At 73.1% G+C, this 56,537-nt stretch carries 51 protein-coding genes and 1 pseudogene (1 of these 52 running past the window's edge); 24 read left to right on the top strand and 28 right to left on the bottom strand.

Translation table 11 applies throughout. The annotated features are described in order from the left end of the window. A protein-coding gene (locus tag ABD823_RS17620; RefSeq protein ID WP_344860854.1) for a VOC family protein crosses the window boundary here: on the bottom strand, positions 1–234 show its 5' portion. It extends 171 nt beyond the left edge of the window; the window shows 234 of its 405 coding nt (coding positions 1–234); the start codon lies at positions 232–234; the stop codon falls past the left edge of the window. 87 nt (positions 235–321) lie between these two features. Between ABD823_RS17620 and ABD823_RS17615 the strand changes: the two genes are divergently transcribed. The 3 genes from ABD823_RS17615 to ABD823_RS17605 all read left to right on the top strand — a co-directional run bounded on the left by ABD823_RS17615 (position 322) and on the right by ABD823_RS17605 (position 2,674). Further along, positions 322–1,296, top strand: a complete 975-nt coding sequence (locus tag ABD823_RS17615) for a helix-turn-helix transcriptional regulator (RefSeq protein ID WP_344860852.1) — start codon at positions 322–324, stop codon at positions 1,294–1,296. An 89-nt stretch (positions 1,297–1,385) separates the two neighbouring features. Next, positions 1,386–1,874, top strand: a complete 489-nt coding sequence (locus tag ABD823_RS17610; protein ID WP_344860851.1) for a cupin domain-containing protein — start codon at positions 1,386–1,388, stop codon at positions 1,872–1,874. A 173-nt stretch (positions 1,875–2,047) separates the two neighbouring features. Continuing rightward, positions 2,048–2,674 (top strand): DinB family protein, encoded by a 627-nt coding sequence (locus ABD823_RS17605; RefSeq protein ID WP_344860849.1) that lies wholly within the window; start codon positions 2,048–2,050, stop codon positions 2,672–2,674. A gap of 27 nt (positions 2,675–2,701) precedes the next feature. Here ABD823_RS17605 and ABD823_RS17600 read toward each other — a convergent pair whose 3' ends face one another. Genes ABD823_RS17600 through ABD823_RS17590 form a run of 3 tightly spaced genes read right to left on the bottom strand, consistent with a single transcriptional unit; the run spans position 2,702 to position 5,258 of the window. Then, positions 2,702–3,961, bottom strand: a complete 1,260-nt coding sequence (locus ABD823_RS17600; RefSeq protein ID WP_344860848.1) for a sensor histidine kinase — start codon at positions 3,959–3,961, stop codon at positions 2,702–2,704. Further along, positions 3,958–4,644, bottom strand: a complete 687-nt coding sequence (gene cseB, locus ABD823_RS17595; RefSeq protein WP_344860846.1) for a two-component system response regulator CseB — start codon at positions 4,642–4,644, stop codon at positions 3,958–3,960. Before cseB ends, ABD823_RS17600 begins: the two co-directional genes overlap by 4 nt. Positions 4,645–4,682: 38 nt before the next feature. Further along, positions 4,683–5,258 carry a hypothetical protein gene (locus ABD823_RS17590; RefSeq protein ID WP_344860845.1) on the bottom strand — a complete coding sequence of 192 codons (576 nt, stop codon included), beginning with the start codon at positions 5,256–5,258 and terminating at the stop codon, positions 4,683–4,685. Positions 5,259–5,616: 358 nt separating this feature from the next. Between ABD823_RS17590 and ABD823_RS17585 the strand changes: the two genes are divergently transcribed. The 4 genes from ABD823_RS17585 to ABD823_RS17570 all read left to right on the top strand — a co-directional run bounded on the left by ABD823_RS17585 (position 5,617) and on the right by ABD823_RS17570 (position 12,835). Beyond that, the gene (locus ABD823_RS17585; RefSeq protein WP_344860843.1) at positions 5,617–6,855 is read left to right on the top strand and encodes a DUF418 domain-containing protein; all 1,239 of its coding nucleotides are present in this window, start codon (positions 5,617–5,619) and stop codon (positions 6,853–6,855) included. 469 nt (positions 6,856–7,324) lie between these two features. Continuing rightward, positions 7,325–9,475: an RNA polymerase recycling motor ATPase HelR gene (helR, locus tag ABD823_RS17580; protein ID WP_344860842.1), complete on the top strand. Its 2,151-nt coding sequence runs from the start codon at positions 7,325–7,327 to the stop codon at positions 9,473–9,475. Positions 9,476–9,620: 145 nt separating this feature from the next. Then, a complete protein-coding gene (locus tag ABD823_RS17575; RefSeq protein WP_344860840.1) occupies positions 9,621–10,343 on the top strand; it encodes a TetR/AcrR family transcriptional regulator in 723 nt (240 codons plus the stop codon). Continuing rightward, entirely contained in the window at positions 10,340–12,835 is a 2,496-nt protein-coding gene (locus tag ABD823_RS17570) for a PEP/pyruvate-binding domain-containing protein (protein WP_344860838.1), read from the top strand. Before ABD823_RS17575 ends, ABD823_RS17570 begins: the two co-directional genes overlap by 4 nt. Before the next feature lie 87 nt (positions 12,836–12,922). Here the strand turns inward: ABD823_RS17570 and ABD823_RS17565 are convergent, their stop codons facing one another. Continuing rightward, positions 12,923–15,745 (bottom strand): response regulator, encoded by a 2,823-nt coding sequence (locus ABD823_RS17565; RefSeq protein ID WP_344860837.1) that lies wholly within the window; start codon positions 15,743–15,745, stop codon positions 12,923–12,925. 248 nt (positions 15,746–15,993) lie between these two features. Beyond that, the gene (locus tag ABD823_RS17560) at positions 15,994–16,410 is read right to left on the bottom strand and encodes a DUF6223 family protein (RefSeq protein ID WP_344860835.1); all 417 of its coding nucleotides are present in this window, start codon (positions 16,408–16,410) and stop codon (positions 15,994–15,996) included. 231 nt (positions 16,411–16,641) lie between these two features. Here ABD823_RS17560 and ABD823_RS17555 point away from each other — a divergent pair, with 231 nt between their 5' ends. From ABD823_RS17555 to ABD823_RS17540, 4 genes are all read left to right on the top strand, one after another. Next, a complete protein-coding gene (locus ABD823_RS17555; RefSeq protein WP_344860834.1) occupies positions 16,642–17,769 on the top strand; it encodes a sensor histidine kinase in 1,128 nt (375 codons plus the stop codon). After that, complete coding sequence (locus ABD823_RS17550) at positions 17,766–18,428, top strand: response regulator (protein WP_344860832.1); 663 nt, start codon at positions 17,766–17,768, stop codon at positions 18,426–18,428. The genes ABD823_RS17555 and ABD823_RS17550 overlap by 4 nt, the downstream gene beginning before the upstream one ends. A gap of 127 nt (positions 18,429–18,555) precedes the next feature. Then, on the top strand, positions 18,556–19,167 hold the full coding sequence (locus ABD823_RS17545) for a hypothetical protein (protein WP_344860830.1): 612 nt from the start codon (positions 18,556–18,558) through the stop codon (positions 19,165–19,167). Further along, positions 19,125–19,481: an alpha/beta hydrolase gene (locus tag ABD823_RS17540; RefSeq protein WP_344860928.1), complete on the top strand. Its 357-nt coding sequence runs from the start codon at positions 19,125–19,127 to the stop codon at positions 19,479–19,481. Before ABD823_RS17545 ends, ABD823_RS17540 begins: the two co-directional genes overlap by 43 nt. Before the next feature lie 65 nt (positions 19,482–19,546). Here the strand turns inward: ABD823_RS17540 and ABD823_RS17535 are convergent, their stop codons facing one another. The 3 genes from ABD823_RS17535 to ABD823_RS17525 form a co-directional block, all read right to left on the bottom strand. Beyond that, a complete protein-coding gene (locus tag ABD823_RS17535) occupies positions 19,547–20,272 on the bottom strand; it encodes a DUF4328 domain-containing protein (RefSeq protein ID WP_344860926.1) in 726 nt (241 codons plus the stop codon). Positions 20,273–20,516: 244 nt separating this feature from the next. Then, positions 20,517–21,746, bottom strand: coding sequence for an MFS transporter (locus tag ABD823_RS17530; protein ID WP_344860828.1), 1,230 nt, complete (start codon positions 21,744–21,746; stop codon positions 20,517–20,519). After that, positions 21,743–22,831, bottom strand: a complete 1,089-nt coding sequence (locus ABD823_RS17525; RefSeq protein WP_344860826.1) for an alkene reductase — start codon at positions 22,829–22,831, stop codon at positions 21,743–21,745. The genes ABD823_RS17530 and ABD823_RS17525 overlap by 4 nt, the downstream gene beginning before the upstream one ends. Positions 22,832–22,977: 146 nt before the next feature. Between ABD823_RS17525 and ABD823_RS17520 the strand changes: the two genes are divergently transcribed. Beyond that, a complete protein-coding gene (locus ABD823_RS17520; RefSeq protein ID WP_344860825.1) occupies positions 22,978–25,638 on the top strand; it encodes an ATP-binding protein in 2,661 nt (886 codons plus the stop codon). A 110-nt stretch (positions 25,639–25,748) separates the two neighbouring features. Beyond that, a complete protein-coding gene (locus ABD823_RS17515) occupies positions 25,749–25,919 on the top strand; it encodes a hypothetical protein (RefSeq protein WP_344860823.1) in 171 nt (56 codons plus the stop codon). Here the strand turns inward: ABD823_RS17515 and ABD823_RS17510 are convergent. After that, positions 25,877–26,806: a hypothetical protein gene (locus ABD823_RS17510; protein ID WP_344860822.1), complete on the bottom strand. Its 930-nt coding sequence runs from the start codon at positions 26,804–26,806 to the stop codon at positions 25,877–25,879. The genes ABD823_RS17515 and ABD823_RS17510 overlap by 43 nt on opposite strands. Before the next feature lie 751 nt (positions 26,807–27,557). Here ABD823_RS17510 and ABD823_RS17505 point away from each other — a divergent pair. The 3 genes from ABD823_RS17505 to ABD823_RS17495 all read left to right on the top strand — a co-directional run bounded on the left by ABD823_RS17505 (position 27,558) and on the right by ABD823_RS17495 (position 30,027). After that, entirely contained in the window at positions 27,558–28,205 is a 648-nt protein-coding gene (locus ABD823_RS17505) for a hypothetical protein (protein ID WP_344860820.1), read from the top strand. Between the two features lie 480 nt (positions 28,206–28,685). Then, complete coding sequence (locus ABD823_RS17500) at positions 28,686–29,255, top strand: tyrosine-type recombinase/integrase (RefSeq protein ID WP_344860818.1); 570 nt, start codon at positions 28,686–28,688, stop codon at positions 29,253–29,255. Between the two features lie 55 nt (positions 29,256–29,310). Continuing rightward, a complete protein-coding gene (locus ABD823_RS17495) occupies positions 29,311–30,027 on the top strand; it encodes an SDR family oxidoreductase (protein ID WP_344860816.1) in 717 nt (238 codons plus the stop codon). A gap of 153 nt (positions 30,028–30,180) precedes the next feature. Here ABD823_RS17495 and ABD823_RS17490 read toward each other — a convergent pair whose 3' ends face one another. Further along, positions 30,181–30,777, bottom strand: coding sequence for a helix-turn-helix domain-containing protein (locus tag ABD823_RS17490; RefSeq protein ID WP_425566621.1), 597 nt, complete (start codon positions 30,775–30,777; stop codon positions 30,181–30,183). Positions 30,778–30,876: 99 nt separating this feature from the next. Between ABD823_RS17490 and ABD823_RS17485 the strand changes: the two genes are divergently transcribed. Genes ABD823_RS17485 through ABD823_RS17475 form a run of 3 tightly spaced genes read left to right on the top strand, consistent with a single transcriptional unit; the run spans position 30,877 to position 33,101 of the window. After that, a complete protein-coding gene (locus tag ABD823_RS17485; protein ID WP_344860813.1) occupies positions 30,877–31,503 on the top strand; it encodes an SAM-dependent methyltransferase in 627 nt (208 codons plus the stop codon). A gap of 48 nt (positions 31,504–31,551) precedes the next feature. Beyond that, complete coding sequence (locus tag ABD823_RS17480) at positions 31,552–32,046, top strand: DinB family protein (RefSeq protein ID WP_344860811.1); 495 nt, start codon at positions 31,552–31,554, stop codon at positions 32,044–32,046. 29 nt (positions 32,047–32,075) lie between these two features. Beyond that, positions 32,076–33,101 carry an alpha/beta fold hydrolase gene (locus tag ABD823_RS17475; protein ID WP_344860810.1) on the top strand — a complete coding sequence of 342 codons (1,026 nt, stop codon included), beginning with the start codon at positions 32,076–32,078 and terminating at the stop codon, positions 33,099–33,101. A 449-nt stretch (positions 33,102–33,550) separates the two neighbouring features. Here ABD823_RS17475 and ABD823_RS17470 read toward each other — a convergent pair whose 3' ends face one another. From ABD823_RS17470 to ABD823_RS17455, 4 genes are all read right to left on the bottom strand, one after another. Continuing rightward, positions 33,551–33,727, bottom strand: a complete 177-nt coding sequence (locus ABD823_RS17470; protein WP_344860808.1) for a hypothetical protein — start codon at positions 33,725–33,727, stop codon at positions 33,551–33,553. 8 nt (positions 33,728–33,735) lie between these two features. Further along, positions 33,736–34,098, bottom strand: coding sequence for a hypothetical protein (locus tag ABD823_RS17465; protein ID WP_344860806.1), 363 nt, complete (start codon positions 34,096–34,098; stop codon positions 33,736–33,738). Positions 34,099–34,245: 147 nt separating this feature from the next. Then, positions 34,246–34,809, bottom strand: coding sequence for a recombinase family protein (locus tag ABD823_RS17460; RefSeq protein WP_344860804.1), 564 nt, complete (start codon positions 34,807–34,809; stop codon positions 34,246–34,248). Positions 34,810–35,010: 201 nt separating this feature from the next. After that, positions 35,011–36,156, bottom strand: a complete 1,146-nt coding sequence (locus ABD823_RS17455) for an FAD-dependent oxidoreductase (RefSeq protein WP_344860802.1) — start codon at positions 36,154–36,156, stop codon at positions 35,011–35,013. Between the two features lie 253 nt (positions 36,157–36,409). Here ABD823_RS17455 and ABD823_RS17450 point away from each other — a divergent pair, with 253 nt between their 5' ends. Continuing rightward, a complete protein-coding gene (locus ABD823_RS17450; RefSeq protein ID WP_344860801.1) occupies positions 36,410–36,994 on the top strand; it encodes a TetR/AcrR family transcriptional regulator in 585 nt (194 codons plus the stop codon). Positions 36,995–37,085: 91 nt separating this feature from the next. Here the strand turns inward: ABD823_RS17450 and ABD823_RS17445 are convergent, their stop codons facing one another. From ABD823_RS17445 to ABD823_RS17415, 7 genes are all read right to left on the bottom strand, one after another. Next, the gene (locus ABD823_RS17445; RefSeq protein WP_344860799.1) at positions 37,086–37,739 is read right to left on the bottom strand and encodes a Tn3 family transposase; all 654 of its coding nucleotides are present in this window, start codon (positions 37,737–37,739) and stop codon (positions 37,086–37,088) included. Between the two features lie 188 nt (positions 37,740–37,927). Next, positions 37,928–39,088, bottom strand: a complete 1,161-nt coding sequence (locus ABD823_RS17440) for a low temperature requirement protein A (protein ID WP_344860798.1) — start codon at positions 39,086–39,088, stop codon at positions 37,928–37,930. 22 nt (positions 39,089–39,110) lie between these two features. Next, complete coding sequence (locus tag ABD823_RS17435; RefSeq protein WP_344860796.1) at positions 39,111–39,872, bottom strand: group II truncated hemoglobin; 762 nt, start codon at positions 39,870–39,872, stop codon at positions 39,111–39,113. A 131-nt stretch (positions 39,873–40,003) separates the two neighbouring features. Further along, positions 40,004–40,297, bottom strand: coding sequence for a hypothetical protein (locus tag ABD823_RS17430; protein ID WP_344860794.1), 294 nt, complete (start codon positions 40,295–40,297; stop codon positions 40,004–40,006). Positions 40,298–40,842: 545 nt separating this feature from the next. Further along, on the bottom strand, positions 40,843–41,433 hold the full coding sequence (locus tag ABD823_RS17425) for a DinB family protein (protein WP_344860793.1): 591 nt from the start codon (positions 41,431–41,433) through the stop codon (positions 40,843–40,845). Positions 41,434–41,725: 292 nt separating this feature from the next. Further along, positions 41,726–43,207, bottom strand: a complete 1,482-nt coding sequence (locus ABD823_RS17420; RefSeq protein WP_344860791.1) for an MFS transporter — start codon at positions 43,205–43,207, stop codon at positions 41,726–41,728. Further along, complete coding sequence (locus ABD823_RS17415; RefSeq protein WP_344860788.1) at positions 43,204–43,755, bottom strand: TetR/AcrR family transcriptional regulator; 552 nt, start codon at positions 43,753–43,755, stop codon at positions 43,204–43,206. The genes ABD823_RS17420 and ABD823_RS17415 overlap by 4 nt, the downstream gene beginning before the upstream one ends. A 523-nt stretch (positions 43,756–44,278) precedes the next feature. On the opposite strand from ABD823_RS17415, the gene ABD823_RS17410 reads away from it, so the two are divergent. Further along, entirely contained in the window at positions 44,279–45,817 is a 1,539-nt protein-coding gene (locus ABD823_RS17410) for a methyl-accepting chemotaxis protein (RefSeq protein ID WP_344860786.1), read from the top strand. 554 nt (positions 45,818–46,371) lie between these two features. On the opposite strand, the gene ABD823_RS17405 is transcribed toward ABD823_RS17410, so the two are convergent. Beyond that, entirely contained in the window at positions 46,372–46,839 is a 468-nt protein-coding gene (locus ABD823_RS17405) for an RICIN domain-containing protein (RefSeq protein WP_344860785.1), read from the bottom strand. 359 nt (positions 46,840–47,198) lie between these two features. On the opposite strand from ABD823_RS17405, the gene ABD823_RS17400 reads away from it, so the two are divergent. From ABD823_RS17400 to ABD823_RS17390, 3 genes are all read left to right on the top strand, one after another. Continuing rightward, positions 47,199–47,402 carry a hypothetical protein gene (locus ABD823_RS17400; RefSeq protein ID WP_344860783.1) on the top strand — a complete coding sequence of 68 codons (204 nt, stop codon included), beginning with the start codon at positions 47,199–47,201 and terminating at the stop codon, positions 47,400–47,402. A gap of 429 nt (positions 47,403–47,831) precedes the next feature. Further along, on the top strand, positions 47,832–49,895 hold the full coding sequence (locus ABD823_RS17395; protein WP_344860781.1) for an ATP-binding protein: 2,064 nt from the start codon (positions 47,832–47,834) through the stop codon (positions 49,893–49,895). Between the two features lie 773 nt (positions 49,896–50,668). Further along, complete coding sequence (locus ABD823_RS17390; protein ID WP_344860779.1) at positions 50,669–53,689, top strand: sensor histidine kinase; 3,021 nt, start codon at positions 50,669–50,671, stop codon at positions 53,687–53,689. Between the two features lie 82 nt (positions 53,690–53,771). Here ABD823_RS17390 and ABD823_RS17385 read toward each other — a convergent pair whose 3' ends face one another. From ABD823_RS17385 to ABD823_RS17365, 5 genes and pseudogenes are all read right to left on the bottom strand, one after another. After that, entirely contained in the window at positions 53,772–54,338 is a 567-nt protein-coding gene (locus ABD823_RS17385) for a hypothetical protein (RefSeq protein WP_344860777.1), read from the bottom strand. Positions 54,339–54,584: 246 nt separating this feature from the next. Further along, entirely contained in the window at positions 54,585–54,941 is a 357-nt protein-coding gene (locus ABD823_RS17380) for a helix-turn-helix domain-containing protein (RefSeq protein ID WP_344860775.1), read from the bottom strand. A 130-nt stretch (positions 54,942–55,071) separates the two neighbouring features. Continuing rightward, positions 55,072–55,854: pseudogene (locus ABD823_RS17375) on the bottom strand (transposase family protein). Positions 55,855–55,909: 55 nt separating this feature from the next. After that, complete coding sequence (locus ABD823_RS17370; protein WP_344860773.1) at positions 55,910–56,284, bottom strand: hypothetical protein; 375 nt, start codon at positions 56,282–56,284, stop codon at positions 55,910–55,912. A 26-nt stretch (positions 56,285–56,310) separates the two neighbouring features. Continuing rightward, positions 56,311–56,537, bottom strand: a 227-nt coding sequence (locus ABD823_RS17365; protein ID WP_344860771.1) for a transposase, incomplete at its 5' end; no start/stop codon positions are given.

Here is a 56,537-nt window from a genome sequence, read left to right as displayed (position 1 = left end):
GTGCCAGTAGGCCACCGCGCCGCCGGCCGCCTCGGAGCGGGGGTGCGGCGCGAAGCGGCGGTCGACGATGCCGAGCTCGTGCAGGTAGTCGCCGACGCGGAACTCGACGTAGGCCGGCGGCCCGTCCACCGGGCGCGTGAAGTACGGCTCGACGCCCAGCACCTCGGCGTACCAGCGGGCGGCGGCGGTGACGTCGTCGGCGAAGAGACTGACGGTGGTGAGGCCTCGCAGCATGGGTGGTTCCCTTTCCGGTGGGTGACGTCTTCCATGCTCCGCTGCAAAGTGCTCATCTTCTGAGCACTTTGCTGGAGAATGCGGGCCATGCGCGCTGACCGTCTCGTGGCCGTCCTGCTGCTGATGCAGTCCCGCGGCCGGGTGACCGCGGCCGAGCTGGCCGCCGAGCTGGAGGTGTCCGTCGCCACCGCCCGCCGGGACCTGGAGGCGCTGTCGGCGGCGGGCGTCCCGGTGTATCCGCAGCCCGGGCGCGGCGGCGGCTGGTCCCTGGTCGGCGGTGCCCGGACCGACCTGTCCGGTCTGACGGCGGCCGAGGCGCAGGCCCTGTTCCTGCTCGTCGGCCCCGCCGCGGCCGTCTCCGCCGAGGCCGGGGCGGCGCTGCGCAAACTCGTGCGGGCGCTGCCCCGCACCTTCCGGGACGACGCCGAGGCCGCCGCCGCGGCCACGGTGGTCGACTCCGCGGGCTGGGGCGCGCGCGACCGCTTTCGGCCCGCGGCGGTCGACCTGCTGCAGAGTGCCGTGGTCGGCCGCCGCCGGGTCCGCCTCACCTACGCCGGGCGCGGCCGGCAGGCGGCGCGGCGGCTGGTCGACCCGTGGGGCCTGGTCGACAAGGACGGCGTCTGGTACCTGCTGGCCGGGACCGACCGGGGGAGGAGGACCTTCCGCGTCGACCGGATCACCGGGGCCGAGATGACGGATGAGCCCGCCGGGCGCCCCGACGGCTTCACCCTCGCCGCGGCCTGGCGGGAGGTCGTCGAGGAGATCGAGCGGTACCGCTCCCGCACCCGGGCGACCGTGCTCGTCGAGGAGCGGTTCGTGCCGGTCCTGCGCGACCAGTTCGGCCGGCACTGCCGCATCGACGGCGAACCCGGCGGCGGGACCGGGGACGGGACCGGTCGGGGGCGCGTCCGGGTCCGGCTGGCCGCCCCGACCCCTTTGGACATCGCCCGCCACCTCGCCGGCTGGGGCGCGCTGATCGAGGTCGTCGAGCCGTCCTCCGTCCGCGGCGAGCTCGCCCGCATCGGGGCCGAGCTCGTCGCCCGCCACGGCGCCGGCGGCTGAGGCGCGGCCGGCGCCGGAGCGGGGGGCGGCGCCGTCACCGTCGCGCGGCGTGGCGGGGCGCCGGCGGCCGCCCGATAAGGTGCGGGATCATGACGTATCCAGATCCGGTCTACTCCGGCGACGGCGGCGAGATCAACGCGACTCACCGCCCCGCGGACCACGCGCCCGAGCTGACCTACCGCTCCGGCACCACCGTGCACTATCTGGCGACGGGCGCCTCCACCGGCGGGCGGTTCGGTCTCTACCGCTGGGAGATGGGACCGGAGCCGAGCGGCCCCGACCCGCACTTCCACCGGTCGATCTCCGAGTCGTTCTACATCCTCACCGGGACGGTGCGCATCTACGACGGCACCCGCTGGATCGACACCCGGCCCGGCGACTTCGTGCACGTCCCCGAGGGGGGCGTGCACGGCTTCCGCAACGAGTCGGGCGAGCCCGCGTCGATGCTGCTGCACTTCGCCCCGGGCGCGCCCCGGGAGGGCTACTTCGAGGGTCTGGCGGAGTTCGCCGTCTCCGGCCGCCCCGGCGACGAGGAGCTGGCCGCCTTCTACATCCGCCACGACACCTTCTGGGTCTGAAGGCCCGGCTCCGGGACCCGCGACGCGGCCCGCGCGCACGGCCCGCGTCGCGGACGGCCCGCGCGGCCGCGGATCGAGCCGGATCGGGAGCCGGGTCGCCGTCCCCGGCGCGGCGCCGAGATCGCCCGCAGAAGCGGCCACCGCCTGACCTGTTCCCCTGCGATCGTCGTCGTGTGCCAGACAACGACGACGCGAAGGACCCGAACACCGTGACCACCACCACCGCATCCCCCGCAGCCTCCTCCCCGGCCCTCGACGCCGAGCGGGCCGAGCTGCTCGCCGCGCTCGCGGACGCGCGCTCCACCCTGATCGGCACCGTCGAAGGGCTCGGCGACGAGCAGCTCGGTGAGCGCCCGACGGTCAGCGCGCTGTGCCTGGGCGGACTGATCAAGCACGTCGCGTCCATGGAGGAGGGATGGATGCGCTTCGTGCTCGAAGGCCCGTCGGCGATGAACTTCGACCTGCCCGACGGTGTCACCTGGGCCGACATCGAGGCCGGCACCGCACGCGAGATCCCGCAGTGGATGATCGACCACGAAGGCGACTTCCGGATGCTGCCCGGCGAGACGCTGGCCGGGATCCTGGAGCGCTACGAGCGGGTCGCCGCCCGCAGCGAGGAGATCGTCGCGGCCGTCCCCGACCTGTCGGCGACGTATCCGATGCCGGAGGCGCCCTGGAACGCGCCGGGGGAGGTGCGCAGCGTGCGGCGGGTGCTGATGCACGTCATCGCCGAGACCGCCCAGCACACCGGGCACGCCGACATCCTGCGCGAGGCGCTCGACGGCAGGAAGGCGACCTGACCGGGCGGCGCGAGGCGCCCGGCGGGCTCAGGCGGGGCAGGGGCGCGCGGGCGGAAGGTCCAGCGTGGCCAGCGCGCCGCCGCCGGGCGGGTTGGCGAAGGTGAGGCGGGCGCCCAGCACGGCGGCCTGACCGGCGGCGATGGTCAGGCCCAGGCCGTGGCCGCCGGTTGTGCGGTCGCCGCCCTTGCGGAAACGGGCGGGCCCGTCGCGCAGCAGGTCGCCGGGGAAGCCCGGGCCCCGGTCGTGGACGGCGATGCGGGTGCCGTCCACCTCGACGGTGACCGGCTCGGCGCCGTGCCGTACGGCGTTGGCGAGCAGGTTGGCCAGGATGCGCTCCAGGCGGCGCGGGTCGGTGGCCACGACGGTGTCGGTGCGGACGCGGACGTGCGCGCCGGGCGCCAGCGCCGTCGCCCGGCGCGAGACGAACCGGCCCAGGGCGATGTCGGACAGCTCGGGGCGCTCGGTGGCCGTGTCGAGCCTGGCCACCTCCAGGACGTCCTCGACGAGGGCGCGCAGGACCCGGATCCGGCCCTGGACGAGTTCGGTCATCCGGCCGGGCGGCAGGAGTTCGGCGGCCGTGGTGAGGCCGGTCAGCGGGGTGCGCAACTCGTGGGCGATGTCGGCGGTGACCCGGCGCTCGGCCTCCAGCCGGGCCTGCAGGGCCTCGGCCATCGCGTCCACGGCGTGGGCGAGCTCGGCGGCCTCGTCGTGGGAGCGGCCGCCGACCGCGGCGCCGACCCGGACGGTGCGGTCGCCTGCGGTGACCCGGCTGGCTGCGGCCGCGGCGCGGCGCAGCCGCCGTGACAGCCGCGCGCCGATGGCGATGCCGGCCAGGCCGCCGCAGGCGACGACCGCGGCGGACCCCAGCAGCAGGACGCGGTCCAGCGCGGCCAGGTCGTCGAGTCGGTGCCGGTAGTCCGAGCGCAGGGACAGGACGCGGCCGTCGACGCCGGCCGCCGCCCAGACGAAGGTGCCCTCGCCCGTGCGGCGCAGCGCCGTGGCGACCGCGCCGCCGCGCACGGCCGCGCGCAGGTCCGGCGGCAGCGCCGGGTCGTCCAGCCGGCCGCCGAACACCGCCTGGCCGCTGCGCCGGTACTCCCGCAGCAGCAGCTCGACGCGTTCGGCCTGCAGGCGGCGGGCGTCGTCGGCCTGCCGGCGGGCGTAGGTGACGTGGACGATGACGCTCAGCGCCGCCGCCACCAGGATGCTCACCGCGGCGATGACGGCGCTGATCTTCCACCGCAGACTCACCGCCCGCCGCGGGCCCGCGGCGCGCGCGGACCTCATCCGTGGTCCGCGCGCAGCTTGTAGCCGAAACCGCGCACGGTCTCGATCCGGTCGGCGCCGATCTTGTTGCGCAGCCGCTGCACGTGGATGTCGGCGACCCGGGAGTCGCCGCCGCAGGCGTAGTCCCAGACGCTCTCCAGCAGCACGTCCCTGCTGAGCACGGTGCCGGGCGACTCGGCGAAGCGCAGCAGCAGCCTCATCTCGGTCGGGGTCAGCGCCACGGGCCTGCCGCCGCGCGACACCTGTACGCCGTCGACGTCGATCTCCACGTCTCCGAAGCGCAGCGCCGGGGCGGACGGCGCGCCCCGCGCGGTACGGCGCAGCACCGCGCGGATGCGCGCCAGCAGCACCGAGCCGTCGAAGGGCTTGGTCACGTAGTCGTCCGCGCCGGCCTCCAGGCCGACGACGATGTCGACGGCGTCGTCGCGCGCCGACAGCATGATCACCGGGATGAGGCTCTCGGCGCGGATGCGGCGGCACAGGCTCACCCCGTTCATGCCGGGCAGCATCACGTCCAGCAGCGCGACGTCGGGGGTGCGGGTGCGGAAGGCCTCCAGTCCCTCCGGCCCGTCGGCGGCGGTCGTGACGGTGAACCCGTCGCGCTCCAGGGCCAGGCGCGTCACCTCGCGGATCACCTCGTCGTCCTCGACGAACAGCACGTGCGCGCTCTCGGCGGTGTCCATGTCCTCTCCTCGTCCCCTCGGCGTGCCCTCGCCCCGCCTCACGCGCCGGCCGGCACGAGCGTGCCGCCGGTCCAGCGCAGCGGCGTCGTGCGCGTGGCGGTCGGGCAGGAGGCGTCGTCGTCGGGCAGGTATTCGGGCCGTACCAGGACCAGCGCCCCGTCCTGGACCTCGACGCGGCTGCCGGCCCCCTCGTGGGCGTAGACGCGCCCGCCCGGACGGTCCCCTTCGAGCCGGTAGACGTACGTGCCGCGTGTGCCCTCGTATCCGCAGCTGCGGCCCGGGCACGTGAAGACGGTGACCACCAGCAGGCGGGCGCTGCCGGCGTCCCCGGTCAGGGAGATCTCGTCGGCGTAGACCGGGAACCGGCCGCCCTCGCACCGTTCGATCGCGGAGACGACCTCCGTGCCCATCCGCGGGTCGGCGCGCAGCACCCGCAGGCCGTCGACGTCGGAGGGGACGCCGGTGGCCGTCTGCGCCGGCGCCGGCGCGGGCGAGCCGCGCCCGGCCGGGCGCTCCACGCGCACCTGGGGATCGAGCCCGCACCCGGCCGGCACCAGCAGCGCGAGCCCGGCCAGCAGGATCCCGCCCGCGGCGAGCGGTCTTTTCGGCGACATGCCGCCGATAATACCCGCCGCGCATTGTTACAGAATCTATGGATGACCGCCGGATATCCGATGGGAAACCGGAAGGTAATCGACGACCGCCGTCTTTAACGTGGCGGCCATGGAACACGAAGAAGCAGCGGGAAACCTTTCGGAAGGGCCGTGGAAGGCCGCATCCCATCCGCCTCCGGCGGCCGCCCCGCTCCGGAAGGAGCCGTTTCCGCGCATTTCCGCGGTGAATCCGGGCGGGTTTCCGGATTTTCCGCCGGACGGCCGGGGAATACCCGCCCGCGTTTTCGCCGGCCCGCCGGGAACGGCCGGCGGGCCGGACGGGGAGAACCGCCCCGTACGCACTCGGCAGGACGCCGCGGTGGACTCCACGGTGGACGCCGCGGTGGGCGCCGCCGCGGCCGGGACCCGGCCCCCGCGGGGGCGGTTGCCGGGTCTGGACGCCGTCCGGGCGCTGGCGGTCCTGGGCATGGTCTACATGCACGTCAGCCCGACCGGGTGGCTGAGCGCGGCTCCGTACCAGGACAAGCCGGCCGTGCTGGGGTGGGTGGAAGGCGTCGTCAGCGGCCGGTCGATGAGCCTGTTCGTGCTGATGGCGGGCGTCTCGGTGGCGTTGATGACCGGCGCGTCGCAGCCGCTGTCCGGCGGGCGGCTGTCGGTGGCCAGGAAGCGGCTCGCGGTACGCGCCGCCATGCTGCTTCTGATCAGCCTGTGCGTGGACCAGCTGTCCGGCGGCGGGGTGTCGATCCTCCAGTTCTACGCGCTGTGGCTGCTGATGCTGCTGCCGCTGGTACGGCTGCGCCCGGGCACGCTGCTGGCCGCGGCGGGCGCCGCAGGCGCCGTGCTGCCCGTCTTCTCCTTCGTCGTGATGAACCACGGCGGCACCTGGGCCATCTCCCCGATGCGCCCCGGCGCCGAGCCGCCCGTCACCGGGCTCGCGCTGCTGGTGCACCCGCAGGACTGGCCGGCCGCGCTGCACGGGCTGCTGATGGGCGGCGGCTTCCAGACGCCCTACGCGGTGCCGCTGCTGCTGGCGGGGCTGGCCATCGGCCGGCTGGACCTGCGCGGCCCCGCGGTGCGGCGGCGGATGGCCGCCGCCGGTGCGCTGCTCGTCGCCGTCTCCTGGCTGGTGTCGTGGTTCGCGCTCGGTCCGCTGGGCGCCGGGCGGGCGCTGGCGGCGATGACGGCCTCCGCGGACGGGCCGATGGTGCAGCCGTGGGCGTCGGTGCTGGCCCTGCCGCCGCACCAGCTGTACGGGCTGAGCGTCCCGATGGCCCCGATGATGACCGGTGTCGGGCTGCTGCTGATGGCGGGGTCGCTCGCGCTGCTGGAGCGGCCCGGTCCGCGGCGGGTCCTGCGGCCGCTGACCGCCGCGGGAAGCATGGCGCTGACCTGGTACGCGGCCCACCAGATCGTCATCGAGCGGGCGGCGGGCGACCCGCCCTACGCCTTCACGCTGTTCGCGGCGATGGCCGTCTTCGCGTTGGCCTTCTCCCCGCTGTGGCTGCGCCGGATCCGGCGCGGGCCGCTGGAATGGCTGGTGCACCGCGCGGCCGTGCTGGCCGTGCCGGCCCGCGGCACCGGCCGCGGGGGCTCATGACACGTGCCGTGCCCGGTGCCGCTTCCGGTGACGAGCCGTCCCCGGTCCGGGAGGAGTCCGGACCCCGGGCGGCTCGCCGCGTGCCCGCCGCCGTACGCGGCGCCGGGGCCGCGCCGGCGCGTACGGCGCCGCCGGCCGGTGTGCCTCACCGGTGTGCCTCACCGGTGTGCCTCACCGGGAGGCCGTCCGCCGCGGACGGAGAGGGGAAAGGGGACGAGCCACTCCTTTCCACTTTCAACCTATAGCGCACCGGGGGGCTTGCGGCAAGACCCGGGTCGTGCCGCACAATCGTCGGCCGAGACCGGATACCTGCGGAAACGGGGGATGCGGGTGCTGTCGCCGGCGCATGCCCGTGCGCGCGGGTGCCGCCGGGGCGGCGGCCGCGGGGCCCGCGCCGGGCCCGACGCGCCGGCCCGCGGACCTCGCCGCGCGCGGCGGCGCAAGCACCCCCCAGATCGGAGCCCATCACGTGAAGCCCCTGACCACCGGTGTGTTCGACCTGCCCGGCCGCCTCTCCGCCAAGGCCGACCCGAAGCTGATCGCCGACGACGAGCGGCACTTGGCGGCCGTCGCCGAGAGCCTGAAGGGGGCGATCGCCGAGCTGTCCGAGCGCCTCGACGCCGAGCGCAGGGCACCCGGCGGCGTGGGCCGGCAGGTGCTGGACCGGGACATGGAGATCCACCGGCTGACCGCCCGCCTGCGCACGCTGCGCCGTTTCGGCCTGGACCTGTGCCTGGGGCGCATGGTCGGCGCGGACGGCTCCGAGCCCGTGTACGTCGGGCGGCTCGGCCTCACGGACGGCACGGGCCGCCGGCTGCTGATCGACTGGCGCTCTCCGGCGGCCGAGCCGTTCTTCGGGGCGACCCACGCCGACCCGATGGGGCTGGCGAGCCGCCGCAGGTACCGCTGGACGCGCGGGCGGATCAGCGACTACTGGGACGAGGTGTTCACCCCGGACGGGCTCGAAGGGCACGCCGCCCTCGACGACCAGTCCGCCTTCATCGCCACTCTGGGCGGCAGCCGGTCGGCGCGGATGCGGGACGTGCTCGGCACCATCCAGACCGACCAGGACGCCGTCATCCGCGCGGGATCCCGCGGCGCTCTCGTCGTCGACGGCGGCCCGGGCACGGGCAAGACCGTCGTCGCGCTGCACCGCGCCGCCTACCTGCTGTACTCCGACCCCCGTCTCGGCCACCACCGGGGCGGTGTGCTGTTCGTCGGCCCGCACCAGCCGTACCTGGCCTACGTCGCCGACGTCCTGCCCAGCCTCGGGGAGGAGGGCGTGCAGACCTGCACCCTGCGGGACCTCGTCGCCGAGGGGGCCTCGGCGACGGTCGAGGCCGACCCGGAGGTGGCCCGCCTGAAGTCGTCAGCGGACATGGTGAGGGCGATCGAGACGGCCGTCAGGTTCTACGAGAACCCGCCGGCCGAGGCGATGACGGTCACGACCCACTGGTCCGATGTCCGGCTGGAGGCGGACGACTGGGCGGAGGCGTTCGCGGCGCCGGAACCCGGCACGCCGCACAACGAGGCGCGGGACCGGATCTGGGAGGAGCTGCTGACGATCCTGGCGGACAAGCACGGCGACGACGTGCCGGCCCATCTGCTGCGCAGGTCGCTGCTGCAGGACAGGGAGCTGCTGACGGCCCTCAACCGCGCGTGGCCGCTGATCGAGGCGGCCGACCTCGTCGGAGACCTGTGGACCGTACCCGCCTACCTGCGGATGTGCGCTCCCTGGCTCGGCCCCGAGGAGGTCCGCAGGCTGCAGCGCGCCGACGCCCATGCCTGGACGGTGTCCGACCTGCCGCTGCTGGACGCGGCGCGGCAGCGGCTCGGGGATCCGCAGGCGTCACGGCGCAGGCGCCGGCAGGAGGCCGCCGTCGCCGCCCAGCGCGAGCGCATGGAGCGGGTCATCGACGACCTGATCGAGGCCGACGACTCCGAGATGCTCGTGATGTCGATGCTCCGCGGCGAGGACATGCGGAGCACCCTGGTCGACGAGGCCGCGCTGCCCGGCGCCGATCCGGACCGGCTCGCCGGCCCGTTCGCGCACATCGTGGTGGACGAGGCCCAGGAGCTCACCGACGCGGAGTGGCAGATGCTGCTGCTGCGCTGCCCGTCCCGGAGCTTCACCATCGTCGGGGACCGCGCCCAGGCCCGGCGCGGGTTCACCGAGTCGTGGCGGGAACGGCTCGAGCGGATCGGTCTCGACCGGATCAGCCTGGCCTCCCTGAGCGTCAACTACCGCACGCCGGAGGAGGTGATGGCGGAGGCCGAGCCGGTCATCCGAGCCGCGCTGCCGGACGCCAACGTGCCGACCTCCGTCCGCCGCAGCGGCGTCCCCGTCGTGCACGGGTCCGTCTCGGAGCTGGGCGCGGTCCTCGACGCCTGGCTGGCCGCGCACGCCGAGGGGACCGCGTGCGTCATCGGCGACCCCGCCTTCCAGGAGACGCCCCGGGTCCGGTCGCTCACCCCGGAGCTGGCCAAGGGGCTCGAGTTCGACCTGGTCGTGCTCGTCGACCCGGAGAGGTTCGGCGACGGCGTCGAGGGAGCGGTCGACCGCTATGTCGCCATGACCCGGGCGACCCGGCAGCTCGTCATCCTCACCCGTCCGCGCTGACGCCGATCCGCGGACCCGGTCCCGCAGGAAGGGGCCTGCGGGGAGCCGGCGGGCCGTCGTCCGCCGGGCCGCGGCGGGCGACGGCCTTGCTCATCAATTTAATGACCGGATATGCTCATCCAGTCAAACATTGGAGATGAGGCGGATGAGCAAGGCCGGACGACCGCCCCGGGACCCGGCGCAGCGGGCGGAGCGGGCGCACAGGATCCTCGACGCCGCCGCCGAGCTGATCCTGCGCTGGGGCTACGACAAGACGACGATCGACGACGTGGCCCGGCAGGCCGGGGTCGCCAAGGGCACGATCTACCTGCACTGGAAGACGCGCGAGGCGCTCTTCACCGCGCTGCTGCGCCGCGAGCGGGTGCGGATGCTGGCGGAGGTACGGCGCAGCGCGCCGCACACGCCGCGCGACCTGTTCGCCGCGCTGGCGGCCGCGCTGCTGCGCCGCCCGCTGCTCAGGGCGCTCGTGGCCGGCGACTCCGAGGTGCTCGGCAAGCTCGTCGGGCAGAAGCGGCGCGGCCCGGGCGCGCTGGATTCGAGCACGGCGTTGGACGACTACTACGCCGAGCTGACCCGGCTGGGCGCGGTCAGAGACCTGTCGGGCGACCACGCCCTGGTGATCGGCTCGGTGCTGTACGGCTTCCTGGTGACACCCGGGCTGCTGCCGGGCGGGCCCCCGGCGGACGAACGGGTCGCCGCCCTGCTCGCCGACACCGTCGAGCGCGCCACCGCGACCGGGCGGGCACTGCCCGAGGACGCCGCCCGCCGGGTCGGGCAGGCCACCCTCGGCTACCTCGACGCGGTCGAGGAGCTCGCGCAGCGGAAGCTGGACGACTCCCTGAGCCCCCTTCACGGAGGTGCGATGTGAAGGTCGTCATCCCTCTCGGCGACGCCGCCGCCGACCTCGCGGCGGTCGGCGGGAAGGGCGCCTCCCTGGCCGCCCTCACCAGGGCGGGCCTGCCCGTCCCCGGCGGCTTCCACATCACCACCGGCGCCTACCGCGCGTTCACGGCGGACATCCGCGAGGAGGTCCTCGCCGCGGCCTCGGCGGGCGACGCCGCGCGGATCGCGGCCCTGTTCGCCGCGCGCGAGGTGCCCGAGCCGATCGCCGCCGAGATCCGCGCCGCGCACGCCGCGCTGGGCGAGGACGTCACCGTGGCCGTGCGCTCGTCGGCCACCGCCGAGGACCTGCCCGGCATGTCCTTCGCGGGGCAGCAGGACACCTACCTCAACATCAGGGCAGAAGGGCTGGTCGAGGCGGTCAGGCGCTGCTGGGCCTCGCTCTGGAACGCCCGCGCCATCGCCTACCGCGACCGCAACGGCGTGCCGCACGCCGGCGTCGCCCTGGCCGTCGTGGTCCAGGAACTGGTGGACGCCGACGCGGCGGGCGTCATGTTCACCGCCGACCCCGTCACGGGCGACCGCGGCAGGACCGTGATCAACGCCTCCTGGGGGCTCGGTGAGAGCGTGGTCGGCGGCCGGGTCACCCCTGACACGATCGTCGTGTCCGGCGGCGCGGTCGTCGAGGAGCGGACCGGCGACAAGAGCGTCATGACCGTCCGCGCCCCCGGCGGCACCCGCGAGGAGCCCGTCCCCGACGGCATGCGCCGCGTCCCCGTCCTCACCGGGGCGCAGGCGGTGGCCCTGGCCGGACTGGGAGCGCGCGTGCAGGAGCTGTACGGCACGCCCATGGACGTGGAGTGGGCCAGGCGCGAGGGCGCGTTCACCGTCCTGCAGGCCCGCCCGATCACCGGCCTCAGGCCGCCGACGGAGGAGTGGAACGACAGCCTCAAGGGCGACCACCTGTGGACCGCGGGCAACCTCGGCGAGGCCATCCCCGACGTGATGACCCCGATCACCTGGTCGTTCGTCCGCCTGTTCATCAACGAGGCCATGTCGTCGACGACGATGCCCGGCTTCGACCTGGTCGGCAACATCGGCGGCCGCTTCTACATGAACATGAGCGTCATCGTCTCCGCCGCCAGGGCGCTCGGCATACAGAGCAGGCTCGGCGCGGTCGAGCAGGTCTTCGGCAGGCTGCCGCCGGGCCTGGAGGTGCCGCTGCTCGGCGTGTCCCGGTGGCGGATCATCAAGGCGGTGCTGCCCGCGGCGATCCGGATCCAGCGCAGGGTCCGGGCGAACCTCAAGGACCTGCGCCCGTTCCTGGCCGCCGCCCCGCGGCGCTGCGAGGAGCTGCACGCCGCGATCCGGGCCGCCTCCTCGGCGGCCGAGCTGGCCGATCTGTGGCCGGGCGCCGTCGAGCCGCATCTGGTCACGGCCTGCCGCATGCTGGAGGCCGCGGCCCGGCAGGGCGGCACCGCGCTCGTCCACACCCGGGACAGGCTGCGCAGGATGGTGGGCGACAGCGACGCCGAGGCCATGCTGACCGGCGCCGCCGGCGACGGCGAGCTGGCCAGCCTCGGGCTCGTCACGGGCCTGGCCAGGCTGGCCAGGGGCGAGATCACCAGGGAGACCTTCGCCGCGGTCCACGGCCACCGCGGCCCGCACGAGTTCGAGGTGTCCGTCCCGCGCCCCGGCGAGGACCCGGCGTGGATCGACGCCCAGCTCGCCGGCCTGCGTGACCTGCGGACCGGCGCCGACGAGCTGCTGGCCCGCAGGGACGCGGCCAGGCAGGAGGCGTGGGCGCGCTTCGCCCGGCGCCACCCGCGCAGGGAGGCCGCGATGCGGGCCCGGGTGAAGCGCTGGAGCGCGGTGGTGCGCGACCGCGAGTCCGCCCGGTCCGAGGTCGTGCGCGTGTTCTGGGTGCTGCGGGCCTTCGTCCTGCGCGCCGGCGAGCTGACCGGTCACGGCGACGACCTGTTCCACCTGTACCTGGACGAGCTGCTCGCCGTGCTGCGCGGTGACGACGCCCCGCTGGAACGCGTCCCGGTACGGCGGGCGACGTACGAGATGTACGCGGCGCTGCCGCCGTACCCGGTGCTCATCGTGGGCCGGTTCGACCCGGTCCGCTGGGCCGCCGACCCGGACAGGCGCTCCGACATCCACGACGCCCGCGGCGGCGCCGCCCCGGTCGGCGACACGGTGACCGGTTTCCCCGGCGCCCCCGGCGTGGTGGAGGGGACCGCCAGAGTGGTCGCCCGGCCCGAGGACGGCGACCGGCTCCGGCCCGGCGAGATCCTGGTGACCACGCTGACCAACGTGGGCTGGACGCCGCTGTTCCCGCGCGTGGCGGCCGTGGTCACCGACCTGGGCGCGCCGCTGTCGCACGCCTCGATCGTGGCCCGGGAGCTGGGCATCCCCGCGGTCGTGGGCACCGGCAACGCCACCATGAGGCTGCGCGACGGCGACAGGATCAGGGTGGACGGCGGGCGCGGGACGGTGGAGCTGCTCACGGGGTGAGGCCGTGCCGCCGCGGCCGGGGGCGCGCACCACCGGCGTGCCGGTCGCGGCCCGGACGCCCGCCGCGCGGCGGGTCGCCGCGGCCGCTCAGCCGCCGCGCTCGGCGACGACGGCCTCCAGCACCCGGCAGGCCCGGTCGAGCTCCTGCCGCAGCCGCTCCAGCAGCCCGGCGGCGGCGGCCGTCCGGCCGGCGTTGCCGTGCTGCTCGATGCGCGCGCACACCTCGGCCAGGGCCGCGGCGCCCAGGTTGGCCGCCGATCCCTTCAGGCTGTGGGCCCGCTGCTCGACCGCGGCGGCGTCGCCGTCGGCGACGGCCCGGCCGAGCTGGTGGAGGACGCGGGGCGCGCGGTCCAGGAACGAGGCCAGGACGCGGTCCAGTATCTCCTGCTCGCGTTCGCACCCGGGATCGGCCAGGTCCTCGAGACGCCGGCGGACGGCGGCCTCGAGGTCCTCCGCGGGCGCCGTGCCGGCGGATGCGGACGCCGCCTCGGCGGGACCGGGGGGCGACGCGCCGCCGGAGCCCACCGCGGCCAGGGCCGCCCGCAGGTCGGAGGTGCGGACCGGCTTGGGCAGGTAGCCGTCCATCCCGGCCGCGCCGTAGGCCGCCCGCTCCTCGGTCAGGACGCTGGCGGTCATCGCCACGACGGGCGGCTGGACCGGCAGCTCCGCGGCGCGGATCCGCCGGGTGGCCTCGAGCCCGTCCATGCCCGGCATGTGGATGTCCATGAGCACCACGTCGTAGGCGGTGCGCCGGACGGCCTCGACCGCTTCACCGCCGGTGGCGACGGTGTCGACCCGGTGGCCGAGCCGGGTCAGCATGAGCTGGGCGACCTGCTGGTTGACCGGGTTGTCCTCGGCCAGCAGCACGCGCAGGGGCGGCGACGGCGGGTCCGCGGCCGCACCGTCCGGGAGCCGGTCGGTGCGCGCCGCCCGGCCCTCGGACGGTGCGGCCAGCACCTTGGCCAGGGTGTCGTACAGCAGCGCCGCCCGGGCGGGTTTGGTCAGCACCGCGTCGAACAGCGCGGCCTGGCCGGCGGCGGGACGCCAGTCCACGCTCGTCAGCAGCACGATCTGCAGCACGCGGCCGCCGGGCAGGTCGCGCAGGAGCCGGGCCAGCTGCGCGCCGTCGGTGCCGGGCATGCGCATGTCCACGACGGCCACATCGAAGCCGCGGCCGCCCTCGACCAGCGCCAGCGCCTCGTCGGAGGACTCGGCGACGGCGCAGTCCATGCCCCAGCCGCTCAGCTGCCGGCTCAGCACGCGCCGGTTGGTGGCGTTGTCGTCCACGATCAGCGCGGTCCTGCCGGACAGCGGCACGCCGGCCGGGACCGGCGCGGGGCCCTCCTCGTCGGGGCAGCCGGTCGCGGGCACGGTCAAGGTGAAGGTGGAGCCGGCGCCGACCTCGCTGACGGCGGTCAGGTCGCCGCCCATGGCCCTGGCCAGGCGGCGGCTGATGGCCAGGCCCAGACCGGTGCCGCCGTAGCGGCGGGTGGTGGAGGAGTCCACCTGGCTGAACGACTGGAACAGCCGGTCCATGCGGTCGGCCGGGATGCCGATGCCGGTGTCGGCGACGGTCACCCGCAGGACCATCGGGCCGTCCCCGCCCTCCGGCGGCGCCTGCAGGCCGACGGAGGCCACGACCTCCCCGCGCGAGGTGAACTTCACCGCGTTGCTGAGCAGGTTGACCAGGATCTGCCGCAGCCGCGTCACGTCCCCGCGCAGGATCCGCGGCACGCCGGCCTCGACGTGTCCGACGAGCTCCAGGCCCTTGTCGCTGGCGGCCAGCGCCACCAGTGCCAGCGCGCCCTCCAGGCACTCGCGCACGTCGAACGGCGCGTCGTCGAGGTCGAGCTGGCCGGCCTCGATCTTGGAGAAGTCGAGGATGTCGTTGATGATCACCATCAGGGCCTCGCCGCTGTCGCGCACCGTGGTGGCGAGCCGCTGCTGGTCGGCGTCCAGGCCGGTGTCCAGCAGCAGGTCCGTCATGCCGATGACGGCGTTCATGGGGGTGCGGATCTCGTGGCTCATGGTGGCCAGGAACGCCGACTTGGCCGCGGTGGCGGCCAGCGCCTCGTCACGCGCCCGGGCGATGGCCCGCACGGAGGCGTTGACCGCCTCGGCCATCTGCTCCAGCTCCGCCAGGCCGGACACCTCGGCCGGGCGCGACAGGTCACCGGCGGCCACGCGCCGCGCGGCGGCGGTGACCTGCCCGACCGGGACCGTCACCTTGCGGACGGCCCACCGCGCACCGGCGCCGACCACGACGAGCGCGCCCAGCGATCCCCACACGATGAGCAGGCGGGTGCGTGCGGCCTGGTCGGTGCTGTCCGCTTCGCGCACCGCCAGCAGCCGCCTCTCCTCGGCCTCCATGCGCTCCAGCAGGGCACTGATCTCGTCCATGCTGCGCGCGCCGTCCCCGGTCAGGACGATCCGCCGGGCGGCGGCGGCGCCCTGCGAACGCCGTACCGCGACGGTCCGGGCCAGCTCGTCGAGCTTGTCGCGCACGGGGCGGCGCAACCGGGCGAGCGCGGCCTGCTGGCGGGGGTTGTCGGCGGTCAGCCGGGCCACGGCCGCCAGAGCGGTGTCGATCTCCTCCAGCGCCCGGTCGTAGGGGCGGAGGTAGGAGTCCTGGCCGGTGAGCAGGTAGCCGCGCTGGCCCCGTTCGGCGTCCTTCAGCGCGCCGTCCAGGTCCTGGATGGTGGCCAGGACCCGGTAGGTGTGGTCGACCCTGGCCTCCTGCTGCAGCAGGGCGCCGATGCGCAGGTACGAGCTGGCGCCGACCACGACGAGCGCGCCGAGCGCCAGGACGTAGCCGATCGTGAGCAGCCGGGCGACCGTCCACCGGCCGGCCCGTCCGGCAGGACGGCGGCCGCGCCGGGGCGGCGGGACCGGCAGGCGGGGTGCCGTCATGCGGCCGTCTCCTTGTGCACCTGCTTGGTCGGGGGTGACACGCCGGCACGGCGGAAGGGGTCAGCCGCGCGCCGGCGTCCGACGAAGGACATCGTCTGCCGTGTCATCGGCCGGGAGGCGGCGGAGTTGAGGACCGCGGCGGCGGCCGGCGCCGCCGCGTGGCTGCACGACGTGTCGCTGCGGGCCGTACCGTCCCGGCCGGTCCCCGGCGGCTCGCCGCCCTCTGGGGCGCCTCGCGGGTCACCGGGTCAGCCGGCGCGGCGGGAGCGGGCCAGGGCCAGTCCGCCGAGCGCCACGGCGGCCAGCCCGACCGCCAGGGCCAGGTAGCCCCCGACGATCCCGTAGCCGGTGCCGGGACCGCCCTCGGCGGCGGCCACGACCAGCCCGCCGCCCGCCGCGCGGGCCGACCCCGCCACCAGGGCCGCGACGGCCCCTCTTCTCCCGGTGCCGGTACGGCCGGCGGAGCGGGCCAGGGCCAGCCCGCCGGCGACCACACCGGCCAGCCCCAGCAGTGCGGCCACCACGGACCACAGGCGCCCGGAGGTCAGGACGTAGGCGCCGACGGGGTCGGGCTGGAGCAGCACGCGCGCGGCCGCCGGGGCGGCGGGCCCGGGGATCGCGATCAGGGCGGTTGCGGCTGCGGCGGACAGGTGACGGACCGGCATGTACTGCTCCTTGTCTCCTACGGCTTGGCTCCTGCGACAGGACGTCGACCGATCATGTCCGCCGGACCCGCCGCCGGTCGTCCGGCGCAGGTGGGAGATGCGCGCTGCCGCCGGTACGGCGGCCGGCTACCGCGGACGCCGCAGGAGCCGCGCGCCTACCGCGTGCGCGGTAGCCGGCCGCTCGTCCGCGCGCAGGAGCCGCCCGGGCGCGGATCCGGTTAGGGTGCGCGCATGGGTACAGGGCGGTCCGGCGCCGGGGTCGGTGCCGGAGACTGGGCGATCGCCGTCTGCGTGGCGGCGGCGCTGCTGGTCACCGGGCTGTCCGGACGGGACTCCGCCGCGGGCCCCGACCTGCCCGGCTACGCGCTGCTGGCGGCCGGCGGCCTGGCGCTGGCCGTACGCCGCCGGGCTCCGGTCCCCGTCCTGGCCGTCACCGGATCGTGCGCGGTCGGGTACCAGGCGGCCGGTTTCGACGTGCCCGCCGTCGCGTACCTGTTCGCGGTGTACGCCGCCGTGCGCGCGGGACACCGCGCCGTCACCGTGGCGGCGAGCGTGGCCGTGCTGGCCGCTCTCCCCCTGGCGGCCCTGGCCTCGGGCCTACACGACACGGGCGAGGCGTTCGCGCAGGCCCGGGGGGCCCTGGAGCTGGCCTGGCTGGTCGCGGCCGGTGCCGCGGGCGAGGCGCTGCGGCAGGCCGAGCGGCGGGCGGAGGAGGCCGAGCGCACCCGGGAGGAGACCGCGCGGCGCCGCGCCGACGAGGAGCGGCTGCGCATCGCGCGGGAACTGCACGACGCGCTCACCCACCAGATCTCGATCATCAAGCTGCAGGCCGAGGTCGCCGTCCACGTGGCCCGCAGGCGCGGCGAGCAGGTGCCGGAGCCCCTGCTGGCGATCCAGGAGGCCGGACGCGAGGCGGCCCGGGAGCTGCGCGCGACCCTGCAGGCGCTGCGCGACGACGGCACGGCCCCGCCGCGCGGGCTCGACGACGTCCCGGAGCTGGTGGAGCGGGCCCGTGCCATCGGGCTGGACGCGACGCTGACGATCGGCGGGCGGCGGCACGACGTGCCGGCCGCAGTGGGCCGGACCGTCTACCGGATCGTCCAGGAGTCCCTCACCAACGTCGCCCGCCACGCCGGCGCCGCCACCGCGTCGGTCCGGATCGACTACCGTCCCGACGCCCTGGCGGTGCGCGTCGACGACGACGGCCGGGCCGCGCCGGGCAGCGGGGCGGTGCCCGGCGTGGGGCTGCTCGGGATGCGCGAGCGCGTCACCGCCCTCGGCGGCCGCCTGCGCGCGGAGCCGCGCAGCGCGGGAGGCTTCACCGTCGAGGCCGAACTCCCCGTGGAGCGGACGCCGTGATCCGCGTCCTGCTGGTCGACGACCAGCCGCTCATCCGCAGCGGGTTCCGCGCGATCCTCGACCTCGAGGACGACATCGAGGTGGTGGCCGAGGCCGCCGACGGCCTGCAGGGCCTGGCGCTGGTCAAAGAGCACCTGCCCGACGTCGCTCTCGTCGACGTCCGGATGCCGGTCGTCGACGGCATCGAGGCGACCCGGCGCATCGCCGCGGACCCGGCCCTGGCCGGGGTGCACGTCGTCATCCTGACCAACTACGGCCTCGACGAGTACGTCTTCGACGCGCTGCGCGCCGGCGCGGCCGGGTTCCTCGTCAAGGACATCGTGCCCGAGGACTTCCTGCACGCCGTGCGCGTCGCCGCGCGCGGCGACGCGCTGCTCGCCCCGTCGATCACCCGCAGGCTCATCGACAGACATCTCACCCGGCCGCTCGGGACCGGCACCGGCGCGGGGCTGGAGGGACTGACCGCCCGCGAACGCGAGGCCGTCGCCCTGGTCGCGCAGGGTCTGTCCAACGACCAGATCGCCGGCCACATGGCGATCAGCCCGCTGACCGCGAAAACCCATGTCAACCGGGCCATGGCCAAGCTCCGCGCCCGCGACCGCGCCCAGCTCGTGATCTTCGCCTACGAGTCCGGCCTGGTGGCCCCGCGCGACCGCTGAGGTCCGCGCAGGAGTGCGGACGCCCCGGCAAAGCGGTCTTTCCCCGGTCGAACGGCCGAGCCGTACCGGCTCCTGATCGGCTCTACGGCCGATGCCCGCGGCGGCGCCCCGGCACGATGCTCACCCCATGAAGAAGATCACTTGGGTGACCGCGGCGGGCGCCGCCGCGATCGCGGTACTCGCGTCGTCCGGCTTCGCCGCCGCCCCCGGCGGGGCCGCGGCCCGGCAGGATCGCCCGGACGGCGGGCCCGCCCGGTTCGAGCGGCAGGAGATCGCCTGGCGCCGCTGCCAGGAAGGCCCGGACGACGGACCCGGCAGGCGGCTGGACGCCGCGGGAGCGCAGTGCGCGCAGATCACGGTTCCGCTGGACCACGCCCGCCCCGGCGGACGGACCGTCGAGGTCGCGCTGTCACGGCTGAGGGCCAGCGGACCCGGTGAGCGCCGCGGGGCGCTGCTGATCAACCCCGGCGGTCCCGGCGACCCCGGCAGGATCTACGCGGCGCTGCTCAAGGGGCACGCGCCCGCGCTCGCGGCCCGCTACGACCTGATCGGGATGGACCCCCGGTTCGCCGGGCGCAGCACTCCGGTGGACTGCCGCTGGCCGATCGGGGACTACCTGCGCTCGGCGGGCCGGGACCGGCGCGCCTTCGACCGGAGCGTGGCGCTGGCCAGGGACCCGAGGGCTACTACCGGGACATCCGGGCCCACCGCGCCGACGAGCCGCTGTTCGCGCCGCTGACCCGTGCCTCCAACCTCCCGTGCGCGTTCTGGCCGGCCGTCCCCGCCGAGCCCCCCACGCCGATCGGCAACGGCGTTCCGGCACTGATCGTGGGCTCCACCGGCGATCCCAAGACGCCTTATCCGGGCCAGCTGGCGATGCGCCGGGCCCTGACCGGCTCCCGCATGGTGACCGTGCGCGGCGTCTTCCGCCACCTGGTGTACGGGGTGTTCACCCCCTCCCGCACCGACTGCGTCGAACAGGCCGTGCACCGCTACCTGCTCGACGGCGGGCTGCCGGCCGCGGACACCGCCTGCCCGCCGCCGGGCCGGTGAGCCCGGCCGCCGAGCGGCGGGCCCGGGTCCGGGGCGAGCGCCACCGGCCGGGTCCGGCCCGCCGCTCAGCGGCTCACCGGGGCCGTCACCTGCCGCCGGTGCTCCTGGAACCCGGTGATCCTCCAGACGATCGTCGCGGCCAGGGCGGCGCAGGCGAGGACCGGCACGGCGAAGACGATCTCGGTCTTGGCCGTCAGGAGGTAGGAGGACAGGTCGTCACGGCGGGCGGCGTAGCGGTAGACGAAGTTGGGGATGATCATGCCGATGACCCACAGCAGCCACCACGCCGACACCAGGCGGGATCGGCGGGCGGTGCGCAGGGTGAGCCCTCCCAGGCCGGTGTGGCCCAGCGAGCCCAGCCAGGAGGTCGTCCAGATGTCGTCGACGATCTGCCGGGGGTACCAGAAGTTGACGATCGGTACGCCCCAGCCGAAGACGATCCAGGCGGCGTTCCTGCGGTGCGGGACCGGCATCATGGCTTCGGCGTTGGAGCGCGCCCGGAACAGCCAGATCACGAAGGCGACGGCGGTCAGGACGTAGGTCAGCGTCTGCGCCGTCGCGCCCGCCAGGTAGAGCCTGTCGTTGGCCTCCACAGCGGCCGCGTCGACCGTCTCGGAACCGTCGATGAGGGCGGAGACGATGAAGGCCCGGTCGACGGCGGTGACCAGGGCGAACAGATTGGCCAGCGCGTCGACGCCCAGCAGGGCGATGACCGCGACCGCCATCGCGCGCAGGGGGCGGACGGGGCGGGCGGGCGGTCCGTACGGGGCGGCCGGGGTCTGGGGGTGCATGGCTGTCACCGACGACACTTTATATGGCTTTTATCCGATTTATTGATATATGAGAAGAATGTGAAGATTGAAGTGTCCCGGGAGCGCGAGACGGCGGGGGCGGAGCCGGACCGTCCGGACGAGCGGCGGGGGCGACCCGGGCGGCGGGGCGGCGGCCGTGGACGAGCTGTCCCGCCGCCCGGGCGTGGCCGCCCTGGCGGGGGAGTGCCGCAGCCTCGCCGCCCGCGCCGCCAGGGCCGACGCCTCAGACCGTGAGCGCGGCCGCGATGGCGGGGCCGAACGCGGCGCCCAGCAGGTAGCAGAGGTTGAACTGGCCCATCGCCGTCGCCCGCGCGCCACCGGGCACCGCGGCGGCGGCGCGCGCCGCGAACGCCCCCTGCCCGGAGGCGGCGGCGAGAGAGGTGAGCGCCTGCGCGGCGAGCAGGACGACCGGCGGGACACCGGCGGCCGCCAGCGCCACGCCGGCCGCCGCCACCGCGGGGAACAGCACGGCGACGGCCTGCACGGGGGCCTTCGCGGTGGCGGCGACCACCCCGTACGAGGCCAGCCCGCCGAACAGCAGCGGCCACAGCATGGCCGCCCCCACCGCACCGCCGCTCCAGCCCGCCCGCCCGGCGAGCAGGGCGGGCAACAGGTAGATCATCCCGAAGTTGACCGCGGCCAGCAGGAACGCCAGCCCGGACATCAGCAGGAACACCGGGGCGCGGACGACCGACGCGGGCACGAACCCGTCGGGCCTGGCGCGCACGTGCAGCCCCAGCAGTCCGCAGGCGGCCAGGACGCAGGCGCCCGCCACCGGCCACGAGTGCGGCACGAACACCAGCGCCGTCACCAGCGCCGTCAGCAGTACCGCCCCCCGCGAGTCGAAGGAGGCCGCGGGGGCCGGCTCCGCCGGGCGGTGACGCAGCACGGCCGGAACGGCCAGCAGGCTCAGCGCCGGCAGCGCCAGGGCCACCCGCCACGACAGTGCCTCCGCGACCAGGTCGGCGACCAGCGGGGCGCAGGCGCCCACCGTGGCCAGCGAGGACGTGACCAGCCCCAGCGAGCGCGCCGAGCGGGCGAGGCTCATGGCGATCGTGGTGAACCCCGCCGTGCCGAGCCCCTGTGCCGCGCTGCCGAGCACCAGCACCGGCAGCGACGGCACGGCCGCCACCAGCACCGCGCCCAGGGCCACCAGCGCGGCACAGGCGGACAGCGCCCGGCGTGCCCCCTGGTGGTTCTGCAGGCCCGCCGTCAACGGGGTGCCTATCGCGACGGCCCAGCCGAACGCGGTGACGATCCAGGTCACCGCGCCGAGGGCCAGTCCGAGGTCGCGGGCCGCGTCCGGCAGGATGAGGCTGGGCCCGGCGATGCCGAAGGAGAGCGGCCCCGCCAGCAGCGCCGGCCAGGCCGCCGGGATCCCGCGCCCCGGCGGCGCCGCCCCGGCGCGGCCGGCCGTGGAAGGAGCCGGGGAGGAAGAGGACGGGCGGCTCATCTTCCCTCCTCGCGGGCGGACAGCACCGGGTAGTCCGTGTAGCCGCGGTGGTCGCCGCCGTAGAAGGTCTTCGGGTCGGCCTCGTTGTACGGGCCGCCCCTGGCGATCCGCGCGGGCAGGTCGGGGTTGGCCAGCCACAGCCTGCCGAAGGAGACCGCGTCGGCCAGGCCGGAGCGCAGTGCCTCGAGACCGTCGGCGGGACCCGCGGGCCCGTCACCGCGCCACGGGTGCGGGTTGAGGATGAGCGTGCCGGGCCACTCCGAACGGATGATCTTGGTCACGTCGCGCGTGTCGTTCTCCGACACGTGCAGGTAGGCCAGGCCGTACGGCGCGAGCGCGCGGGTCAGCTCCGCGTACAGGATCTCCGTGTCGCTCTCGTCCATGCCGTTGTAGGTGATGCCGGGGGAGACGCGGATGCCGGTGCGGTCCGGGCCGACGGCGTCGCTGACGGCCTGCACCACCTCCACGGCGAACCTGATCCGTGCGGTCACCGGACCGCCGTAGGCGTCGGTGCGCCGGTTGGTGTTGTCCGACAGGAACTGGTGGATCAGGTAGCCGCTGGCGGCGTGCAGCTCGACCGCGTCGAAGCCGGCGTCGATCGCCAGCCGGGCCGCGGCCGCGAACTCCTCGACGGCCCGCGCGATGTCGGTCAGGGTCATCTCCCGCGGGACCGGGTGGTCGAGCAGCCCCTGCGGCGTGTAGAGCCGCTCGCCGGAGCGGATCGCGGACGGCGCGAGGGGGAGCTCGCCCCCGGGATACAGACAGGGATGGCCGATCCGCCCGGAGTGCATGAGCTGGACCGCGATGCGGCCGCCTCGCCGGTGCACCGCGTCCGTCACCAGCCGCCAGGCCGCCGCCTGCTCGGGCGAGTGCAGGCCCGGCGTGTCGATGTAGCCCTGGCCGATCACGCATGGCTGGGTGCCCTCGGTGATGATCAGGCCGGCGGCGGCGCGCTGGGCGTAGTACTCGGCGGTCCGTTCGCCGACGAGCCCGCCCCGGGCCCGATTCCGTGTCATGGGCGCCATGACCAGGCGGTTGGGGAGATCCAGCGCGCCGATGGTGACCGGCGTGAGCAGCTCGTTCATGTCACCCTCCGTGTCGTGAGCTCGTTTCGGTGCGACGAGGCTACGAGCGGGCGTCTACGGGCCGAATCGGTAAGGTTTCGGTACCGGACTACTGCGATCGGGTACGTATCCCGGTCATCCGCACACTGGGACGAAAGGCGTCGTCGTTGCTGTACGGCAGGGCGAGTGAGCAGGCGGCGATCGAGGAGCTCCTGGAGGCCGCGCGCGCCGGCCGCAGCGGCGGCCTGGTTCTGCGGGGCGAGGCGGGCATCGGCAAGTCGGCTCTGCTGGACTGGGCCGCCGAGCACTCCCGCGGCCTCGGCGTGCGGATACTGCGGGCCACCGGCGTCGAGACCGAGGCCGATCTCGCCTTCGCCGGGCTCGTGCAGTTGCTCTGGCCGGTCCAGGACCATCTCGACGCCCTGCCCGCGCCGCAGGCGGACGCCCTGCGGGCGGTGCTCGGCTCGGGCGGCCCGGCCGGGCAGGACAGGTTCCTGTCCGGGCTGGCCGTGATGACCCTGCTGGCCCGGCTGGCCGACGACGGACCGGTGCTCTGCCTGGTCGACGACGCGCACTGGCTGGACCAGGCCACCGCCGACGCGCTGCTGTTCGCCGCCCGGCGCCTCACGGACGAGAAGGCGGCGCTGCTGTTCGCCGCGCGGGAGGAGGGTTTCGCCGCACCCGGCCTGCCCGAGGTCCGGCTGTCCGGGCTGTCGCAGGAGGACGCGGCGCGCGTGCTGGAACACCGGGGCCTGCCCCCCGCGGAGCGGGACCAGGTGATCGCCGAATCCGACGGGAACCCGCTGGCGCTGATGGAGTTGTCCACCGGACGCAGGCGCTACCACACCGCGGCCGGCCCGATCCCGGTCGCCGACCGGGTGCTCGCGTCCTTCCGCGCGCGCATCGCCCTGCTGCCGGAGAGGACCCGGCTGATGATGCTGACGGCCGCCGCCGAGGGCCGTGGCGACCTGCCCATGCTGCTGCGCGCCGCCGAGGCGCTGGGGGTCGGGCCGGAGGACCTGGCGCAGGCCGAGGAGGCCCGGCTGGTCGAGGTCAGCGCCACCGCCATCGCCTTCCGCCATCCCCTGATCCGTACCGCCGCCTACCAGGGCGCGCCCCTGGCGCGGCGCATCGCCGTGCACCGGGTGCTGGCGGAGGCGGCCACCGACGAGGACTGCCGGGTCCGGCACCGGGCCGCGGCGGCGACCTCACCCGACGAGGACCTGGCGGCGGCCTTGGCCGAGGCCGCCGAACGGGCCCGCGGCCGGGCCGCCTTCGCCGCCGCCGCCGGGCTGTGGGAACAGGCCGCGGCCTTCACCCCGGGCCCGTCCGGCCGGGCCGCCCGGCTGGCGCGGGCGGCGTCGCTGGCGCTCGCGTCCGGCCACGCCGACCACGCCGCGGGCCTCGTCCGGCAGGCCGAGGAACTGGTGGACGAGACCGTCCCCCTCGCCGCGCTGACCGAGATACGGGCGGCGGTGGAGTTCGAGCGGGGGGAGGGCCGCTCGGCGGCCCGCATCCTGGTGGAACGGGCCGCCGCCGCGGACCCGGTGCGGGTGACGCCCATGCTGCGCACGGCGGCCGGGTACGCCTGGCTCTGCGGCGAGGCGGAGGTGATCCGCAGCGCGGCCGCGCGGGCGGCCGGCACGGGCGCGCGGGATCCGATGATCCAGGGGCTGGCGCACCTGGTCGACGACGACTACGCGCGTGGCCTGCCGCTGCTGCAGCGCTTCGTCGCGCAGACACCGCCCGAGGCCGCCGGCCGGGTGCCGCGCACGCCGCCGGAGGATGCCACCGCGCGGTGGGCCGCCTTCTGCGCGATGGTCGTCGCCGACGACGACGCGGCCGCCGCCCTGGCGACCGCCGAGGTGGCGCGGCTGCGCAGGCAGAGCCTGGTGGGAGCGTTGCCGCAGGTGCTGCAGGACCTGGCCGGGGTGCAGGTGCAGGCCGGCAGGCACCGTGACGCCGAGGCCTGCGTCGCCGAGGCCGTCCAGCTCGCCCGCGACACCGGGATGCACCAGCGGGTGGCGCGGCTGCACGCGGTGCTGGCCCGGGTGGCGGCGATCGAGGGCGACGAGGAGCGCTGCCTGCGGCTGGCCGGAGACCCCACCGACGCCGGCGGCGTGACCGGCCTCGTCGCGCTCTGCCTGCTCGACCTGGGCATGGGCCGCTACGAGCGGGTGCTGGAGCGGCTCGAGGCCGCCGCGCGAGGACCGCTGCGCCATCTGACGGTGCTGGTCACGGCCGGGGCCGAGCAGGTCGAGGCGGCCGTGCGGCTGAACCGGCCCGACCGGGCGAAGGAGCCCCTGCACCGTCTGGAAGCCTGGGCGCGCGCCGGAGGGCAGCCCTGGGCGGAGGCGGTCAGCGCCCGCTGTCGTGCTCTGCTCAGCGACGACGAGGACGACTACCTCCGGGCCCTGGCGGCGCACCGGCGCGCGAACCGGCCCTTCGAGCAGGCCCGCACCGAACTGGCGTACGGCGAGTGGCTGCGCCGGGCGCGCCGCCGCAGCGACGCCCGCGCTCCGCTCCGTGCCGCGCTGCGGACCTTCGAGCGGTTGCGGGCCGCGCCGTGGCGGGCACGCGCGGAGGCGGAGCTGAAGGCGACAGGGGAGTCCGTCGTGGTCGCCCGGCCGACGGCCGCCGACCCCCTGGAGCGGCTCACGCCGCAGGAACTCCAGGTCGTACGGCTGGCGATGGACGGCGGCACGAGCCGGGAGATCGCCGCCCACCTGTTCCTCAGCCCGCGCACCGTGGAGCACCACCTCTACCGGGCCTACCGCAAGCTCGGCATCCGCTCCCGCCGCGAGCTGACCCGCCTCGGCCTCACCTGAGGCTCAAGCGGGCGTCCCGTTCACAGCGAGCTGCCACATTCCGACGGCGACGCGGCCGACGTCATCTCCGAGACGTTCCTCACCGCCTGGCGGCGCATCGGCGGGGAAGCATGAGCGACATCGACAACCTGGTAAGGGCCATCGACCCGGCACCACACGCGCCGGATCAGGGGCCCGGCGCGCGCGAACTGCGTGCGGCGATCACGGCCACCCCGGCGCGGCCGGTGGGGCGCCTGCTTCACCGGCCCGACCGGGCGGCCATGGTGCGCCAGGAGGCGTAGTGGTGGATCGCGATGCCGTTGAAGGTCGCGTACGCGCCGGCGACCCGGTCCACCTCGGCCAGCACCGCGCTCATGCGCGCCGCGCCTTCCTCGGCGAAGGTGCAGTGCGGGCAGTCGGCCAGCGGCTGGGTCTCGGCGCCCAGCCGCAGAGGCTTGCCCGCGCCGGCTGCGCGGGTGAGCATGTCGGTGGCGATGTCCGTCATCGAGTTGGGTCCGGTGGCGGTGTCGCGGTAGCTCATGACGGTGGCGGCGTCCACCCGTGCCAGCACCTGGTCGGCCAGCGTGGTGCCGCTGCCCAGGGGGATCTCGCCGTACCAGAAGGGCACGTCGGCCTCCAGCGGCCGGGTGTCGTCGGCCTGCAGCAGCTCCAGCATCCGCACGAAGGACTGCGCCAGGGACTCCTGGCCGCTCTGCCAGGCGGGCAGCGCGTACGGCTCCACGTCGACGTGGCTGCCGGCGAACAGCCCGGTGCCCAGCACCGCGCGCTGCCAGGCGCGCGCCGCGGCGTGGTCGGTGGCCCATTCCGGTTCCCCGCCCAGGGCCGTCAGGCGGATGCCCGCGGTGTCGGCGCCGCGCTTGAGCTCGCGCATCCGCGTCAGCTGGGTGGAGTTGGCGGGCAGGGTGGCCGGGGCGTAGGCGAAGATCTCGGTCACGTTCTGGGCGCGGGCCCAGGCCAGCACGTCGGCCGGCCGCGCGGTGGCGGAGTTCCACAGCCACATCGCCCGGGTGCCCGCCGGCGCGGGCGCCGTGCGCGTTCCGGCGGACGGAGGAGCGGCGGCGGGGGCCTGGCGCGGCAGGGGAGGCGGCGCCGCGGCGGCCGGTGAAGCGGTGACGGTCATCGCGGTGAGTGTCAGGACGGTGACGGCCGCCCGGATGAGACTGTACATGATGCCCGTATGTCCGCTTCGTGGACGCGACGCGCGGAGACATCGTTCGCTAATCGGTCAACTATCCGTATGGGCGGACGGCCGTTCGTCCGCTCAGGACGAGGAGCCCGGTCACCGGGGCACGGCTCTTACGAGGTCCCGATAGCAATGAAGAAATTTCCGACGAAGTAGCTCTTGACCTGCGGTAACGGAGGGGTTTGACTGTCTGTGGCAGGCTGGCGATCACTGCCGCTACGTTCGTTCCGGTTTTGTCCAGTACGGCACGTGGAGTGGTGCATTGTCAGAGAAGATGTTCTCCGAGGAGCAGCCGGAGCAGCTGCGGTCTTTTCCGGAGATCAGCAGCGATGAGTTGATCCGGTACTTCACGCCGACGACGGCGGATGTGGCGTTCGTCGATCCGGGGCGGGGCGGCGCTCGGTGGACCAGTTGGGCATGTTGGTCCAGCTCTGTACGCTGCCGTGGCTCGGGTTCATGCCCGAGGACGCGACCGACCGGCAAGGTTCGGCCCCACCTTCGCATCGCCGTTGATGGGGCGCAGACATAGTCGATGCGGGAAACTCCGGCGCGGCGTCGAGCCAATGGCCGTGCAGTGGCATCTAACGAGATCACAGCATCAGAGAGGGCTCGTGTGACCGTCTGGTTGAACGGCACCTTCAGGGCAGGTGGCCACGCCACCGTGGCGAGGCCTTCGATAGGCGACCGGGGCTGCGCATGACGCAGGGTGCCGCGCAGCTGTGAACGGGTCCCAGCCGTGGTGATCCGCAGACGCGTCCCGCGCTCCACGAAGCGAATCGACGTGACCCGCCTTCCCGAAGACGTCGTGGCGCTCATCGACGCCCTTGAATCCGGCGAGAACGTGATCGTCACGCGTGACGGCGAGTCGATCGCGACGATCTCCAGCACCGTCGACGTGCTCCAAGGCGCCATCGTCGATCGCGACACGCCAGAGGAGGCCAACGACCGACCACCGATCGACTACGACGACGTGACCGTCGTGGCCACCGCGATGAAGCTGTCGAAGGCGGCCCGGGTGTCGCTGTCCGCCCAGCTGGGGGCGGACTACATCGTGCTCGACATGCTCGCGGCTCCCGCAACGGCCGACGTGCTGCTGGCACCGCCAGCCAGCCCACAGCTGATCGCCAGACTCCGATTGATGTTCCCGAAAGCCCGTGTCATCATCACCGAAATCGAGGACCACGAGCTCGGAGTCAATTACCAGGGCCCGCTCCGACGTCTGTTCAACGTCGGCGCCGATGCCTACCTGCCCGCAACGAGTGTCCCTCGTCTGGCCAGGCAGCTCGACTACATACTCACTCATGGGCTTCAACTCACCGATGGACTCGCCACGCCGCGAGAAATCGCACCGGCCATGGAACCGCCAGCTTCCGAAGATGACTGATCCCGTCGCTGCTCCTCCTCACGGCCAATCACGGGATTAACTCGTTCGCCGAATGCCGGGTCCCTCAGCCGCAGTGGACCTGCGTGCCTGACGCGCCTTCAGCGCCCACCACATGTTCGTGGCCAGGTCCTTGCCCACCGGGGTGGAGAATCCCGGAATGATCATGGTGGCCGCCCGGCGACGAGGTGACACAGAACTTGCATTACCTGTCACACTGGCCTCGGCGGCGCTGCTGCGGCCCAGCCCGCCGCCGAGCGGGCAGGAGCCGACTCGGCAACGTTATGTGTCACATCGCGCAGAAGGCGATCTCGTGGCGGTCGTCGTGCTCCCGGTCCCGGCGCCGGACGACCCCGGCGGGCCCCGCGTGGCCGAGGCCGTCGATCGCTTCCTCGACTCCCTGGCCACGGCCACGACCCGGCCCGCCGGCTGGAGCAGCGCAAACCCGCCCGCCGCGGCGACCGCGCCATCCCGCGCGCCCGGTTGGAGAAACTGTTCACCGACCCCAGCCACGCCCTGCGCGAGCGCGTGTTGTGGCGGCTGGCCTATGAGACCGCCGCCCGGGCCGAGGAGATCCTGTCCCTCAACGTCGACGACCTCGATCTGGAGTTCCGCCGCGCCCGCGTGGTCTCCAAGGGCGGCGCGATCGAGTACGTGCACTGGGCCACCGGAACCGCCCGCCTGCTGCGCGGCCGCACCGCGGGCCCGGTGTTCCTGGCTGAGCGCCGCGCCCCTGCCTCGGGCCGGCGCACCCCCGCGGCCGCCGACATCTGCCCCGTCACCGGCCGCGGCCGCCTGTCCTACCCGCGCGCCGAGTACCTGTTCAAGACCGCCTCCGCCGCGCTCGACCCGCACGGGACCGGGTGGACCCTGCACCAGCTGCGCCACTCGGCCCTGCAGCACCTGGCCGCCGACGGCCGCACCGCTCCGGAGCTGCAGGCCAAGAGCTGTCACGCCCACCTGGCCAGCCTCGGCCGCTACGTGCGCCTGGGCGAGGAGACCTCCGCCCGCCTCACCGCCGAAGCCGACCCCGCAGCCCGCCGCAGGCGCTGATGCCCCCGCCCCGGGTGCGGCACCCCGCTCAAGAGCCGATCCACACCCGCAGCGCTTGATCATCGTCTGCGTCCGGCTCTACCCGATAGCCGGCCGCACGCAGGTCGTCTTGGTAGCGGGCCAGCTCGCGGGCCGATGCCTCGGCATCATCGGCACAGGCAAGGAGGAACGGCCGTCCATCGCCGCAGCCCTCCACGACGAGCCCGCCATGGCGCTGGCTGAACTCCCGCCGCTCCGCCGTGCGCAGCACCGCCCGGATCGCCTCGGCGTCCCGGTCCCGCGCCGTCCACAACGGCCGCGGGCCTGCGCCGTACCCGAACTCCGGTTTGTCGCTCATGCTCCACACCGTAAGCGAATCGAGACCTTAGCCGAAGGGCTCAGCATCACCGCAGGCCAAGGGCTACTTCGTTGGAAATTCCTTCATTGCTGCCGGGACCCCATCAACATCGGCAGCATCAACGCCGACCGCACGCCGTTCCCCGACCAGTCGATCTACGCACTGACCAAGGGCGCGCTGGCGAGCCTCACCCGCGGCCTCGCGCGTGAACTGGCCCCACGCCAGATCACCATCAACAACATCCAGCCCGGCCCGATCGACACCGATGCCAACCCCGCCGATGGACCCACCGCGCAGGCCATGCTCGGTGTCATGGCGACCGACCGCTACGGCACCGCCGCGGAGGTCGGCGCCTTCGTGTCATACCTCGCCGGACCTGACGCCGACTACATCACCGGCTCCAGCCTCAACATCGACGGCGGCTTCACCGCCTGACGACCAAACATCCTCCCTGGCAGAGCACGAAAGTCAAGACGTGCGTGCGCAGCGGCCTCTCGAGGGTGCGATGGCGGACGGCCCCTGGCCCCGGTCCGCGCCACAGCGGCGGACGTCTTCGGCCTCAGCACCGCCGGCCCGCACCGGACCGACCTAAGTTCGGCGGCTTCCGCCGTGAGAGGGCCGATGCGGGCCGGCGTGTACGTGCGTACGCATCCCTTGCGGGTCGAAGAGGATAAGTAGTTCCACCACGCCGCCGTCGGCGCTGCCCAGCCAGTGCGGCACGGACGTGTCGAACTCGGCCGCCTCACTGGGCGGCAACGTCAGGTCGCGCTCTCCGAGGATGAGCCGCAAGCGTCCGTTGAGCACGTACAGCCATTCGAAGCCGTCGTGGGTCTGCAGGGTAGGTACGAGCGGTTCCGGCTGGGCAGGGATGATCATTTTGAATGCTTGCACCCCGCCCGGCCGCCGGGACAGCGGTACGAAGGTCATCCCGAACCTCCGGATCGGCGTGAGGTGGATCCGGGGGTCGCCGGTGCGCGGAGCGCCTACAAGGTCGTCCAGCGGAACGTTATACGTACGGGCCAGCGGCAGCAGCAACTCCAGGGTCGCCCGACGCTGCCCGCTCTCCAACCGGGACAGCGTGCTCTCCGACACCCCGGTTGTCGTCGCGAGCTCGGCGAGGGTGATACCGCGGTGACGACGCAGCGCACGCAGGCGCGGCCCCACAGTGTCGAGCACCTCGTCCATTTCATGGTCCACGGGGCCATCTTGCCAGAACCGCAAGATTTCGTGCCAGATCGGTGCGGACCTGGCGAGACTGGCCGGACACAGATGGAAGGAGCCTTGATGGACGGGACCGAGACGGTCATGTTCTGGGACGGCGTGTACGCGGCACGACCGGCGGCCACCGATCCGCAGCCGAATGCCCGACTCACCGAAATGGTCGCGAGCCTGCCGCCCGGCGACGCGTTGGACCTCGGATGCGGCGTCGGCGGTGACGCGCTGTGGCTCGCCAGGCAGGGCTGGCACGTCACCGCCGCCGACATCTCGGCCGTGGCGGTCGAACGACTCGCGGCACTCACCCGCGCACACGGCCTGGGCGATCGCGTCACCGCCGTGCGGCACGACCTGCGCGGGTCTTTCCCGTACGGCGAATTCGACCTGATCTGCGCCCACTACCTGCACACCCCCTTCGACCTGGACAGGGCGGCCGTCCTGCGCTCGGCCGCGCACGCGTTGCGCCGGGATGGGCGGCTGCTGGTCGTCGACCACGGCTCGACCGCGCCGTGGTCGTGGAACCAGGATCCCGACGTCCGGTACCCGAGCCCGAGGGAGGTCGCGGCGGGTATCGATCTGGACCCAGCGACGTGGACGGTTGAGCGGGCCGACGCACCCCGCAGGATCGCGACCGGGCCGGACGGGCGCACCGCGGAGGTCACCGATCACGTGCTGCTCATCCACCGCACCGCCTGACACGGCGAACAGCGCCGCCCCCACCCCACGAAGGGAGAGAAGACCACCATGGCTGACACCATGCGCCGCCGCCGCGACACTCCGCCGCCCCGGACCGGGAGCAGCGAGGCCGAGATCCTGCGCGGATTCCTCGACTACCTCCGGGCCTCGGTCGCCGCGAAGGTCGACGGTGCCCCCGAACCGCAGGCGCGGACGACCGCGGTGCCATCAGGCACGAACCTGCTCGGCCTGCTCAACCACCTGACTTTCGTCGAACGCTCGCTCTTCCTCGGCGACGACGTCACCGACTGGCAGGCGACGTTCCAGGCCGCACCGGCCGACAGCGTGGCCGACGTCGTCGCCCGCTACCACGAGACGGTCGAGCGCGCGAACGACGTTCTCGACGAGTGCACCGATCTCGGCGCCCCGCTCCCTCGACCGCGGCCAGACCGCCCCGCTCCCAGCGTCCGCTGGGCGCTCACCCACATGATCGAGGAAACCGGCCGCCACGCCGGCCACGCGGACATCCTCCGCGAACTGATCGACGGCACGACCGGACGCTGACCCCACCTCCTTCTCCAGGACAAGAACACATGATCACCGCAATCCGGCGGCTGTCGCGCCGCTTCCTCCAACCCGCACGCACGATGGTGACCGTCACGCTCACCCTCCTGCTCACGATCGGTACCGCAGCCTGTTCCGCGCCGGCCGCCGGGGACATTCCCCCCTACGCCGTCGCCACCCAGAACGACCCGGAGTTCGACAACACCTTCCGGCACGAGTTCGCCGACGTCGACGGCGTCCGCATGCACTACGTGACCGGCGGCAGCGGCACACCGGTGGTGCTGATCCACGGCTGGCCACAGACTTGGTACGCCTGGTGGCCGATCATGCCGGCACTCGCCGAACACCACACGGTCTACGCTGTCGACCTTCCAGGACTGGGCGACAGCACCGGCTCACCGACCGGCTACGACAAAGCCACCCTGGCGCGGTACGTGCACACGTTGATCGCCGACCGACTCACGATCCGGGACGCCGCCGTCGTCGGCCACGATTTCGGCGCCGCCGTCGCCTTCCAGTACGCCAGCCAATTCCCCGACGACACCGCACGCCTCGGCTACCTGGACCTGCCGCTACCCGGGCCCGGTATTGACGCGGCCACGTACCGCTCACTGAGCTGGCACATCGCCTTCCACTCCCAGCGACGGGTCCCTGAGGCGATCGTGGGCGACGACGTCCGCGAGTATCTGGCACTGTTCTACCCCCAGGTTTCATTCGGCGGAACGGCGTTCGGCGGCACCTCAGATCGGTCCCCGTTCACCGACACCGAGATCGACGAGTACGCACGGACCTACAGTCGGCCGGAGGCCCTGTCGGGCGGCTTCGAGCTGTATCGCGCCCTCGACAAAGACGTCCGCGACACCGTGGCAGCGGCACCGGTCCAAGTCCCGACCCTGCTCATGACCGCCCAAGGGCAGCTCGACGCGATCCGAGCCACAGTGGCCCCGCGCATGGCCAAGATCGTGCGCGCGGTGGACGTGCCGCGCACCGGGCACTGGCTCGTCGAGGAGAACCCTCGGTTCGTCACTGCGGAGCTGAAGCGTTTTCTCGGCTGAGAACAGCGGTGCTGCCCGTCGGCCAGGCCCACCTCGGCGACTCATGGCCTGCCCGTAGCGGGTGGAGGCGACGCCGGTGGCTGGCTCGTCAGCCTCGCGATGGGCGCGTCCCGCTGGCGGGAGGTGACCGGCTCCCACCGCTGGACCCGATACGGCGTGGGGACGGCGGGTGTCCCCTATACGGCCGCGGACTTCGGGTAGGGGTAGGAGCACGGCCCACACCGTCGACCGCTCACAAGGCCCATGCGCTCCACCCGGCTAGAGCTCCAGGCTTCCAGCGGCGGATCGTCGGGAAGCTTGGCGACGTCGTAGCGGAAGTCCACGAGATACGCTTCATCGTCCATGGCCCACTGAGCCAGGCAGCGATGTGCTCGGTGCCATGTTGCTGCTGAGCCGGCAATATGGGAATCTCCTGCTCGACAACGGCCCGCCCGGTGCATCTCCCGCTGTCAGGCAGCCCCGACGCTCGCGACGAACTCGAGGATCGCTTTGGCCAGCACCTCTGGGGCCTCCATCGCTGCGTAGTGACCCACGCCGTCGAGCTGCACGGACCGGATTTCCGTCGACGCGGCACGCGACATGGTGTCGGCCGTGAAGGGGCCGCCGCCGGCGCCGACCGCGAGCACGGGTGCTTTCAGCCCGGGCTGTTGCGGAGGGCCTGGATCGCGGTGCCCTCGCTCAGCATCGACCGGTAGAGGCCGATCGCGCCGCGCCAGCCGTCAGGACGTGAATAGGTACGGGCGAACTCCTCGATGTCGGTCTCGGTGAACGCGCCCGGGGTCGCGGTCATGGATGGGAACGCGTGCTCTCCGAAGAACTCGTGTTCACGGTCGGTGAGCAACAGCTCCGGGATGCCGGGCGCAGCGAGGACTCCGATGTGCCAGGCGCCGCCGTGGGTGACGTCGGCCAGCGCTTCCAGGCCGAACCCGGGCAGGCCCATCTCGATGGCGGTGAGGCTGAGCACGTCCTCGGGATGGGCGGTGGCCAGGCGGAACACGGTCGCGCCGCTGATGTCCTGCCCGGTGAGATGGACAGGGCCGACACGGGGGTTGAGCAGCCACCGAACGGCCGGTCACGTTAAGGAGCCCGGCAGGCCCGGCTTAGCGTCACTGGCCGTTCTGATACGGGTGGCCGCCGGATCGGCTTATGAGTCCTTGGCGCCTGCGAGGGTCTTGTGGACGACGCCGATGGAGACTTTGACGCCGGCGGCGATGGTGCGGATGGATTCTCCGCGCTGGCGGCGGGCGAGGATGGCGGCGCGTTTGTCGTCGTCGACCACGGGCCGGCGACCGCCGACGCGGCCGCGGCGGCGGGCTGCCTCCAGGCCGTCCTCGGTCCTGCGGACGATGTCGCGGCGGCGGTCTTCGGCCAGGGCCAGGGCCAGGTCGAGGATCAGGGAGCGTTCGGTGTGCTCGCCGGCCGCGATGCCCTCCAGCGCCTTGACGCCGACGCCGCGCTGGAACAGGTCGTTGAGGACGATGAGCCCTTCGAGGAGGTTGCGGCCGAGGCGGTCGACCTCCTGGACGCACAGCAGGTCGCCGTCGCGGATGTGGGACAGCGCCTGCAGTAGTGCGGGCCGGTCATCGGTGGCGAGCTTGCCGCTGATCTTCTCCTCGACGACCTTCCAGCAGATGGGGTCCAGAGCGTCGTGCTGGCGCTGGGTGTTCTGCTTGTCGGTGCTGACCCGGACCAGGCCGATGAGCGCCATCGAAGAGCGCCCTGCGTTCATCAAACGTGTCGCGAGAGGTAGCTGAACGCTACCGGAACATGAACGGCAAGATGAACGCTTTGACGAGACGTGGCGGCTCATCCGGGCGTACTCCCGCCGGCGTTCGTCAGACGTTCGTTAAACGAACACCCGCCCACCCCGCGATGCCTTCCTGCCGTATTCCGCACCCAGGGCGAAGCGTCAGGGCTGGAGGTCGCCGTCGCGGGCGAAGTCGGGGAGTTCGTCGGACAGCAGGTGTTCGGCGCCGCCTTCCAGGAGTTGGGCCGTCTCGGTGGAGCGGGGAAGCATGGTGTGCTCGTAGGCGCGGATGGCGTCGTCGATGGTGGGGGCGCCGGCGAGGGCGAGGGCGAGTTCGCCGGCGTCGAGCATGGCGAGGTTGACGCCGACGCCGAGCGGGGGCATGAGGTGGGCGGCGTCGCCGAGGAGGGTGACGGTCGGGTTGTGCGCCCAGGTGTGGGGTGCGGGCAGGGCGTGGATGGGGCGGTCGACGTAGGGTCCGTCGTTGTCGCTGATCAAGCGGCGCAGGCTGGGGGACCAGTGTGCGTACTGCTTGAGGAGCAGGGCGCGGATGGCGTCGGTGTCGTCGATGGTCAGCCCGTTCTGGGTGATCCAGTCGGCGGGGGTGCGCTGGATGATGTAGACGCGGATGTGGTCGCCGCTGTTGCGCTGGGCGAACAGGCCGCGTTCACCGTCGGCCGCGGCGGCGCCGCCTTGGCCGACGAGGTCGGCGATGTCGGGGTGGCGTCGGTCGACGTCGGAGAACCATGCCTCCAGGAAGCTCACTCCGCTGTAGTGGGGGACGGCCGGGGAGACGGCGGGGCGGACCCGGGAGAAGGCGCCGTCGGCGCCGATGACCAGGTCGGTCTCGACGGTGCCGCCGTCGGCGAAATGCAGCAGGCGGGGGCCGTCGGCGGGCCCGCTGATCGTGGTGAGGGCGCGGCCCCACTGCACCGTCCCCGGCTGGAGGGAGTCCAGCAGGAGGGTGCGCAGCCGGCCGCGGTCGATCTCCGGCTTGAACAGGTCGCCGTCGCCGGGGACGTGGTGGAACAGGAGCCGGCCGTCGGGGTTCATCTGGCGCATCTCCTGCCCTTCGGGGCGGGCCAGGTCGAAGAACGCCTCCAGCAGGCCGGCCTCGCGCAGCGCGACCTGGCCGTCGTCGGCGCGCAGGTCCAGGGTGCCGCCCTGGTCGCGGGCGTCCGGGCCGGCGTCGCGGTCGTAGACGGTGGCCGCCAGGCCGTGCCGTTGCAGGATGCGGGCGCAGGTCAGGCCGCCCGGTCCGGCGCCGATGACGCTGATACGGGCGTGGCGGGGTGCGGGAGAAGCCATGGCTGTTTCCTTGTGATCAGTGGTGGTTGAGGGTCTGCGGCAGGCGGGCCGGACGCTCACGTCCAGATCTCGCGGGCACGCAGGCAGATGGACGACGAAGCCTGTGATGGGCGGGTGCTACGCCGGCCTGGAAGGATGCGCCGCCGACCTGGGGCCTTGTGACGTTGACGAGATTAAGCCCAAAAGTGAAACGAGTCAACTAAGTTACTTAGTGCATAATTTGCATGGTGCCGTCATTGGATATGCTTCATCCATGACTGTGTCTTCCATCAGCCGCCGCGAGCGCAAGAAGGCGGCCACGCGGCAAGCGATCGCCGATGCGGCCCTGCGGCTCTTCCTTGAGCGGGGCTACGACCAGGTGAGCATCCGTGACATCGCCGATGCCGCGGACGTGTCGACCACCACGGTGTTCAAGCACTTCACCGGCAAGGAAGCACTCGTCTTCGACGAGGATCAGGACCGTGAGGCACAGCTCATCGCCGCGGTCGCGCGGCGCACGCCCGGCCAGAGTGTCCTCGACGCCCTCCGCCGGCATGTCCTGGACACCTGGATCCGCATCGAGACCCACCCCCAGCGAGCCGAGTTCACCCACCTGGTGGACTCCACACCCGAACTGCGTGCCTACGCCGAGCGCATGTGGACCCGGCACACCAAAGCCCTCGCCGCGGCCATCGCCGACGCCTTCGGCGCCGACCACGATGACCTCGCCTGCGCCGCTCTCGCTCGCTACGTGCTGGACATCCCCGCCCTCGCCCGCGGCCGCCACGACCCCCGGGCCGCCGTCGAGACGATCTTCGACATTCTGACCCACGGCTGGCGCCCGCCCATCACCGGCTGACGGGTGGCATCACCACGCGACCATGCCCACCGACCGCTCGCTCCGGGCGGCAGGCTTCGCGCAGACCCCGCCAACCCGCGGGCGGGACCGGTCAGATCTCGTCGTCCTGCTCGGCGTCGGGATTGCGTAGGTCGCGGATGGCGCCGGGGGCCAGGTCGGGCAGGGCGAAGGTGTAGGTACCGTGGACGCCCAGGTGGGAGTGGACGAACGGCGACAGCCGGGCCATGTCCTCGGTTCGGACCACATATCCCTGGGCTTTGAGCCGGCGCACGGCGGCGTCCAGGTAGACCGTGTCCCAGAGCGTGACGCAGTTCAGGACCAGGCCGAGTGCGCCGAGCTGGTTCTCCAGGCCGCGCTCGTAGCGGTGGTAGAGCTCGCCCTTCTTGCCGTGGCAGATCTTGCGGGCCAGGGAGTGGCGGTTCTCCTGGAGGTTGCGGATGTCCTTGATGTCGCGCCGGTAGGTCTCGTCGACGTCGATGAACGCCAGGATGTGCAAGGTCTTGAAGATCCGGCCGTAGGAGGCGATCGCCTCGCCGAGCGCGGTGGGGTGACCGTCGCGCCGTTCCGGCCAGGGCCAGTCCAGGGTGAGCGATTGGCCGACGGCCAGCGCGTGCCAGCGGCTCGCGCTCTCGTCCAGCCGGTCGAGGATCCCCGCGTCCGCGGGGGCGGAGGTCGCCGACCGGGAGCCGAGGGCTGCCGGACGACAGGGCCGTGCTCGCGGTCGGCGTCCAGTGAGATGGATCACGGTTGGAGTTGAGCCCGGGTCAGGGTGGAGGCACGACGCCGACCCGGACATGACAGATTTCAAGGAGAACACCACCATGTCCGTCACCCCTTCCGGTCAGGACAAGAGCACCCTGCGGATTGCCGCGTACGGCGCCGTGCCGCCGGCATCCCCATCCCCGGAGCGGATACCCGCTGACCGCGCCCTGCTCAGGCGGGACGTGCCGATCGGGAGGAGTCCCAGAGCGCGGCGCCGCCGACGACCGCCGCCGCCAGGACGGCCAGGGCGAGCGGCGGCACGAGCGACGGTGCCGCCAGGACGACCGGCGCGGCGGCGGCGAGCACGGCGATGGCGACGAGCTTGCCCGCCGGCATCCGGCCGGACACGACGCGTTGGAACACCGCGTGCCCGGCCAGGAACAGCGCGGGGCCGCCCAGGACGGTGAGGGCGGTGCCAGCCGTGACGGGGCCGAGCGGGTGCGCGATCGCCAGTTCGTCGCCCACGGCCGCGACGATGATCCCGGCCACGATGGGGATGTGGCCGTAGGTGTAGGCCGACCGGCCGAGACGCCCGGTGTCGTCCGATTCGGCCACCTTCTCGGCGGCGGCCTCCGCTGAGCGGTCGAAGTAGGTCCACCACATCGCCACGCTGGTGAGGAACGCCACGGCGAACGCGGCCACCGTCGCGGCGGACAGGTGATCGCCCTCGGCCAGCGTCAGACCGGTGAGCAGGATGGACTCCCCGAGGGCGAGGATGACGAAGAGCTGGCAGCGCTCGGCCATGTGGGCGCCGTCGATCGCCCAGTCGGCAGTGGTGGCCCGGGGCAGGAACGGCAGCCGGTAGCCGTGCCAGGGCGCGGCGTACTCCACCCCCAGCGCCGCCACCCACAGCGCCGTCTGGCCCGCCCCGCCGGCGAGCGCACCGGCGATCCACAGTACGGCGCTGATCACGTGCCAGCCGAGGATGAGCCGGAAGGTGTATCCGATGGGTTCGTGGCGGGCCGCGAGCACCGCCACCAGCGATCGGCCCACCTGCAGGACGACGTACGCGACGGCGAACCACAGGGCGCGCGGGCCGAACGCCTGGGGCAGGGCGGCGGCCATGGCCAGCCCGGCCAGCATCATGGCGGCCAGCGCCGACCGCATGGCGGGGTGGTCGGGGTCCAGGTAGTTCGTGGTCCAGGTGGCGTACATCCAGGCCCACCACACCGCCAGCGTCAGCAGCAGCGTCTGCGCCGCCCCGGCCGCCCCCAGATGGTTCAGCAGGAGGTGGGACAGCTGGGTGACGGCGAACACGTAGACGAGGTCGAAGAAGAGCTCGATGGGCACGACCTTGGCGGTGTGGCCGCGCGGTCGGAGAATGCCGGCCATGGCCGTCCTTTCCGTGGGTGTCTCAGCCTCGGTACGGCGGAGCGACGCCCCAGCCCCAGTGCGGTACCGGGGCCTGCTCCATGGGGGTGGCGCCGGGCTGGGAGTTGGCCAGGGCCAGGCGGGTGCCCCATTCGATGTAGCCCATGAACGCGGCGCGGAACTCGGGGTCGTCCGGCAGGCCGACCGCGTCGGCGGCGTCGGCCAGCAGGTTCACCCAGCGGCGGCGCTGGGCCTCGGTGATCGCCCTGCCGAGGTGCATGCGCAGCATGTGCGGGTAGCCGCCGCGCTCGCCGGTGTAGCGGGCCGGGCCGCCGAACACCTCCGCCAGCCACATGGCCACGTACCGGGGGTGCTCGGGGTCCATGTGGGCGAACAGCGGCCCGACCAGCTCGTCGGCCAGGACCGTCTCGTAGAAGCGCTCGGTGAGGCGTTCCAGCGCCTCGGTGCCGCCGGCCCACTCGTACAGGGTGGGGACGGCGGCGCCGGTGCCACGCACCGCGGTCGGCTCGTAGTGGCGCATCTCCTCGATCATCCCGACGTAGGGCCGGATCTCCGCCAGGAAGGCGGGGAACAGCTCCCCGCCTCTGAATCCCTCCAGGTGGTCCTTGGCCGAGGTCCAGGTGATCCGCAGGGTGTAGCAGGCGGGATCGTCCGCGCACCGGCTGAGCTCGTAGTCCGCGCACTGCGGCGCACCGGCCAGGAAGCGGGCCGCCCTGCGGTAGGCCTCCTCGAACTCCGCCTGGCGTTCACCAGGGATGCGGTAGCGGATGTATTCGACGATCATGGGATTCCTCGCTGTGGCTGATCTCGATCTTCGTGTGAGCCTATAGGTAATACTGTAATCATGTAATAGAAACGGTGGCCTCTCGCCGGGGCCACAGGCCGACACCGACCTGCCGGAGGTCTCCCGTGCGGTCACGCGACGGGACGGAACGCCGCGTCGAGGACGTCGGCGGACGGGTCCGGAAACGGCGCGCCCCGGTCGCCGTTGACGTTCTGCACGGCGATCAGGCCGCCGTCGCGGGTGCCGTACAGGTAGGACCAGGTCCCGGCGATCAGGCCGCCGTGGCCGTAGACGGCGGTGCCGCACGGCCGGGTGACCGCGGAGACGCCCGGCGGCATGCCGGGGTAGCCGTCCCCGGTCGCCGCGCGGTGCACCAGGCGGTGCACTTCGATCCGGCCGGCCACGTGCAGGCTGACGGCGGTCATGGGATCTCCTCGGGGACGGGGCCGGGGGGTCGTCCGCCACCCCGTTGCTGATCTTCGCTACACCGGAAAAGCTACGTTGCATACTCGGATATGTAAATGCATCTTCCGCAAAGCAATCACGTTTCTACTGGAAGTGACCATGAATTCGTTGCATGGGATTGCCGGGTAATGCAATGAGAAACTCCTGACGCGTTGCATTGCTTCATGGGAGGACGCACGCTGTCCGCCGACAGACCCACCAGGCCCGGCCGGAGGCAGGGGCACCGCTGCCCGGAGCGAGACCGGCCAGCAGGGAGCGCCGGCAGATCGCCGCGGGACCGCCCTATGCCGAGATCGCGCGCCGCCTGCAGCGGTCCCCCTCGACCCCGGCCGCCGGCGCCCTGCGCCCGCTGCGCGACCCTGGCGCCGCCCGCGCTGGACGAGGACGACGGGGCGTGGACTGTAGCCCCCGCCTGGTGGTGACGCGGGCATATCAGGTGGCCGGGGTGCTCGGAAATCGCAAGCGCCGGTAGGGGAGCTGATGTCATCCTGTCTGGTATGTCTGACTAAGCCTTGATTGGTGCGGCCGACCTGGCGGCCTGCTCGATCTTCGCGCGGTAGGCGGCGCGGGCTTCCTCGTCGATTGGATTCTCGTGTTCGGCGCGCAACCCGGTCCGGCCGTCGAGGCCCTCGCGCAGGATGTCGGCGTGTCCGGCATGCCGGACGGACTCGCTGAGGACGTGGAGCATGATGGCGAACAGGTTCGTGTGCCAGGCTGGCGTTGACTCCGGCCACCACGGCACGTGGCCGGGGGCGTCGAGGGGAAGCTCGTTGATCGTCGCGTCCGAGTGTTCCCAGGTGCGCCGGTAGAATCCGATGATCTGTTCGCGGGTCTCGTCCTCGGTCGCCCACAGATCGCTGCCGTCGGAGTCCTGCCACCGGGGCAGCGGTTCCGGGCAAGGGCGGCCGAAGACCTCGCCGAAGTACCTGGCCTCGACGGTGGCCATGTGCTTGACCAGGCCGAGGAGGTTGGTCCCGGTCGCTGTCAGAGGTCGGCGGGCGTCGTATTCGGACAAGCCGTCGAGTTTCCAGAGCAGCGCCTTGCGGTCCCGCCGCAGTCTCCCGTGCAGGGTGTCTTTCGCGAATTCATCGATCATGCGGCATGAGCCTGCCATGGGCTGCTCGCGGTCTCAAGATCCCGTACATGGTCCGCAACGGCTGGCAGAGCCGAGGCCCGGCCATGGCCGCCGTCGTTCACGCTCACGGGCGGCACCGCCTCCGTGAAGTCCACGGTGCAGACCCTCGCCGCCGGCGAACTCCAGCGCGAGCGGACCTACGACGGACTGCGAGCCGCCGAGGCCAAGGGCAGCAAGGGCAGGCGCCGCCGTCCTCCCCGGCCCGAGCCCTGCGAGGATCGGGCGAAACGGGGTGGGAGCCGGCTCGCCCCCGTCAGTGGGCGGCTGTCAGGTCCAGGCCGGCCGGAGTGCGCCACCACACCAGCGCCGCCGCGATCACCATCAGCACCGCACCGCAGCCGCTGGTCAGCACCAGCGAATCGCTGAACGCCTGCTGCGCCTGGAGCGCGAGCGCCGCGTCCCGCGCCGCGGCCGCGGCCTCCAGCGCGGTCCCGAGTGACTCCGGCGTGCCCGCGGGCACCCGGCTGCGGTACAGCGCGGCGGCCACACTGCCCAGCACCGCGACTCCGAGGGTGCCGCCCACCTCGTAGCTGGTCTCCTCGATCGCGGCGGCACTGCCCGCCTTGTCCGCGGGCGAACCCGACATGATCACGGCGGACGCGATCGCCAGCGCGCCCATGCCCGCGCCGACGAGCAGCAGCGCCACCGCGACCGAGGCGTAGCCCAGCGGCAGCACATACATCGCGGCGAAGCCCGCACCGGACACGAGCAGCCCGCCGGACAGCACCGCCCGCGCGCCGATCCGTGCGGCCAGGGCGGGGGCGAGCGGCGAGCAGACGCCCGCGCCGACGGCCATCGGCAGCAGCCGCACTCCCGTCTCCAGCGGCGAGTAGCCCTGCACCAGCTGCATCCACTGGGCGAGGAGCAGCGCCAGCGCGGCCATCGCGATCGACGTGGTCAGCGCCGCGATCGTGCCGGAGGTGAACGCCCCGTTGCGGAACAGCCGCAGGTCCAGCAGCGGATCCTTTCGGCGCAGGCAGCGCCGCGTGAACCAGGCGAGTGCCACCACCGCGACCGTCGCGGTGACGGCCGTCCGGGCGTCCAGGCCCTCCTCGGCCCCGTGCTTGATCGCGTACGCCAGGGCGGTCATCCCCGCCACCGACAGCACCGCGCCTGCGGCGTCCCAGCGCCCGGGGTTCGGGTTGCGGGACTCGGGCAGCAGGATCAGTCCGGCCACGACGGCGACCACCATGACCGGGACGTTGACCAGGAAGGCCGCGTGCCAGCTGAAGTTCTCCAGCAACAGGCCGCCGATGATCGGGCCCAGCGCGCCGCCGAGCGAGGCCATCGCCGCCCAGACGCCCAGGGCGGTGGCCCGCTCGCGGGCGTCGGTGAACAGCGTGCGGATCATCGACAGGGTGGACGGCATGATCATCGCACCGCCGATGCCCAGCAGCGCCCTGATGGCGATCACGTCGGCGGCGCTGTCGGCGACCACCACGGCGGCCGAGGCCAGGCCGAACAGCGCGAATCCGGTGAGCAGCGTCTTCCTGCGGCCCCACCGGTCGCCCAGCGCGCTGACCGTGACCAGCAGGCCTGCCACGACCAGGGAGTAGACGTCGACCATCCACAGCAGTTCGACGGAGCCGGGCCGAAGCTCCGCGGAGATCTCGGGCAGGGCCACGTTGAGGATGGTCATGTCCATGACGACCAGCAGCAGGCTGGCCGACAGGACCCCCAGGCCGGCCCAGCGCCTGCCGGGGGGCGTGGGAGGCGCGGTCACCGTCGATGTCATGAGATCCCCTTCAGGAAGGTGTCGAGGAACAGCCGCGGCACGTCCCGCTGCGCCACATCACCCCGGCGCACGCTTTCACCGACCGCCACGAGCAGGCCGAAGACGACGGAGCTGACCCATCGCACCGGCAGGTCGGCGCGGACCAGTCCGGCCCGCTGGCAGGCGGCCAGGAACTCCACCTCGCGTTCTTCGATCTCGTCGGAGCGGCGCAGCAGCTCGGGCGGCAGCGTCTGCTCGGTGAGCAGGAAGCCGTGCTCGTGGCAGATGGCGACCTCGCCGTACAGCAGGGCCTGGAGAGCCTCCTGCAGGCGGGCCCGGTCAGCGGAGGCCGCCGCCTCGGCGATGCCCGCCTCCCGTTGAACGCGTTCCCAGTCCTCCAGCGCCCGCCGACCCAGCACGGTCACCAGGTCGTCCCGGCTGGCGAAGTGCCGGTGCAGGGTCGCCCGGCTGATGCCGGAGGCTGCGGCGATCTCCGCCATGGAGGCGCCGGGAGCGGCGTTGAGGTGCCGGATCGCCGCCGTGATGATCTGTTCGCGACTCACCGCCATTGATGCATCACCGTCTTATATGAGACATATTTGTCTCATCCTATGCCGGTGGGCGAGGCGGTCGTGCGCACACTCCGGTGCCCAGCAGGGGTTGCCCGCCTCCGCCGTGCCACGCCCGAAGCCGCGGTCGGCCGCCAGCGGTCCCGGCGGTCAAGCCCACCGGTCGAGCCCCGGTGAGGGAGCGGGCTTGACGGGCGGGCCGCGACGGCTACGGATCCGCCCCGCCCCGGGGTGCCGGCGGCGCGCTTCCCGTACTCGCCGACCGGTCGGCGGCCGCGTTCACCGCCTCCCCCTCCGGCCACGCCCCCCTGGGAAGGGGTACCGAGAACCGGCCCCTCAGCACTTCCGGCTTCTGCCGAGCGGATTACTCAACCTCACCTCGTGCCAGTCGATGAAGGAGGCGCCGCTACCGGGACCGTGAAGGACCGCCATGTCCTCTTTTGCAGCTTCATCCGCACCCGCACAGATCGCGCGGCGGTCGCTGGCCGCTCGCTGCCGTGACCTGCCGCTCACCGCCAAGATCATGGCCGCTGTCACGGCGATGGCTGCCGCCTGCCTTCTCGTCCTGACCGTCAGCGTCAACGGCCTCAGCGCCGCCGATGAGGATGCCTCGGCCATCTACACCGGCGGCGTGCAGCCGATCGAGACGCTGGCGCGGCTGCACAGCGACGTGCTGCAGGTACGCAACCTGGTGCTCAACTACTACATGTCGGACGCCGAGCACCGCACGACCAACGCGGCCGACATCCGCAAGCTGGATGCCGCCATCGCGAAGCACGCCGAAGCCTTCACGCCGATGACGGCGGACAAGGCCGCCTCGGACCGCCTGTACGCCGACTGGGCCGCCTACGTCAAGATCCGCGACGAGCGGATCATGCCCGCCGCCGACGCCCACGACCTGAACGCCTTCTGGGACGGCTTCAACGAGGCCGCCAAGCTCAACGAGCGCATCGACCAAGGCTTCACCGACCTGCGCGCCGCCCAGGCCAAAGCCGCCGCGGCCAACGCCGCCGACGCCCACGACGCCGTCACAAGCATCGCCACCCGCGTCGGCGTCATCGGCGGTGCCGGCCTGGCCGCCGGCCTCGGCCTGGCCTGGCTGGTCGCCCGCAGCATCGTCGGCCCGCTGCGCCGCGTCACCGCCGTACTGGACTCGCTCTCCCAGGGGGATCTGACCCAGCGCGCCGAAGTCGAACGCCGCGATGAGGTCGGCACCATGGCCGCCGCCCTGTCCCGCGCCACCGACAGCATGCGCGAGACCATCGGCGTCATCCACACCAGTGCCGCCTCCCTGGGTGCCTCCTCCCGCGAGCTGGAGACCGTCAGCGACCGGCTCGGCGACACCGCCGACGGCACCGCCACCCAGGCCGCCCAGGCTCGCGAGGCCGCGGGCGCGGTCACCGAGAACGTCAACGCCCTGGCCGCGGCCTCCGAGCAGATGGGTGCCTCCATCCGGGAGATCTCCGCGAGCGCCTCCGACGCCGCGAGCGTCGCCTCCGAGGCGGTCACCTCCGCCGAGCAGGCCACGGCCGTGGTCGGCAAACTGGGCACCTCCTCGGCCGAGATCGGCGACATCCTCAAAGTGATCACCTCGATCGCCGAGCAGACCAACCTGCTGGCCCTCAACGCCACCATCGAGGCCGCCCGCGCCGGCGAGGCCGGCAAGGGCTTCGCCGTGGTCGCCGGCGAGGTCAAGGACCTGGCCCAGGCGACCGCCAAGGCCACCGAGGACATCGCCGCCCGCATCGACGCCATCCAGGGCGACACCGACGCCGCGGTGACCGCGATCGACGCGATCTCGGCCGTCATCGGCAGAATCAGCAGCTACCAGACCACGATCGCCGCCGCGGTGGAGGAGCAGACCGCCACCACCGGCGAGATCAGCCGCAGCGTCTCCAACGCCGCCCAGGGCGTGGGCGACATCGCCGGCGGCCTGACCGCGGTCGCTGACGCCGCCCAGGACACCACCGAGGGCGTGACGGCCTCCCGCCAGGCCGCGGAGGCACTGGCGGCGATGTCGGCCGAGCTCACCGGACTGGTCACCCGCTTCCGCCTGACCTGAGCGACTCGCTGTCCCCGGCCCGGGGTGCGGTGCGGGCCGGGGACCTGTCGCGTTCGGGAATGGGGCCTGCCCGAGCCGTCGGCGCGCCCGGCGGTCAAGGCCAGCGACCGAGGCCCGGCGAGGGAGCGGCCGGTTGCCGGCTCTGCTGGATGAGCTGCTGGTGACGGCCCGCACCGCCACCTTCCGCCCATGCGGCGTCGAGCTGGGCGCGCTGGTGCGCCGGGCGGCCGCCGACGTCGCCGCGAGCGCCGCGGCCTGCGGCCACACCGTGACCGTGCACGTTCCCGAGCAGGAGGTGAGCGTACGGGCCGATGCGGGGCTGCTGGGCCCTCCGACTTCTACCGGGCGCCGCAGGCCGAGGAGCAGGGGATCGGCGGGACCGGCATCGGCCTGCCCATCGCTGGGGAGATCATCGAGCTGCACGGCGGGAGTTGCAGATCAGCAGCCAGGTAGGGCGAGTGCGGGCCGGGACGCTACCCGTGCCCGCGGGGCGGGCGGAACCCTGCCGGGCGGGTGACCGGGACTGCTCGTCACCCGCCCGGCAGGTCAGCCGGTCATGATCCCTGAGGGAAGACCTTCCAGACCTGTGACAGGCTCGGGCCGCCCCACATGCGGGTCAGGCCGATGAGCTGGTCGTTGGCCTGCAGCCGGGAGGCGATGGACAGGGCGTAGCTGGGGTGGACGACCGAGGCGATGACGTAGCTGTCGCCGCTGACGTCGACGGGCTCAAAACGCCAGTTCTGGTGCAGGCTGTCGTTGCCCTCCTTCAGGGTCACCACGTCGGCGGGGTTGGCGCCGGCGCTCAGGGCGTGGCCGTGGGCGGCGGAGCGGATGACGACGGTGCCGTCGGGGTTGCGCACGAGGCTCCAGCGGTGGCTGGTGGCGTCGGCGAAGGGGTCCTGGGCCCAGGTCTGGACGTGGTTGCCGACGTTGTCGTGGTAGTCGTTGCACATGAAGTAGGTGCCGGTGACGTGGTGGACCATCATCACCGATCCGGTGGGCAGAGCGCTGACGAGCGGCATGGGGGGCTCCTTTCACGGGGGAAGCGGGGATGCGGGGGTGGCGCCGCAGGCCGCGTCCGTGCCTGCCGGGGCGGCCGGTGGTCGGGAACGAAACGGGCCCTGTGACGTTCGCGGCCGGGCGGATGATCGGGGAAAGATAACCGTTTTCCGCCTGCATCACCGAAAGTAAACGTCCGAACACCACTCGTCAACACCTGGTCAATGGGACAGTCGATCCCTCTTCGCGGGTAGACCCGCTCCTGCCGCCCACTCGACAGGTCCCGCCCTTCCTGCGGGGAAGGCGGGAGCGATTTCACCTTGAGTGACACATTCGTCGAATTTTGCTACTGAATGCAGGAGCTCCTGATAGGGGTGGGGGCATGGTTCCTCGCCTGTGGCGCCCCGCCGTCCTCGCATCCGCCTTCGTCCTGGCCGCCTGCCTGCCGGTGGCCGCCCCGCCGACCCTGGCCTCACCACGGGCGCCGGCGACCGCGGCCGCCCCGGCCGATCTGTCCACCCCGTCCGCCGAACCCCCCGCCCGCACCCGCCTGGCCGCCCTCACCATGGCCGCGCCCCGGCCATGACCGGCTACAACCGCGAGCGCTTCCCGCGCCGGGCCGCCCAGGGCAACGGCTGTGACACCCGCGAGACCGTGCTGGCGCGCCACAGCCAGGGCGTGCAACGCGACACCGCCTGCCGGCCGCTCGCAGCCCCGGCCTTGCGGCCACCGGCCCGTATGAGGGCCGGTGAACGCCTGCGCTTGGACGGCCGCGACCGCGGCCTGCGGCGCGTCCCGGTCCGGTCCCTGGCCCGCCCCTGCCGGCAGCGGGCGCGGATCTCCCCTCGGCCGCCGGGCACGGCCGGGGTACACCGAAAGCAGGCGGTGTCTGCCCGCAGGAGATGAGATACGGTGCCGGTGCCCACAGTGATGACACATTCAGCGATCGCGCCGCCGAGGCGGCAGCGCTCCTTACCCGTCCCTGTCCAGAACCCGGTGCGGCAGCACCGTGCGAATGCCTAGCAGAGCGGCGCTGCGCCGCACGGCGGCGTTCGCCGTGCTGTACGCCGCCGCGGTGCTCGCCGGCCGGATGGATCTGATCGGCGGGACGGAGCTGGGGTTGATGTGGCCGGCCGCCGGGGTGGGGGCGGTGTGGCTACTGGCTCAGCGGCATGAACGGTCTGGGTGGCTGGACGTGACGCTCCTGGGGGCGATCTCACTCGTGGGCAACCTGGTGACCGAGGCGGGCCTGCAACTGAGCGCAGCCCTCGCCGCGGCCAACGTCGTGCAGCTGCTGATCTTCCTGTACGTGTTCGCCCGCTCGTGCCCGCTGGCATGGGGTGCCCCGGGCTGGGGCGGCTTCGAGCGGGTCCAGCACCTGTGGGGATTGCTGGCGGCCACACTCGCCGGGGCAGGGGTCGGCGCGCTCATCGGTCCGGCCGCGCTGGCGGCGTTCGACGGCCGGTGGTCGGCGGTGTCGGCCGCGGTGTGGCTGGCGCGCAACTGCGTCAGCATCGTGGTGATCACGGCACTGGGCCTGCGCCTGGGGCGCTTGTCCGAGCGCCGGCCCGGTGTCCTGACGCGGCCGACGACGGCCCGGCAAGCGGTCCGCGAAAGGCTGGTCCGCGCCCCCGACCGGCGCATCGCCGAGTTCTGCGTCCTGGCGGTGACTTCGGTCGCGGCCTACACCGCGACGTTCTGGATCGTGCGCGATCTGCCGCTGACATTCCTGGTGATGAGCGTGACGGTGTGGGCCGCCGTACGCTTCGGCACCACCTTCACCGCTCTGCACACCCTGATCACCGGCACCGCTGCCGTCGTCTTCACCGCCTACGGCGGCGGTCCGTTCGCCGCCGTGGACTCCCCAGTCGCCCGGGCGCTGGTGGCGCAGGTGTTCGTCGGCATGACCGCCGTGATCGGCCTGGCGCTGGCCCTCGGCCGTGACGAGCGTGAGACGCTGGCCGAACAGCGGATCGCCGCGGAAAAGGAGATCGCCGCGCAGGCCGGGATGCTGTCGGCGATCGTCGAGGCGATGCACGACGGACTGGTGGTCATCGACGCCGACGGGCGCGTCGTCATGAGCAACCCGGCCGCCCGGCGCCTGCTGGGAGCGGACGTCGCCGCCTCGACCACCCTCGAGGACCACGGGCTGCTCCACCCCGACGGCACGCCCATCGGCCGGCAGCAGATGCCGTACATGCTGGCCCTGGCCGGGCACGAGGTACGCGACATGGACGCGCTGGTCTGTCCCGGCGGACGCGAGGAGCGCCTGCTCAGCATCAGCGCCACCCGGCTGCCCACCTGCGATCGAGCGGCGGTCGTGGTCTTCCACGACGTCACCGCCGAGCGGCGCCACCGCGACGAGCTGACGGCCTTCGCCGGGATCGTGGCCCACGACCTGCGCAACCCGCTGACCACCGTCAGCGCCTGGGCGCAGCTCCTGGCCGACGCCCTCCAGGCCGAGCCCGCGAGCGAGGTGACCGGCGAGCTGGCCGACGGTATCGCCCGCATCCAGCGGGCCGCCACCCAGATGCGGGAACTGATCGACGATCTGCTGGCCCATGCCACCGCGCGGGACGCGCCGCTGACCCCCGAGCCGGTCGATCTCGCATCCGTCGTGCGGGAGGGCGCCGCGGCCCGCGGCGACCTCCCGCACGACGGGACCGGGCAGGCACCGGTGTTCGACATCGGTGAGCTGGACGCGGTCCGGGCCGACCGGGCGCTGCTGCGCCAGCTGCTGGACAACCTGATCGGCAACGCCATCAAGTACACCGTCCCGGACCGACGGCCGCACCTCACCGTCACCTCCACGCGCGAGCGGCCCGGATGGGTGCGCGTCGAGATCGCCGACCGCGGCATCGGCATCCCCCCAGGCCAGCACGAGGCGATCTTCGAGAACTTCCGCCGCGCCCACGCGAGCGGCCCGTACACCGGCAGCGGGCTCGGCCTGGCCATCTGCAAGCGCATCGTCGAACGGCACGGCGGCACGATCCGGGCCGAGGACAACCCCGGCGGGGGCGCGCGGTTCGTCTTCACCCTGCCCTCCGCCGACGCCCCGGCCCCGGGCCGAACCGGCTGATCGGGTAGGCGTAACCACCGGGCGGGGCGATGTGCGCTGAATCATTCCCTCTTTCTCGACGGTCCGCAGGAACGAGCCGGCTCATGCCCACGTTCCCGCCGCGAGCGCCACCAGCAGCAGCCACACCACCGGGGCGAGGAACACGGCCACTCGGCTGCGTAGTCTGCCTTCGTTGTCGGTCTCGGCCACGGCACCTCCCGGATCTTCACCTCTGACGCTGTCTTGCCGCGCGGCAGACCGGGTGACCGGCTTGTCTCGGCAGACGATGGCCAACCGAGAGTGATCATTGCGTGCCAAAGTATCACTAAAAGTCACTGAGTGCTCTCAGGGATCAGGCGTCGCCCCAGGAAAGGCCTGGAAACCTCCCCGTATCGAGACTGCAAACGGTCATCACGATCACCAGGGGCACTCATCGTTCTTGTGAACTGGCGCGAGAACATGCGGGCGCTGATCGCCGCGCTGCGATCCCGGCCGCTGGGCAGGCTTCACCCTGCCAGGCCGGCGCTGATCCGGTCGCGGGAACCCGGGGCGGGAGAGGCCGAGTAAGCCGAGGGCCCGCCTCGGGGCGGTGGCCCTATCGAACCTGACGGTCCCCGAGGAGGGCCGGTCCGGATTCTGGCGGCAGGACGCTTCGTGTGGTCCACCGTGGCCGTTGAACGTGCCGGGTCGCATAGGCGAGCCCGGGCGGGCGGGGCCGCTGCCGTGCGCGGCCTGCGTAACGTGGCTGGTAGCCCCGGATACGGGGACGGAGGATTTCGGGGGAGATGAGATCCGTGGCCACGACAGATCACATCCACGACGCCCGGCGGCTGCGGGCGCTGCGCGCAACCGGCCTGCTGGAAGCGGACGAGGCGCCGCTGCTGGACCGGGTGACGCGGCTGGCGGTCCAATGTCTGCACGTGCAGACGGCGATGGTGTCGCTGATCGACGCTGACCGCCAGGTCGTCATCAGCGCGGCCGGACCCGACGAACCCGACCGCCACGAGCAGGCACCCCTGCCGCAGTCCCTGTGCCGGCACATCGTGGCCACCGGCGCGCCGCTGACCGTGCCTGACGCCCGCGCCGATGCGCGCCGGCGCGAGATCGAGGCCCCCGGAAGCGGGCAGCTGACCTCGTATGCCGGGATGCCGCTGCGGGCCGGCCCCGGCCAGGTACTCGGCGCGCTATGCGTGATCGACGCCGAGCCTCGGCAGTGGAGCGACGAGCAACTGGTCATGCTGGAGGACCTGGCCGCGCTGGCCGAAGCCGAGATCGCGGTGCGGCTGGATAGGGCCGAACCACCCGGACCATCCGGGCCGCCCGAGCAGAGAGAGGGCGCGCAGGCGGTGCTCGACCGCGTGCCGGAGCCGATCGCCCGCCTGGATGCCGCCGGGGCGGTGACGGTGTGGAACAGCGCAGCGGCGCGCCTGTTCGGCCGGGCGGCGGCCGAGGCCGTCGGCCTTCCCCTCAGTGAGTTGATCAGCCCCGAGCGGCTGCGCGCAGACTGCGAGCGGCTCCTGCACCGGGTGGGCGACGACGCTCCGGCCCAGCAGGTGCACCGGTCGGAGCTGACCTGCGCCGACCGCTCAGGGCGGGAGTTTCCCGCCGAACTGGTCGCACAGGCCCGCACCGAAGACGGCAGGACGCAATGCCATGTGGTGCTGCGCGACATCGGCGACCGCCACGAGGACCGGCGCCGGCTCGAAGACCAGCCCGTGTTCTGGCGGGCGCTGGTGGACAGCCTGGACGTGCGGGTCGGCGCCTGCGACGGCGAGGGTCGGATGATCTTCGTCAACCAACCTCTGCGCCAGACCCGCGCGCAGGAACGCGACCTGCACGTCCTGGAACTGGGCGAGGCATTCGGGCTGCTGGCCGCCGACGGGCGCACGCCGCTGCGCGGAGCCCGCGTGCCGCTGGCGCGGGCCCTGGCCGGCGAGCACGTCGACGGCCAGCAGATCGTCATGCGGCCGCCCGGTGCCGCCGCGCGCCGGTTCACCGTCAACGGCCGGCCGATCGATGCCCCCGGCGGGCGGCGCCTGGGCGCGGTGGTGACCCTGCACGACATCACCGACCGGCATCGGGCCGAGGTGCTGCGCTCGGCCCAGCACGCCGCGGCCCAGGTGCTGGCCGACGCCGCCTCCAGCCAGGAGGCCGCCGACGGCGTGGTCGCCGCCGTCACCGACGCGCTGGACTGGACCTGCGGCGAGTACTGGCAGGTTGAGGAGGACCAGAGAGTTATCACCCGGATCGGCTCCTGGAGCAGGCCCGGCCGGGACCTGTCGGCTTTCACCGGCGACCGGTCAATCGTCTTCCCCCGCGGCAAGGCCCTGCCCGGACTGGCCTGGGAGCGCGGCGAGCCGATCTGGATCGCCGACCTGGCGAGCGATCCTTACGAGTTCTCCCGCAAGCCGGCCGCGCTGGAGGCCGGCCTGCGCTGCACCCTGGCCCTGCCGGTGCGCAGCGGCGACCACGTGCTGGGTGTGCTGCTCTTCGCCACCGACCACCCCCAACCGCCCGACGACGACCTGGTCGAGCTGCTGGACGGGGTGTGCGCGCACGTGGGCCGCTACATGGAGCGCCGCCGCGCCGAAGAGCTCACCGTCGCCCTGGCCGAGAGCCGCCGCCAGTTCGACCGGATCATCAACCAGCTCACCGACAAGGCCTGGACCGTCGAGGTCCGCCCCGACGGCACGGCCCGTCCGATCTACGTCAACACCGAGCACACCACCGTGTTCGGCGGACGGCTGCGCCTCGATCCCGACGACGACTTCATCGCCGTCATGCTGCGTTTCGTCCACCCCGACGACCACGACGCCTTCCGCGCCTACTGCGCCGAGCTCATCACCGGTGACCAGGCCCAGCTGGAGTACCGGCTCATCGGCCTGGACGGCGTCACCCGCTGGATCTGGAGCCGCGGTGCCCCCCGCCGCGAAGGGCAGCGGCTGCTGGTCGACGGCATCTCCAGCGACATCACCGAACGCCGCCAGATCGCCGAAGAGCGCGAACGCCTGCTCGATCAGCAGCGGCAGCAGATGGACCGGCTGCGACAGCTGGACGCGATGAAGGACGACCTGATGGCGATGGCCAGCCACGAGCTGCGCAACCCCATCGGGATCATCCGCAGCTACGCCGAGATGCTGGCAGAGGCCCCGGACCTGCCCGAGGAACACCGCACCTTCATCGAGGTCATCGACCGCAAGAGCGAGCACCTGCAGCACCTGGTCGACGACCTGCTGGACCTGGCCCGCCTGGACGCCGGCCGGGTGGTCGTGGACGCGCGCCCGATATGGCTGACCCGCCTGATCCGCCAGACCGTCGACGAACACCAGTCAGCAGCGGCGGCCAAGCGGATCACCCTGACGGCAGAGCTGACCCACCACCTGCACGTGCACGCCGACCCGGTCCGGTTGCGCCAGGTGCTGGACAACCTGCTGTCCAACGCGATCAAGTACACGCCCGACGGCGGCACCGTCACCGTCACCGCCGACCACGACACCGGCACGGGGGAAGGCCGACCGGACGGACACGAGCGGGACAGAGCGGTCCTGGTGACCGTCGCCGACACCGGCATCGGCATCCCGGCCGAGCAGTACGAGCAGCTGTTCACCCGGTTCTTCCGCGCCTCCACCGCGCGGGCGGCCGGGATCAAGGGCACCGGGCTGGGTCTGGCCATCACCAAGGCGATCGTGGAGGCGCACGGCGGCACCGTGACCGCCGCACCGGGTGAGGGCGGCGGCACCGTCTTCACCGTGCGGCTGCCGGCCGACCCGTCGGCACCGCAGCGAATCCACGAGGCGGGTACGCGCGGACGATGAGTCGCCGCCCTCGTGTCAGGACGTCGCGTGCGGAGCGGGTTCGGCCGTCGCACCGGCGTCGGCGGGCAGGGGGAAGAAGCGCTCACAGAAGAGCCCACCTGGAGGACAGCTCCTTGAGGATGACGTCCGTGGGGTGGTAGTCCGGATCGACCTGCAGCCACCATTCGGCGAAGGGCCCGGCGTACCGCTGGAACGCCGCCTCGTGGATCGGGGCGGCGTCCTGCGGCGGCGCCAGCCCGAAGTGCTCGTTCAGCCAGGCGAGGTACTCGTGGTGACCGTCGCTGTGGTCCTCCTCCTCGAGCTCGGCGCCGTCGAGGTGGGCGCCGTCGAGAGCCAGGAGCCGGAACAGGTCGCGCAGGTCGGACGCCTCGATGAAGATCTCGCCCTCGTCCCCGCAGAAGATGACCGGCAGGGTGGCCAGGTCCTCCCGGTCGTCACACCGCCACAGGGCGTAGAACGAACCGGAGCCGCAGGCCCGCGCGAAGGGGATCAGCCGCTCCTGGAACTCCGGGTCCTCGTGGCCGCTGACATAACGGAGGTCACCGTAGTCGATCAGCTCGAACTCGCCGGAGTAGGGTTTGCCCCCGAGCCGGTCCTGCAGTTCTTTGAGCAGGTTCAGCTCGGGAACGGGGGAGTACACGTCGCTCACAGGGCCTCCACATGCCGGTGTCCGGGCGGTCGCTCCCGGACCATCCGAGATCTCCTCCGCCGGTGCCGCGCCTCGTCCCGGACCCGCGGGACCCGGTACGGGACCGGAGAGAGGTTAGGCGCCGGTGCTGGGAAACGGCTTGCAGCTGTCTGGCACCGCGACGGAGCCGGCTGCGGTGGGTGTCGATGCCCCATCGGGGCGGCATCGGTCAGCGTGTCCAAGGTCCAGACCGCGGGTTCGGCCTCGTCATCGGCTTCCAGTTCGCCCCACGCGCGCCAGCGCAGCTTGCCCGGCGGGGTGCTCTCGGCCAGTGCGATGAGCGGCGAGCGCTCGGCCTGGGTGATGCGTGCGGCCGGTTCCGGGGCGGTCGCCGAGCCCGTCCAGGCTCTCGGTGCCTGCGCGGCGCAGGCGGCAGTGCACCGTCTCCGGATGACAGCCCACCTGGGAGGCGATGGCCGGGCCGGGCATCCCTTCCCAGCTCAGCATGATGATCTGAGCGTGTTGGATCCAGTCGCCGGGCGCGTGTCGGGCTCCGGCGAGCTTGCGGACCTGGCGTTCTTCCTGCCTGTCTCGCGGCGGGCGGGCGCGCAGCAGTTTCGGCATGCCTCATCCCTCCCTCCTGTGCAGGATGCCCCTGGTCATGATGGTTGGCCGGGGGCGATCACGATACGGATTGAGGAACGCAGCACAGGGCTGGCCGAAAGCGTACTCTCCCTTCATCCAGGAGCATTTTTCATCCTGAGTAGCGGTCCTCTTCGATGAGCTGCAGGACGAGGATGGCCTGGACGATCGCGGTGGCGCGGCGGGGGCAGCAGCGGAGCCGGACCAGTACCTTCCATGCCTTCAGGGTCGCGGCGGCGCGTTCGCCGATCGCCCGGATGCGGGCGTGGGAGCGGTTGACGGCCCTCTGGTGGCGCGACAGGCGCGGCCGGTGCCGGTGGCGCTTGAACGGGGTCCGGATCGTGCCGCCCGCACCCTGGTATCCCCGGTCGGCGAAGACCTGGACGCCGGCAATGGCGAGGGCGTCGATCAGGCCGGCCTGTCGGGCGGCGGTCAGATCGTGCACCGCGCCGGGCAGTGCGGGTGAGGCCCACACCAGGCGGCCGGCCGGATCGGCGAGGAACTGGATGTTGACCCCGTGCCGGTGGTGTTTGCCGGAGGAGTACGGCCTGTCGTCGGCGAGCCGGTCGATCGGCAGGAGCGTGCCGTCCAGGATGGCGTAGGCCAGGCGGGAGGCCTTGCCTGCGGCGGTGTGCACGTCGTCGGCCAGAGCGGCGACCAGGTCGACTGCCTCGCGCACGTACCGCCAGGCGGTGGTGGTGCCGATGGCGAACCCGCCGACCAAGCGGGCGTAGGTGTCGCCGCCCGCGTAGATGCGCCAGGACCAAGAGGGCTTGCTGCCCGGGGCCGAGGCGGCGCCAGCGGGAGCGCCGTTGGGCACGGTGGGCGCGGATCAGCTCAGCCAGGCGGACAAGGGTGCGGCCGGCAGCGGAATCGCGGCACGGTATGACAGCAACGAGGCTCCCGGTCGGGGCATCGGATCTTGGTCGACTGCTGTCTTACCGGGAGCCTCATCTCACCTCAACCCAGTTCCCCTTGCACCCACGCTGACCAGCGCCGGCAGGTTGAAAAGAGTTCCAGGTCACGTGGGTGTCCGCCGTGTCCCCGTCGTAGTTGTCGTCCAGAGCCTGACAATCGTCGAGGTCGATCTTCTTGTAGAAGCCCCCGTCGGGGGTGGCGGACGAGACGTTCGCCCTCGTGGCGGGGGCGGTACGGACCTGCATGGATGGCGGCGCCGCAGCCTGGGCCGCCTGGGGCTGCGCGAACAGATCGGCGACTCCGGCGGCTGTCAGCGGCCGCTGGTAGACCGCGACCTCGTCGATGCCTCCGACCATGGCCGCGCCGATCCGCAGCGGAGCCTGGGCGTCCCAAGCGGGGAAGGACAACTGCGCGATCCCGATCTGTGCACCATTCACGCGAAGAAAGCCGTGGCCCGTTTGAGGATGTCGACGTCCTCGCGCAGGCGGCGGTTCTCCTGCCGCAGCGCGGCCAACTCCTCGCGCTCGTCGCTGGTCAGCCCGTCACGTCGGCCGGTATCGACCTCGGCCTGGCGGATCCAGTCGCGCACCGCGGTCTCGGTCAGATCGAAGTCCTTGGCCACCTGGCCGATCGAACGGTCTCCGCGCCGGCACAGCTCGA

Source organism: Planomonospora alba, from assembly GCF_039534085.1.
In the GTDB taxonomy this organism is placed as follows: Bacteria; Actinomycetota; Actinomycetes; order Streptosporangiales; family Streptosporangiaceae; genus Planomonospora_B; species Planomonospora_B alba.
The sequence above is the reverse complement of the archived record's forward strand: the minus strand, read 5'-3'. Positions and strand labels throughout refer to the sequence as shown.

What these genes read in the sequence shown, in the direction of transcription:
- ABD823_RS17615 (WP_344860852.1), top strand. Translation starts at nt 322, where the DNA reads ATGCGCGCTGACCGTCTCGTGGCCGTCCTGCTGCTGATGCAGTCCCGC.
- ABD823_RS17610 (WP_344860851.1), top strand. Translation starts at nt 1,386, where the DNA reads ATGACGTATCCAGATCCGGTCTACTCCGGCGACGGCGGCGAGATCAAC.
- ABD823_RS17600 (WP_344860848.1), bottom strand. Translation starts at nt 3,961, where the DNA reads ATGAGGTCCGCGCGCGCCGCGGGCCCGCGGCGGGCGGTGAGTCTGCGG.
- cseB (WP_344860846.1), bottom strand. Translation starts at nt 4,644, where the DNA reads ATGGACACCGCCGAGAGCGCGCACGTGCTGTTCGTCGAGGACGACGAG.
- ABD823_RS17590 (WP_344860845.1), bottom strand. Translation starts at nt 5,258, where the DNA reads ATGTCGCCGAAAAGACCGCTCGCCGCGGGCGGGATCCTGCTGGCCGGG.
- ABD823_RS17575 (WP_344860840.1), top strand. Translation starts at nt 9,621, where the DNA reads ATGAGCAAGGCCGGACGACCGCCCCGGGACCCGGCGCAGCGGGCGGAG.
- ABD823_RS17565 (WP_344860837.1), bottom strand. Translation starts at nt 15,745, where the DNA reads ATGACGGCACCCCGCCTGCCGGTCCCGCCGCCCCGGCGCGGCCGCCGT.
- ABD823_RS17560 (WP_344860835.1), bottom strand. Translation starts at nt 16,410, where the DNA reads ATGCCGGTCCGTCACCTGTCCGCCGCAGCCGCAACCGCCCTGATCGCG.
- ABD823_RS17555 (WP_344860834.1), top strand. Translation starts at nt 16,642, where the DNA reads ATGGGTACAGGGCGGTCCGGCGCCGGGGTCGGTGCCGGAGACTGGGCG.
- ABD823_RS17545 (WP_344860830.1), top strand. Translation starts at nt 18,556, where the DNA reads ATGAAGAAGATCACTTGGGTGACCGCGGCGGGCGCCGCCGCGATCGCG.
- ABD823_RS17535 (WP_344860926.1), bottom strand. Translation starts at nt 20,272, where the DNA reads ATGCACCCCCAGACCCCGGCCGCCCCGTACGGACCGCCCGCCCGCCCC.
- ABD823_RS17530 (WP_344860828.1), bottom strand. Translation starts at nt 21,746, where the DNA reads ATGAGCCGCCCGTCCTCTTCCTCCCCGGCTCCTTCCACGGCCGGCCGC.
- ABD823_RS17525 (WP_344860826.1), bottom strand. Translation starts at nt 22,831, where the DNA reads ATGAACGAGCTGCTCACGCCGGTCACCATCGGCGCGCTGGATCTCCCC.
- ABD823_RS17515 (WP_344860823.1), top strand. Translation starts at nt 25,749, where the DNA reads ATGAGCGACATCGACAACCTGGTAAGGGCCATCGACCCGGCACCACAC.
- ABD823_RS17510 (WP_344860822.1), bottom strand. Translation starts at nt 26,806, where the DNA reads ATGTACAGTCTCATCCGGGCGGCCGTCACCGTCCTGACACTCACCGCG.
- ABD823_RS17490 (WP_425566621.1), bottom strand. Translation starts at nt 30,777, where the DNA reads ATGGACGAGGTGCTCGACACTGTGGGGCCGCGCCTGCGTGCGCTGCGT.
- ABD823_RS17485 (WP_344860813.1), top strand. Translation starts at nt 30,877, where the DNA reads ATGGACGGGACCGAGACGGTCATGTTCTGGGACGGCGTGTACGCGGCA.
- ABD823_RS17480 (WP_344860811.1), top strand. Translation starts at nt 31,552, where the DNA reads ATGGCTGACACCATGCGCCGCCGCCGCGACACTCCGCCGCCCCGGACC.
- ABD823_RS17475 (WP_344860810.1), top strand. Translation starts at nt 32,076, where the DNA reads ATGATCACCGCAATCCGGCGGCTGTCGCGCCGCTTCCTCCAACCCGCA.
- ABD823_RS17460 (WP_344860804.1), bottom strand. Translation starts at nt 34,809, where the DNA reads ATGGCGCTCATCGGCCTGGTCCGGGTCAGCACCGACAAGCAGAACACC.
- ABD823_RS17455 (WP_344860802.1), bottom strand. Translation starts at nt 36,156, where the DNA reads ATGGCTTCTCCCGCACCCCGCCACGCCCGTATCAGCGTCATCGGCGCC.
- ABD823_RS17450 (WP_344860801.1), top strand. Translation starts at nt 36,410, where the DNA reads ATGACTGTGTCTTCCATCAGCCGCCGCGAGCGCAAGAAGGCGGCCACG.
- ABD823_RS17440 (WP_344860798.1), bottom strand. Translation starts at nt 39,088, where the DNA reads ATGGCCGGCATTCTCCGACCGCGCGGCCACACCGCCAAGGTCGTGCCC.
- ABD823_RS17435 (WP_344860796.1), bottom strand. Translation starts at nt 39,872, where the DNA reads ATGATCGTCGAATACATCCGCTACCGCATCCCTGGTGAACGCCAGGCG.
- ABD823_RS17430 (WP_344860794.1), bottom strand. Translation starts at nt 40,297, where the DNA reads ATGACCGCCGTCAGCCTGCACGTGGCCGGCCGGATCGAAGTGCACCGC.
- ABD823_RS17425 (WP_344860793.1), bottom strand. Translation starts at nt 41,433, where the DNA reads ATGATCGATGAATTCGCGAAAGACACCCTGCACGGGAGACTGCGGCGG.
- ABD823_RS17420 (WP_344860791.1), bottom strand. Translation starts at nt 43,207, where the DNA reads ATGACATCGACGGTGACCGCGCCTCCCACGCCCCCCGGCAGGCGCTGG.
- ABD823_RS17415 (WP_344860788.1), bottom strand. Translation starts at nt 43,755, where the DNA reads ATGGCGGTGAGTCGCGAACAGATCATCACGGCGGCGATCCGGCACCTC.
- ABD823_RS17410 (WP_344860786.1), top strand. Translation starts at nt 44,279, where the DNA reads ATGGCCGCTGTCACGGCGATGGCTGCCGCCTGCCTTCTCGTCCTGACC.
- ABD823_RS17405 (WP_344860785.1), bottom strand. Translation starts at nt 46,839, where the DNA reads ATGCCGCTCGTCAGCGCTCTGCCCACCGGATCGGTGATGATGGTCCAC.
- ABD823_RS17400 (WP_344860783.1), top strand. Translation starts at nt 47,199, where the DNA reads ATGGTTCCTCGCCTGTGGCGCCCCGCCGTCCTCGCATCCGCCTTCGTC.
- ABD823_RS17395 (WP_344860781.1), top strand. Translation starts at nt 47,832, where the DNA reads ATGCCTAGCAGAGCGGCGCTGCGCCGCACGGCGGCGTTCGCCGTGCTG.
- ABD823_RS17380 (WP_344860775.1), bottom strand. Translation starts at nt 54,941, where the DNA reads ATGCCGAAACTGCTGCGCGCCCGCCCGCCGCGAGACAGGCAGGAAGAA.